Origin of the sequence: Paracoccus sp. SMMA_5_TC (genome assembly GCF_009696685.2) — a bacterium.
In the GTDB taxonomy this organism is placed as follows: Bacteria; Pseudomonadota; Alphaproteobacteria; order Rhodobacterales; family Rhodobacteraceae; genus Paracoccus.
On the sequence record NZ_CP102355.1, the window covers coordinates 2,149,108 to 2,205,684 of the forward strand.

Annotated in this window: 50 protein-coding genes, 2 tRNA genes, 1 other RNA gene and 1 CRISPR repeat array (2 of these 54 cut by a window edge); of the genes, 34 read left to right on the plus strand and 19 right to left on the minus strand. The window is 64.5% G+C overall.

What is annotated here, in order from left to right:
• The 4 genes from GB880_RS11165 to GB880_RS11180 form a co-directional block, all read left to right on the plus strand.
• On the plus strand, positions 1 to 595 hold the final stretch of the coding sequence (locus GB880_RS11165; protein ID WP_263467139.1) for an N-acetylmuramoyl-L-alanine amidase. The gene continues 626 nt to the left of window position 1, outside the view; only the last 595 of its 1,221 coding nucleotides appear in the window; its start codon lies off the left edge, out of view; its stop codon occupies positions 593 to 595.
• 72 nt (positions 596 to 667) lie between these two features.
• The gene (locus GB880_RS11170; protein ID WP_154493559.1) at positions 668 to 3,205 is read left to right on the plus strand and encodes a penicillin-binding protein 1A; all 2,538 of its coding nucleotides are present in this window, start codon (positions 668 to 670) and stop codon (positions 3,203 to 3,205) included.
• 74 nt (positions 3,206 to 3,279) lie between these two features.
• Complete coding sequence (gene prfB, locus GB880_RS11175) at positions 3,280 to 4,407, plus strand: peptide chain release factor 2 (protein WP_154493560.1); 1,128 nt, start codon at positions 3,280 to 3,282, stop codon at positions 4,405 to 4,407.
• A gap of 111 nt (positions 4,408 to 4,518) precedes the next feature.
• Complete coding sequence (locus tag GB880_RS11180) at positions 4,519 to 5,577, plus strand: patatin-like phospholipase family protein (RefSeq protein ID WP_154493561.1); 1,059 nt, start codon at positions 4,519 to 4,521, stop codon at positions 5,575 to 5,577.
• Position 5,578: 1 nt separating this feature from the next.
• Here GB880_RS11180 and GB880_RS11185 read toward each other — a convergent pair whose 3' ends face one another.
• From GB880_RS11185 to GB880_RS11200, 4 genes are all read right to left on the minus strand, one after another.
• Positions 5,579 to 6,499, minus strand: coding sequence for a pseudouridine-5'-phosphate glycosidase (locus GB880_RS11185; protein WP_154493562.1), 921 nt, complete (start codon positions 6,497 to 6,499; stop codon positions 5,579 to 5,581).
• A complete protein-coding gene (locus tag GB880_RS11190) occupies positions 6,496 to 7,392 on the minus strand; it encodes a PfkB family carbohydrate kinase (RefSeq protein WP_154493563.1) in 897 nt (298 codons plus the stop codon). Before GB880_RS11190 ends, GB880_RS11185 begins: the two co-directional genes overlap by 4 nt.
• A 141-nt stretch (positions 7,393 to 7,533) precedes the next feature.
• An RNA gene (gene ffs / locus GB880_RS11195) (signal recognition particle sRNA small type) lies at positions 7,534 to 7,630 on the minus strand.
• A gap of 55 nt (positions 7,631 to 7,685) precedes the next feature.
• Positions 7,686 to 9,461 carry a bifunctional 2',3'-cyclic-nucleotide 2'-phosphodiesterase/3'-nucleotidase gene (locus GB880_RS11200; RefSeq protein WP_229774386.1) on the minus strand — a complete coding sequence of 592 codons (1,776 nt, stop codon included), beginning with the start codon at positions 9,459 to 9,461 and terminating at the stop codon, positions 7,686 to 7,688.
• Positions 9,462 to 9,697: 236 nt separating this feature from the next.
• On the opposite strand from GB880_RS11200, the gene GB880_RS11205 reads away from it, so the two are divergent.
• A complete protein-coding gene (locus GB880_RS11205; protein WP_154493565.1) occupies positions 9,698 to 10,159 on the plus strand; it encodes an SRPBCC family protein in 462 nt (153 codons plus the stop codon).
• Between the two features lie 14 nt (positions 10,160 to 10,173).
• Here GB880_RS11205 and GB880_RS11210 read toward each other — a convergent pair whose 3' ends face one another.
• On the minus strand, positions 10,174 to 11,067 hold the full coding sequence (locus tag GB880_RS11210) for a prephenate dehydratase (protein ID WP_154493566.1): 894 nt from the start codon (positions 11,065 to 11,067) through the stop codon (positions 10,174 to 10,176).
• Positions 11,068 to 11,219: 152 nt separating this feature from the next.
• On the opposite strand from GB880_RS11210, the gene GB880_RS11215 reads away from it, so the two are divergent.
• From GB880_RS11215 to GB880_RS11240, 6 genes are all read left to right on the plus strand, one after another.
• Positions 11,220 to 11,744 (plus strand): c-type cytochrome, encoded by a 525-nt coding sequence (locus tag GB880_RS11215; RefSeq protein WP_154493567.1) that lies wholly within the window; start codon positions 11,220 to 11,222, stop codon positions 11,742 to 11,744.
• A gap of 153 nt (positions 11,745 to 11,897) precedes the next feature.
• Complete coding sequence (locus tag GB880_RS11220; protein WP_154493568.1) at positions 11,898 to 13,766, plus strand: extracellular solute-binding protein; 1,869 nt, start codon at positions 11,898 to 11,900, stop codon at positions 13,764 to 13,766.
• Positions 13,767 to 13,807: 41 nt separating this feature from the next.
• The gene (locus GB880_RS11225) at positions 13,808 to 14,950 is read left to right on the plus strand and encodes a microcin C ABC transporter permease YejB (protein WP_154493569.1); all 1,143 of its coding nucleotides are present in this window, start codon (positions 13,808 to 13,810) and stop codon (positions 14,948 to 14,950) included.
• Complete coding sequence (locus GB880_RS11230) at positions 14,950 to 16,056, plus strand: ABC transporter permease (protein WP_154550588.1); 1,107 nt, start codon at positions 14,950 to 14,952, stop codon at positions 16,054 to 16,056. Before GB880_RS11225 ends, GB880_RS11230 begins: the two co-directional genes overlap by 1 nt.
• Positions 16,053 to 17,648, plus strand: a complete 1,596-nt coding sequence (locus tag GB880_RS11235) for an ABC transporter ATP-binding protein (protein ID WP_154493570.1) — start codon at positions 16,053 to 16,055, stop codon at positions 17,646 to 17,648. Before GB880_RS11230 ends, GB880_RS11235 begins: the two co-directional genes overlap by 4 nt.
• Positions 17,645 to 18,895, plus strand: coding sequence for a glycosyltransferase family 4 protein (locus tag GB880_RS11240; RefSeq protein ID WP_154493571.1), 1,251 nt, complete (start codon positions 17,645 to 17,647; stop codon positions 18,893 to 18,895). The genes GB880_RS11235 and GB880_RS11240 overlap by 4 nt, the downstream gene beginning before the upstream one ends.
• Here GB880_RS11240 and GB880_RS11245 read toward each other — a convergent pair.
• Both GB880_RS11245 and GB880_RS11250 read right to left on the minus strand, forming a co-directional pair.
• Positions 18,859 to 19,332, minus strand: a complete 474-nt coding sequence (locus GB880_RS11245) for a hypothetical protein (protein WP_195840784.1) — start codon at positions 19,330 to 19,332, stop codon at positions 18,859 to 18,861. The two genes, GB880_RS11240 and GB880_RS11245, sit on opposite strands and share 37 nt — an antisense overlap.
• A gap of 61 nt (positions 19,333 to 19,393) precedes the next feature.
• On the minus strand, positions 19,394 to 20,119 hold the full coding sequence (locus GB880_RS11250; protein ID WP_154493572.1) for a molecular chaperone DjiA: 726 nt from the start codon (positions 20,117 to 20,119) through the stop codon (positions 19,394 to 19,396).
• Positions 20,120 to 20,252: 133 nt separating this feature from the next.
• Here GB880_RS11250 and GB880_RS11255 point away from each other — a divergent pair, with 133 nt between their 5' ends.
• From GB880_RS11255 to GB880_RS11290, 8 genes are all read left to right on the plus strand, one after another.
• Positions 20,253 to 20,738 carry a GNAT family N-acetyltransferase gene (locus GB880_RS11255; protein ID WP_154493573.1) on the plus strand — a complete coding sequence of 162 codons (486 nt, stop codon included), beginning with the start codon at positions 20,253 to 20,255 and terminating at the stop codon, positions 20,736 to 20,738.
• A gap of 46 nt (positions 20,739 to 20,784) precedes the next feature.
• Positions 20,785 to 20,861: transfer RNA gene (locus GB880_RS11260), tRNA-Arg, on the plus strand.
• A 214-nt stretch (positions 20,862 to 21,075) separates the two neighbouring features.
• Positions 21,076 to 21,528: a DUF2267 domain-containing protein gene (locus tag GB880_RS11265; RefSeq protein WP_229774387.1), complete on the plus strand. Its 453-nt coding sequence runs from the start codon at positions 21,076 to 21,078 to the stop codon at positions 21,526 to 21,528.
• A gap of 95 nt (positions 21,529 to 21,623) precedes the next feature.
• Positions 21,624 to 22,502, plus strand: coding sequence for an AraC family transcriptional regulator (locus GB880_RS11270; protein WP_195841241.1), 879 nt, complete (start codon positions 21,624 to 21,626; stop codon positions 22,500 to 22,502).
• 31 nt (positions 22,503 to 22,533) lie between these two features.
• Positions 22,534 to 23,436: an SDR family oxidoreductase gene (locus tag GB880_RS11275; protein ID WP_263467142.1), complete on the plus strand. Its 903-nt coding sequence runs from the start codon at positions 22,534 to 22,536 to the stop codon at positions 23,434 to 23,436.
• A complete protein-coding gene (locus GB880_RS11280) occupies positions 23,433 to 23,849 on the plus strand; it encodes an SAM-dependent methyltransferase (protein ID WP_263467143.1) in 417 nt (138 codons plus the stop codon). Before GB880_RS11275 ends, GB880_RS11280 begins: the two co-directional genes overlap by 4 nt.
• A 40-nt stretch (positions 23,850 to 23,889) precedes the next feature.
• Entirely contained in the window at positions 23,890 to 24,237 is a 348-nt protein-coding gene (locus tag GB880_RS11285) for a GFA family protein (protein ID WP_154494653.1), read from the plus strand.
• Positions 24,238 to 24,243: 6 nt separating this feature from the next.
• A complete protein-coding gene (locus GB880_RS11290; protein ID WP_154550689.1) occupies positions 24,244 to 25,173 on the plus strand; it encodes a GNAT family N-acetyltransferase in 930 nt (309 codons plus the stop codon).
• Here GB880_RS11290 and GB880_RS11295 read toward each other — a convergent pair.
• Positions 25,164 to 25,607, minus strand: coding sequence for a cupin domain-containing protein (locus GB880_RS11295; protein WP_327077760.1), 444 nt, complete (start codon positions 25,605 to 25,607; stop codon positions 25,164 to 25,166). The two genes, GB880_RS11290 and GB880_RS11295, sit on opposite strands and share 10 nt — an antisense overlap.
• A 436-nt stretch (positions 25,608 to 26,043) precedes the next feature.
• On the opposite strand from GB880_RS11295, the gene cas9 reads away from it, so the two are divergent.
• Genes cas9 through cas2 form a run of 3 tightly spaced genes read left to right on the plus strand, consistent with a single transcriptional unit; the run spans position 26,044 to position 30,631 of the window.
• Positions 26,044 to 29,316, plus strand: coding sequence for a type II CRISPR RNA-guided endonuclease Cas9 (gene cas9, locus GB880_RS11300; RefSeq protein ID WP_154490303.1), 3,273 nt, complete (start codon positions 26,044 to 26,046; stop codon positions 29,314 to 29,316).
• A gap of 57 nt (positions 29,317 to 29,373) precedes the next feature.
• A complete protein-coding gene (gene cas1 / locus GB880_RS11305; protein ID WP_154490301.1) occupies positions 29,374 to 30,288 on the plus strand; it encodes a type II CRISPR-associated endonuclease Cas1 in 915 nt (304 codons plus the stop codon).
• Complete coding sequence (gene cas2, locus GB880_RS11310; RefSeq protein WP_154490299.1) at positions 30,281 to 30,631, plus strand: CRISPR-associated endonuclease Cas2; 351 nt, start codon at positions 30,281 to 30,283, stop codon at positions 30,629 to 30,631. Before cas1 ends, cas2 begins: the two co-directional genes overlap by 8 nt.
• Before the next feature lie 72 nt (positions 30,632 to 30,703).
• Positions 30,704 to 31,266: a CRISPR direct-repeat array (repeat unit 36 nt; unit sequence ATCCTAGCAAAAGAAGCGACGTAGCCAAGCCCGGAC).
• 60 nt (positions 31,267 to 31,326) lie between these two features.
• Here cas2 and GB880_RS11315 read toward each other — a convergent pair.
• From GB880_RS11315 to GB880_RS11330, 4 genes are all read right to left on the minus strand, one after another.
• Positions 31,327 to 31,416: transfer RNA gene (locus GB880_RS11315), tRNA-Ser, on the minus strand.
• A 110-nt stretch (positions 31,417 to 31,526) separates the two neighbouring features.
• A complete protein-coding gene (locus GB880_RS11320; protein ID WP_154490297.1) occupies positions 31,527 to 32,864 on the minus strand; it encodes a sensor histidine kinase in 1,338 nt (445 codons plus the stop codon).
• Positions 32,861 to 33,523 (minus strand): response regulator transcription factor, encoded by a 663-nt coding sequence (locus GB880_RS11325; protein WP_154490331.1) that lies wholly within the window; start codon positions 33,521 to 33,523, stop codon positions 32,861 to 32,863. The genes GB880_RS11320 and GB880_RS11325 overlap by 4 nt, the downstream gene beginning before the upstream one ends.
• Positions 33,524 to 33,525: 2 nt before the next feature.
• A complete protein-coding gene (locus GB880_RS11330) occupies positions 33,526 to 33,855 on the minus strand; it encodes a PepSY domain-containing protein (RefSeq protein ID WP_229774709.1) in 330 nt (109 codons plus the stop codon).
• 192 nt (positions 33,856 to 34,047) lie between these two features.
• Between GB880_RS11330 and GB880_RS11335 the strand changes: the two genes are divergently transcribed.
• The 6 genes from GB880_RS11335 to GB880_RS11360 all read left to right on the plus strand — a co-directional run bounded on the left by GB880_RS11335 (position 34,048) and on the right by GB880_RS11360 (position 41,942).
• Positions 34,048 to 34,872: a hypothetical protein gene (locus tag GB880_RS11335; RefSeq protein ID WP_154490293.1), complete on the plus strand. Its 825-nt coding sequence runs from the start codon at positions 34,048 to 34,050 to the stop codon at positions 34,870 to 34,872.
• Positions 34,873 to 35,056: 184 nt separating this feature from the next.
• On the plus strand, positions 35,057 to 36,631 hold the full coding sequence (locus GB880_RS11340; RefSeq protein ID WP_154490291.1) for a glucan biosynthesis protein: 1,575 nt from the start codon (positions 35,057 to 35,059) through the stop codon (positions 36,629 to 36,631).
• 11 nt (positions 36,632 to 36,642) lie between these two features.
• Positions 36,643 to 38,805: a glucans biosynthesis glucosyltransferase MdoH gene (gene mdoH, locus GB880_RS11345; RefSeq protein ID WP_154490289.1), complete on the plus strand. Its 2,163-nt coding sequence runs from the start codon at positions 36,643 to 36,645 to the stop codon at positions 38,803 to 38,805.
• A complete protein-coding gene (locus GB880_RS11350; protein ID WP_154490287.1) occupies positions 38,802 to 39,935 on the plus strand; it encodes an OpgC domain-containing protein in 1,134 nt (377 codons plus the stop codon). The genes mdoH and GB880_RS11350 overlap by 4 nt, the downstream gene beginning before the upstream one ends.
• Before the next feature lie 4 nt (positions 39,936 to 39,939).
• Positions 39,940 to 40,545: a nicotinate-nucleotide adenylyltransferase gene (locus GB880_RS11355; RefSeq protein ID WP_154490285.1), complete on the plus strand. Its 606-nt coding sequence runs from the start codon at positions 39,940 to 39,942 to the stop codon at positions 40,543 to 40,545.
• The gene (locus GB880_RS11360) at positions 40,542 to 41,942 is read left to right on the plus strand and encodes a D-alanyl-D-alanine carboxypeptidase (RefSeq protein WP_154490283.1); all 1,401 of its coding nucleotides are present in this window, start codon (positions 40,542 to 40,544) and stop codon (positions 41,940 to 41,942) included. Before GB880_RS11355 ends, GB880_RS11360 begins: the two co-directional genes overlap by 4 nt.
• A 1-nt stretch (position 41,943) precedes the next feature.
• Here GB880_RS11360 and GB880_RS11365 read toward each other — a convergent pair whose 3' ends face one another.
• Positions 41,944 to 42,366 (minus strand): tellurite resistance TerB family protein, encoded by a 423-nt coding sequence (locus GB880_RS11365; protein WP_154490281.1) that lies wholly within the window; start codon positions 42,364 to 42,366, stop codon positions 41,944 to 41,946.
• A gap of 86 nt (positions 42,367 to 42,452) precedes the next feature.
• On the opposite strand from GB880_RS11365, the gene GB880_RS11370 reads away from it, so the two are divergent.
• A complete protein-coding gene (locus tag GB880_RS11370; protein WP_154490279.1) occupies positions 42,453 to 44,045 on the plus strand; it encodes a lysine--tRNA ligase in 1,593 nt (530 codons plus the stop codon).
• Between the two features lie 139 nt (positions 44,046 to 44,184).
• The gene (locus tag GB880_RS11375) at positions 44,185 to 46,479 is read left to right on the plus strand and encodes a glycosyl hydrolase family 28-related protein (protein WP_154490277.1); all 2,295 of its coding nucleotides are present in this window, start codon (positions 44,185 to 44,187) and stop codon (positions 46,477 to 46,479) included.
• Between the two features lie 36 nt (positions 46,480 to 46,515).
• On the opposite strand, the gene GB880_RS11380 is transcribed toward GB880_RS11375, so the two are convergent.
• Complete coding sequence (locus GB880_RS11380) at positions 46,516 to 47,001, minus strand: pyridoxamine 5-phosphate oxidase (protein WP_154490275.1); 486 nt, start codon at positions 46,999 to 47,001, stop codon at positions 46,516 to 46,518.
• Positions 47,002 to 47,237: 236 nt separating this feature from the next.
• Here GB880_RS11380 and acs point away from each other — a divergent pair, with 236 nt between their 5' ends.
• From acs to GB880_RS11400, 4 genes are all read left to right on the plus strand, one after another.
• On the plus strand, positions 47,238 to 49,193 hold the full coding sequence (gene acs / locus GB880_RS11385; RefSeq protein ID WP_154490273.1) for an acetate--CoA ligase: 1,956 nt from the start codon (positions 47,238 to 47,240) through the stop codon (positions 49,191 to 49,193).
• A gap of 195 nt (positions 49,194 to 49,388) precedes the next feature.
• Positions 49,389 to 49,697, plus strand: coding sequence for a DUF485 domain-containing protein (locus tag GB880_RS11390; RefSeq protein WP_154490271.1), 309 nt, complete (start codon positions 49,389 to 49,391; stop codon positions 49,695 to 49,697).
• Complete coding sequence (locus GB880_RS11395) at positions 49,694 to 51,406, plus strand: cation acetate symporter (protein WP_154490269.1); 1,713 nt, start codon at positions 49,694 to 49,696, stop codon at positions 51,404 to 51,406. Before GB880_RS11390 ends, GB880_RS11395 begins: the two co-directional genes overlap by 4 nt.
• Positions 51,407 to 51,466: 60 nt before the next feature.
• Positions 51,467 to 51,841, plus strand: coding sequence for a response regulator transcription factor (locus GB880_RS11400; RefSeq protein ID WP_154490267.1), 375 nt, complete (start codon positions 51,467 to 51,469; stop codon positions 51,839 to 51,841).
• Here GB880_RS11400 and GB880_RS11405 read toward each other — a convergent pair.
• From GB880_RS11405 to GB880_RS11425, 5 genes are all read right to left on the minus strand, one after another.
• Positions 51,838 to 52,854, minus strand: coding sequence for an oligopeptide/dipeptide ABC transporter ATP-binding protein (locus GB880_RS11405; protein ID WP_154490265.1), 1,017 nt, complete (start codon positions 52,852 to 52,854; stop codon positions 51,838 to 51,840). The genes GB880_RS11400 and GB880_RS11405 overlap by 4 nt on opposite strands.
• Positions 52,844 to 53,947, minus strand: a complete 1,104-nt coding sequence (locus GB880_RS11410; protein ID WP_154490263.1) for an oligopeptide/dipeptide ABC transporter ATP-binding protein — start codon at positions 53,945 to 53,947, stop codon at positions 52,844 to 52,846. Before GB880_RS11410 ends, GB880_RS11405 begins: the two co-directional genes overlap by 11 nt.
• A 1-nt stretch (position 53,948) precedes the next feature.
• On the minus strand, positions 53,949 to 54,872 hold the full coding sequence (locus GB880_RS11415; protein WP_263467144.1) for an ABC transporter permease subunit: 924 nt from the start codon (positions 54,870 to 54,872) through the stop codon (positions 53,949 to 53,951).
• A 3-nt stretch (positions 54,873 to 54,875) separates the two neighbouring features.
• The gene (oppB, locus tag GB880_RS11420) at positions 54,876 to 55,793 is read right to left on the minus strand and encodes an oligopeptide ABC transporter permease OppB (RefSeq protein ID WP_154490259.1); all 918 of its coding nucleotides are present in this window, start codon (positions 55,791 to 55,793) and stop codon (positions 54,876 to 54,878) included.
• A gap of 69 nt (positions 55,794 to 55,862) precedes the next feature.
• Positions 55,863 to 56,577, minus strand: partial view of a peptide ABC transporter substrate-binding protein gene (locus GB880_RS11425; protein ID WP_263467145.1) — the 3' end only. It continues 890 nt past the right edge of the window; 715 of the gene's 1,605 nt are visible here — the last part of the coding sequence; its start codon lies beyond the right edge, outside the window — the gene reads right to left on this strand; it ends in the stop codon at positions 55,863 to 55,865.

A 56,577-nucleotide genomic window follows, 5' to 3' on the forward strand; every position in this document is an offset into this window, starting at 1 on the left:
GACCCGGACCTTGACGCAGGCCGGTTTCGAGGTGATCGCCACCCGCCGCGACGACAGTTTCGTGCCGCTGGAACGCCGCATGACGCTGGCGCGGGCGGGGCAGGCCGATCTGTTCATTTCACTGCACGCCGATGCCTTGCCGGCGGGCGAGGCTGCTGGCCTGTCGATCTATACCTGGAACCCGCAGGCCGATGATCGCGCCTCGCGCGAACTGGCGATGCGTCATGATCGCGCCGATCTGCTGGCCGGGGTGGATCTGGCCGGAATTGATGACCAGATCGCCGAGGTTCTGATGGATCTGGCGCGCAGCGAGACCCACCCGCGTTCGCAGGCTTTCGCGAAATTTGCGGTGGCTGAACTGAACCGCGCGGGCATTGCCATGCACCGCACCCCGGTGCGCGGGGCGGCATTTTCGGTATTGAAATCGCCTGACATCCCTTCGGTTCTGATCGAGTTGGGATTTCTGACCGATGCGGGCGACCGCGCCAACCTGTTCGACCCCGAATGGCGGGCGCGCACGGCGGCAGCGATCACGCGCGCGGTCCAGGCGTGGGCGAAGGACGACGCGGCGCAGGCGCAGCTTTCGCGCAAATAGCGCAAGGTTGCTTTGACGGGGGCGCCGGTGCTGGCTATAGAGGCCCGCAGGTATACCCGAAGGCCCTGCCCATTGCTGCGTTTCGTCCTGTCCTTTCTTGGCGCGATCTTCGCCTGGTTCGTCACTGCCCTGGTGTTCGTGGCACTGACCGTCGGCGGGGTGTTGTGGATGTATTCGCGCGACCTGCCCAGCCACGAACAGCTGGCGCAATACGCGCCCAAGACCATCAGCCGCGTCTATTCCGGCGAAGGTCGCATCATCGACGAATTTGCCCAGGAACGCCGCATCTTCGTGCCGATCGACGAAATTCCGCCGCTGGTCAAGGAAGCCTTCATCAGTGCCGAGGACAAGAATTTCTATCACCACCACGGCTTTGATCCGCGCGGCATGGTGGGCGCGCTGGTGCAGGCGGTGAAATCGCGCGGGCAGAACGTTCGCGGCGCCTCGACCATCACCCAGCAGGTGATGAAGAACTTTCTGCTTTCCAGCGACCGCAGCGTCGAGCGCAAGATAAAGGAACTGATCCTGGCCACGCGGCTGGAATCGACGCTGAGCAAGGACCAGATCTTGGAACTTTACCTCAACGAGATCTTCCTGGGTCAGAACAGTTTCGGCGTCGCGGCGGCGGCGCAGACCTATTTCAACAAGCCGTTGACCGAACTTGCCCCGCACGAGGCCGCGACGCTTGCCGCCATGCCGCAGGCCCCTGGCCGCTATCATCCGGTGCGCGCCAAGGAGCGCGTCACCGAACGGCGCAACTATGTGCTGCGCGAGATGTGGCAGAACGGCTATATCGACCAGGCCACCTACGAATCCGAATCCCGCCTGCCGCTGCGCTCGGTGCAGAACGGCGATTTTCCCGCCTTTCAGGACCAGTTGCCGCCGCGCGACTATTTCAGCGACGAAATCCGGCGCCAACTGTCCGCCCAGTTCGGCGAGGACGAGTTCTTTGGCGGCGGGCTGTCGATCCGCGCCACCGTCGATCCGGGCTTGCAGCAGGTGGCGGCCCATGCCCTGCAAAAGGCGCTGGAACAATATGACCGTGGCCGTGGCGTCTGGCGCGGCACCCGCGTGAAGATCGCCTCGGAAAGATTGTCCAGCGAACAGGATTGGCGTGCCGCCCTGGCCGAGGCCGAGGTGCCGCGTGACATCGCCGGCTGGTTTCCGGCCGTGGTTCTGTCTCTGGGCGCTTCGGATGCGACCATCGGTATCGAGGGCCAGCCTGGCACCGCCGAAATTCCTGCCAAGGATGTGCAATGGGCGCGCAAGCGCATGGCGGATGGCAAGCTGGGCCCAAAGGCGCGGGTGGCGGCCGATCTGCTTGAGGTTGGCGATGTCGTTCTGGTGCGCAAGATGGTCAGCGACAGCGACGGCAGCTTCATCCGGTGGACCCTGCGCCAGGTGCCCGAAATCGAGGGCGGTTTCATGGCCATGGACGTGAACACCGGCCGCGTCATCGCCATGCAGGGCGGTTTCAGCTATCAAAGTTCGGTTTTCAACCGCGCCACGCAGGCGATGCGGCAGCCGGGCTCCAGCTTCAAGCCCTTTGTCTATGCGGCGGCGCTGGACTCGGGCTTCAACCCGGCCACCATCGTGGTGGATGAACCGATCACGGTGAATACCCCCCAAGGTCTGTGGACGCCCAAGAACGCCAGCGGCAAGTTCTATGGTCCCACGCCGATGCGCACGGGCATCGAGCAATCCCGCAACCTGATGACCATTCGCATCGCCCAGGACATCGGGATGGATACGGTCGCCAAATACGCCGAGAAGTTCGGTGTTTACGACAAGATGGGGCATTTCCTGGCCAACTCGCTGGGGGCGCAGGAAACCACATTGTTCAAGATGGTTGCGGCCTATGCAATGTTTGCCAATGGCGGCGAAAGGGTCGAGCCCACGCTGGTTGATCGCGTTCAGGACCGTCGTGGCCGCACGATCTATCGTCACGACCGGCGTGATTGCGTGACCTGCGCTCAATCGACGCTGCCGGCGGGAGTCGCCCCCGAAATCCGCTCGAACCGGGAACGGGTGATGGATGCGATCACCGCCTATCAGCTGACATCGATGATGGAGGGCGTGGTCAAGCGCGGCTCGGGTCGCGGCGTAAAGCTGCCGGTGCCGGTGGCGGGCAAGACCGGCACCACCAACGACGCCAAGGACGTGTGGTTCATCGGCTTTACCTCGAACATCGTCGCCGGCTGTTACCTGGGCTACGATCAGCCGCGCACGCTGGGGGCCAATGCCTATGGCGGCACCCTGTGCGTGCCGGTGTTCAACGAATTCATGAAAGAGGCGGTGAAGAAATTCGGCGGCTCGGCCTTCAAGGTGCCGCCGGGCGGGCATTTCGTGAACATCGACCGCTTCACCGGCGCCATCCTTGGCCCGAACGCCAAGGGCGACAATGTGATCGCCGAATATTTCCGCGACGGCCAGCAGGCCACCGGCATCGCCATGATCGACGGCGGTTTCGAGCGCGCCGATCCGGCGACGCTGCCCTTGTTCAATCAGCCCCGCGACAGCGGGCGGGCCGTCACCACCTCGACCGGGCAGAAAAAGGTGATCCCGAAAAAGGCCGATTTCGGCACCCTGTCCTCGGGCGGGCTTTACTAGGCGCGCTTGCCGATCCCGGCGCTGCGCGCTATCAGTCTGGCCCTGATCCACATCTGTGCAAGCCGAGAGTCCCCATGCGCGCCGAAACTCAAGCCACCATCGAGGCGATCCGCAAGTCGCTGAAGCTTCTGGGCCAGCGCATGGATTGGGAAACCGCCCCCCACCGGCTCGAGGAGATCAACGCCATGATCGAGGCGGGCGACATCTGGTCAGACCCGGCCCGGGCGCAAAAGCTGATGCGGGATCGCCAGATGTTGGCCGATGCCATCGACACCTATCGCCGCATTGAATCCGAATTGCGCGACAATGCGGAACTGATCGAACTGGGCGAGGCCGAGGGCGACGCCGAGGTGGTCAGCGATGCCGAAGCCGCGCTGCGGGCGCTGGCGGAACTTGCCGCGCAGAAGGAGCTCGAGGCGCTGCTGAACGGCGAGGCCGACGGCAATGACACCTTCCTGGAAATCAACGCCGGCGCCGGCGGCACCGAAAGCGCCGACTGGGCATCGATGCTGGCGCGCATGTATGTCCGCTGGGCCGAAAAGAAGGGCTATACGGTCGAGCTGCAATCCGAAACACCGGGCGAAGAGGCCGGCATCCGCTCGGCGGCCTACAAGATTTCAGGCCCCAATGCCTATGGCTGGCTGAAGTCGGAATCGGGCGTGCATCGGCTGGTGCGCATCTCGCCCTATGACTCGGCGGCGCGGCGGCATACCTCGTTCAGTTCGGTCTGGGTCTATCCGGTGGTCGATGACAATATCGAGATCGTCATTCCCGACAACGAAATCCGCATCGATACCTATCGTTCGTCGGGGGCCGGGGGCCAGCACGTCAACACCACCGATTCCGCCGTGCGCATCACCCACCTGCCCACTGGCATCGTGGTGACCAGTTCGGAAAAATCCCAGCACCAGAACCGCGCCAACGCCATGGCCGCGCTGAAGGCGCGCCTGTATCAGATGGAACTGGACAAGCGGAATGCCGAGATAAATGCCCAGCACGCCGCCAAGGGCGAGGCGGGATGGGGCAACCAGATCCGTTCCTATGTCCTGCACCCCTATCAGATGGTCAAGGATCTGCGGACCGGGCATGAAACCTCGGACACGCAGGGCGTGCTGGATGGGGATCTGGATGCCTTCATGGCGGCAACTCTGGCCATGGATGTGGCGGGCAAATCCCGCGCCGAGGCGCAGGCCGAGGATTGATGCGTCGCCGGCTGTGGCCGGGTTGCATCCTTGCAGGCCATGCTGCCCTGCGACGGCTTGCCTTGACGGCCGGCGTGACTAGCCTGTCGGCGGCTGTAGAACGGGGGAGCCATGGGCGTGAAACGCATAAATCTGGCACTTCAGGGCGGGGGCGCGCATGGCGCCTTTGCCTGGGGTGTGCTCGACCGGCTGCTGGATGAAACCGACATCGAGATTCGCGCGATCAGCGGCACCTCGGCCGGGGCGCTGAACGGGGCGGCGCTGGCGGCGGGACTGGCCTGTGGGCCGGGCCGGCGCGGGCGTCAGGCAGCACGCGAAAACCTGGCCTATCTGTGGTCGCAGGTCGGCCAGATCAGCGACAACAGCGTGGTGCGCTGGCTTTATTCGATGTTTCCGGTGCCTCGCGGCTGGCAGCGCCTGACCGAAATCCTTTCTCCGGTCGCCTGGCTTGAATCCTTTACCAGAGTGTTCAGCCCCTATGACAGCGGGCCGTTCTATACCAACCCGTTGCGCGGCATCCTGTGCGACATGCCCCATCCGCGCCTGGGCCGTCCCGAGGGGCCGTCGCTGTTCGTGACCGCGACCAATGTGCGCACCGGTCTGGTGCGCATCTTTGGCGAAACCGAAGTGACGGTCGATGCGATCCTGGCCTCGGCCTGCCTGCCGGAACTGTTCCGCGCGGTGGAAATCGACGACCCGCTGACCGGCCGGCGCGAGGCCTATTGGGACGGCGGCTATTCGGGCAATCCGGCGCTGTTCCCGCTGTATCGTCCCGATCTGCCGCGCGACATCGTGATCGTGAACATCAATCCGATGCAGCGCGAAATCGTGCCGCGCACCCCGGCGGCGATTCAGGATCGCGTGAACGAGATCAGTTTCAACGCCGCCCTGCTGGCCGAGCTGCGTGCCATCAATTTCGTCAAGCGTCTGTTTGCCGAGGAGCGGCTGACCGGGCGCCCGATGAAGAACGTGCTGCTGCATTCGATCATGGACGATGATCTGATGAACTCGCTCAGCGCCAGCACCAAGCTGATCCCCAAACCCGGATTGCTGCAACGCATGCATGACGCGGGCGCGGCGGCGGCTGACCGTTTCATCGCCGAACACGCCGACAAGCTGGGAGAGCGCGATTCCTACGACCTGTCGAAGCTCTTCGGCCCACGCCGCTAGCCTATCCCGTGCGACACATGGCGGCGGCGATGCGCGCGGCAAGGCGCGCGTTCGACAGCACCAGCGCCACATTCGCCGCCAGTGACCGGCCGTCGGTCAGTTCATGGATGCGTTGCAAAAGAAACGGGGTTACTGCCTTGGCAGCGATCTGCTGCGCCTCGGCCTCGGAAAGGGCCTGCTCGATGATCGGCAGCATGGTGGCGCGGGGAATTTCTGCCTCGGCCGGAATCGGGTTCACCACCAGCTGACCGCCGCCCATGCCCAGCGCTTGCCGCAACTGCGCGGCCCGGGCAATTTGGCCCGGGTCGTCCATGCGCAAGGGTGCAGGCAGACCCGATTCGCGCGACCAGAAGGCCGGCAGCTGATCCTGCCCGCAGGCGATCACCGGCACCCCCAGGGTTTCCAGCACCTCAAGCGTCTTGGGCAGGTCAAGGATTGCCTTGGCTCCGGCGGCGACCACCGTCACCGGCGTGCGGGCAAGTTCATGCAGATCGGCGGAAATGTCGAAACTGCGCTCGGCCCCGCGATGGACACCGCCGATTCCCCCGGTGGCAAAGACCCCGATCCCTGCCAGATGGGCGCAGATCATCGTTGCCGCGACCGTGGTGGTGCCTGTCGCGCCCAGCGCCAGACATGCTGGCAGATCGGCGCGCGACAGTTTCATGACCCGGTCGCGCGGGGTGGCTGCCAGCGCTGAAAGGGTCGTTTCATCAAGGCCAACGCGGATACGACCATTCATCACGGCGATCGTCGCAGGTTCCGCCGCTTCTTCCCGGACAGCCTGTTCGATCTGTCGGGCTATCTGCAGGTTCTGCGGATAGGGCATGCCATGGGTGATGATCGTCGATTCCAGCGCGACCACCGGTTTTCCGGCGGCAAGTGCGGCGCTGACCGATGGCGACAGATCGATCAATGGGTTCATGTCAACTCCGCCCCTGCGACATGGTTCGCGGCGGCGCGGCTGGCATCGGCCAGAGCCTCGGCCCGGGGGGCGCCGGCCAGTTCTGCCGCCAGATGCGCTGCCAGAAACACGTCGCCGGCCCCGGTAACCCGGCGAATGGGAGCGGCTTCGGGCTGCTGAACCAGGGTTGCATCGTTACGCAACGCATCGGCGACAAGATTGGCCCCGTCGGTGACCAGCGCCCGCTGCGCCCCCAGCGCCACGACCGCCTCGGCCGCACGCGCGGCGCTGCGAAAGCTGCGGCCGGTCAGCGCCTCGGCCTCGGCGAGGTTCAGATGAAATGTTGTGGTCCCCCCGGTCAGCAAGGGCCATAGCCGTGCGGCCTTGTCCGGGCTGGCCGCCACTGCCCGCAAGGACGCCCGTCCAAAGGCCGGGTCGCGGGCAATCACGGAAATCGTGGACTGGTTCAGATTGCCGTCGACCACCATCGTCCCGACAAACGGATCCTGGGCGCTGCCCAGCCGCCCGTCGCGCAATGGCGACAGGATCGCCGCGCCTGCCGCCTCGAGGCCGCGCGTGTCGGCAATCGCGGCAAAAAGCCCATTCGGGCTTTCGATGGCAAGATACATGTCGGGGTTCTGGCCGCCTTCGCGCCACACCCAGCCGATGTCGACCCCCTTCCTTTCGACGGCGCGCAACAGCAGTTCGCCCGGTGCATTGCGCCCGACCGCCGAGAGGATGGCCGGACGCAGCCCAAGCCGCGCCAGCGCAGTCGCCACATTCAGCGCCACGCCGCCGGGTTCACGGGAAATCCGGCCTGGCACATCGTTCCCTTCCTCAAGCCGGGCGACGCTGTAACCGATGACATCCCATAGCATGGCGCCGATGCAGATGATGGTCGTCGTCCTGTGCATCAAGAAACCTGAAACAAATCCAAAATCATACTATCAGGCAGCGACCGGGGCCGCGTGCCGCAGTTGCAAGGATTGGTCAAGCAGTAGCAGAAGGCAAGACGGCTTTGCCCTGTTGGTTAGCATGACGATGCGGGCAAGCACGGTGAGAGGCTGGACAGCGACCCAGACGGGGCTCGTTACGGCTGCTTCCTTCCGGACCTGACCGGGTTGGCGAGGCGCCTGCCCGCGCCAACCTCTCGGCGCCTAGATAGGGCGACAGGCGTCGGGATGCAAGGCCCGGCAGAAGCCTGCCGTCAAAGATGCAGGCGCAGCTGCAGAAAGCCGTTTTCGTCCATCCCGGCCGGCTCGAGCCGGCGCCGGTCGCTTTCCAGATGGGGCAGGACGCCGGGACCGGTGGGGAACAGGACAGAAGTTCCCGGCATCGGCGCAAAGCTCCAGCCGATGTCGGGCGATGGGGCGATCTTGCGCCGGCGCGCCACATAACGGCGCAGAACTTCGCGTGTGCGGGTGGTGCTGTCCAGCAGCACCGGTCGATCCGCGATCAGCGGTGCGAACAGACCGTGTCGGGACAATCGATAGCTGTTGGTGACAAGGATGAATGGCTGATCGGCACGTAACGGCGCGCCCCTGAACGCCAGATGCCGCACACGACGCGCCTTTTCGTCACGCAACCGACCATCTGGCTGGTATCGGGCAGGGGCACTCAGATCGATCTGCCATGTCACCCCATCGACGATGTCGAAATTGTAGGTCGGGAAATCAGGATCGATCAGCGGTTGATCCGGCTGACCGGGGCAAACGGTCAAGAACAGGCTGGCCGCCCGTTCGAGCCATTCGCGAACCTCGTTTCCGGTCAATTGCAGCGCACACAGCCGATTTGGAAACATGTAGAGATCGGCGATGCTGCGCAGCGTCAATCGCCCCGCCGGCACGTCGGTATAGTGATCTGGACCGCTGCGGCCCCCGGCACGAAACGGCGCGGCAGCCGAAAGGATCGGCATGTCCTGCCAGCGTGTGCCGCGAAGCGCGCGGCGCGCATGCCAGCGCTGCGCCATGGTGACAAGGCGAAGGGCGGGGTCATTGCCGATCAGCGAAAGATAGCTGCTGAGCGGTCTTTCCGTTCGTCCGATGCGTCGGCGCAGGTGGCGCAGTGTATGGCGATGGGCGTCAAGCACCGGTGCGGCCACCAACGGATGCCCTGTCGGGGCCGTCACCGGATGCGCGCGGCAGGCAAAACCTGCGACGGTCCAGCGATCCCCCTGGCTGTGCAATTGCAGATCGATCACGCCCAGATGCGAGCCCCAGAATCCGGGCATGACCGCCGGCTTGCCCGCCAGCGATCCTCTCGTCGGGTCGATAAGGGGACCGGCAGGATGGCTTGCCGAAGGAAAGACCCGATGCGTATGCCCGGCGACGATCGCATCTATGCCGGGCAGTTGGGCAAGTGCCGTAGCCGCATTTTCGGCCATCGGCCCCGGATCGGCCGCACCGATACCGCTATGGGCCAGCGCAATGATCAGATCGGCGCCCTGTGCCTTGAGTGCAGCAATGCCGGTTCGGGCCGCTGTCACGATGTCCTGGACTGCAATCTGTTGACGCAATGCGGGTTCCCATTCGACCGTCTGCGGCGGCAGAAACCCCAGGACCCCCACCCGCAAGCGCCGCAGTGCTCCGGCATGGTCGCGAAAGTCGCGGTGCAACAGGGCCTGGCTGCATACCGGCAGCGGCCGATGCAGGCGCAGGTTGCTGGCCACCACCGGAAAACGCGCCCCTCGCAAGCTGCGATTGAGGAAGTCCAGACCAAAATTGAAATCGTGGTTGCCCAGGGTGATCGCGTCATAGCGCAAGGCGTTCATGGCCAGAACCGCCGGATGCGGACGTTGTGCCATGAGCTTGCCCTGTTCTGCCAGGACATCGCCCATTGGGTTGCCCTGAAGGCAATCGCCATTGTCGAACAGCAGGTTGTTCGGCTGTTGGGCGCGCATCTCCTCGATCACCACGGCGGCGCGCGACAAGCCAATGCCCCCCGCTGGACGATCGGCAAAATAATCATATGCCAGAATGTGCATATGCAAGTCGGTCGTCGCCAGGATCCGCAGATCAAGACGTTGGTCGGGGGACTGCAAGGGCCTGTGGTTCGGGGCGTTCATATCCATGGCATGGGAAAAATAGAGAAAATTTGCAACTATGGATTGCGAAACCATCGATATCGCCACAAGCATGATGCCTGAATGTGACCGGTTGCATGGCCAGCCCGGTCATGAAATGACAGCGTGCAACAGCAGCCATCCGAACTGGACCGCCGATGAAGTTCTCGACCCGTCAGGACACCGACCTTTCCGCCGAGCAACTGTTTCAGGCCATAAGCTCCATGGATGCGATCGAACGATTGCTGACACAGCGGGGCGCATCGGTTCGGCGTCTGGCAGATGGAAACTCCCGTGGCCTTGGACGGCGCTGGCAGATCGGTTTCGACTGGCGTGGCAAGGCACGCGACATCACCGTCGAGGTTACCGAGGTGACGGTGCCGCAAACCGTTGTTATGCGAGGCCAGTCAGAACAGTTCGATGTCACCATCCGCATGACGGTGATAGGCTTGGGCTCCGGCAAGTCGCGGCTGATCTTTGAAACGGAACTGTTGCCGCGCAACATGAAGGCCCGGCTGCTGCTACAGACCGCAAAACTGGGCAAGCCCAAGCTGGATGCCAGATTTGCCGAACGCATCGCCGGTTTCGTCAACCGGCTTTGTGCGGTCGGCGGCGTCTGAGCGGCAGGACCGTTCTAGCCTGCGGTCCCGATCTGGGCGCCTTGCTGCGCGGCACGCAACGGGTCCGCCGGATATACGCCCAGGATCGAGAGGCTCGAAGTGAAATACCGCAGTTCCTCCAGGGCTCTGGCGACATTCGCATCCTCGGGGTGCCCTTCGATGTCGGCATAGAACTGGGTGGCGGTGAAGATTCCATCCACCATATAGCTTTCAAGCTTTGTCATGTTGACGCCGTTGGTGGCGAATCCGCCCATGGCCTTGTATAGCGCCGCCGGCAGGTTGCGCACCCGAAAGACAAATGTCGTCATCATCTTGTCCTCGCCCATGGCGTTGCGGCGGCGCGAAAAGTCAGGCTCACGCGCCATGATCAGAAAGCGTGTGGTGTTGTTCTGCCGGTCCTCGATCCCCGAGGCCAGAACGTCGAGCCCATAGATTTCCCCGGCAAGCGGTGCGGCCAGTGCCGCCAGCGCCTTGTCGCCACGCTGGGCCACCTGCATGGCCGAGCCGGCGGTATCGGGCCCCACCAGCCCGCGGATGTCGTGACGGCGCAGGAAGCCGCGGCACTGCCCCAGCAGGACCGGGTGGCTCATCGCCTGACGGATGTCGTCCAGCCTGGCGCCGGGCACTGCCAGCAAGGCGATACGGACCCGCACGAAACCTTCGTCGATGATGTGCAGGCCGCTTTCCGGCAGGAGGTGGTGGATGTCTGCCACCCGTCCATAGGTCGAGTTTTCGACCGGCAGCATGGCCAGTTCGGCGCGGCCGCTGTGAACGGCGTCGATCGTGTCCTCGAAGGTGCGGCAGGGCAGGGGCTCCATGTCCGGGCGATAGCTGCGACAGGCCTGGTGGCTGTAGGCACCCGGTTCGCCCTGAAAGGCGATGACCTTGCGGGACGGATCATGGTTCATCTTGTGGCCCCTTTCTGCGGCGGCGCGGCGCGTGTCGGCACGGTAACGCAGCCGGAATTGTGTAGCGGGGCAAAGAACTATACCTTGAACCGAACAAACAAAAGCGGATAGATACCGCCAAATCCACGGACAGACCCAAGGGACCCGCAGATATGTTCGACACCATGACCATCACCAAGGCTGCCGGGGCGCTGATCGGCTCGCTTCTGTTCCTTTTGCTGATGAATTGGGCAGCTTCGGGCATCTTTCACGTCGGGCCGGCGGGCCATGGCGATGAAGAGCACGCGCAGGCCTATACAATTCCGGTCGAAGAGGCTGCGGGCGGTGGTGAGGAAACTGCCGATGCCGGCCCCGATTTCGCCACGGTGATGGCATCGGCCGATGCCGCAGCGGGCGAAAAGGTCTATGGCAAGTGCAAGGCCTGCCACAAGCTGGACGGCACCGATGGCACCGGTCCGCATCTGAACGGGGTCGTCGGTCGTGCGGTCGCAAGCGTGGGCGGGTTCAACTACTCTGACGGGATGAAGGCCCACGGCGGGGACTGGACGCCCGAGGCCTTGCAGGAATTCCTGACCAATCCCAAGGCGGTCGTGAAGGGCACGAAAATGGCTTTCGCCGGTCTGCCCAAGGTCGAGGATCGTGCCAACCTGATCGCCTACCTGGCAACGCAGAAGTAAAGACAACACCTTGCGAATCAAGGGGCCGCCACGGGCGGCCCTTTTGCGTTTCAGGATCACGCATTTGCTTGTTGAACCGGCGGCACGGGCTGCTAGCCTTGCACAACGGCAGGAACCCGAACCGGCCGGACACCCAAGGATCAGCAAGACGCGATGACGATTTCCTTTCTGCGACACGCCCCGTTGGCCGTTCTTCTGGCGCTTTCCCCCCTTGTCGCGCAGGCGCAGGAAACGCAGGCGCAGAAACCCGCGACCATCGTTTCGCATGGCATAGCCACCTTCGGCGCGCCGGAACTGCCGGCCGATTATCCGCATCTGCGCTATGTGAACCCCGATGCCCCCAAGGGCGGCGAGATTTCGCAATGGGCGATCGGCGGCTTTGACAGCTACAATCCCTTTACCCATCGCGGCCGTGCCGGCGCCATGTCGGTGATGATGCTGGAACGTCTGATGGAGGATCCGGCCGACGAGCGGGGATCATCCTATTGCCTGCTGTGCGAGACCATCGAATATCCCGAAAGCCGCGATTGGGTGATCTTTCATCTGCGTCCCGAGGCCAGGTTTTCCGATGGCACGCCGCTGACCGCGCATGATGTGCTGTTTTCCTTTGAACTGCTGCGCGACAAGGGGCTGTCATCCTATCGCACCGGCATCGCCAAGATGGTGGCCAAGGCGCAGGTGATCGACGAACATACCATCAAGTTCATCTTCCAGCCCGGCTATCCGCGCCGCGATGTCATCCAGCAGGTCGGCAGCCAGATCGTGTTTTCGCGCGAGGATTTTCGCAAGAACCGCCGCGACATCGAACAGTCCAGTACCGTGCCCTTCCTGGGTTCGGGGCCCTATGTGTTCGACAGTGCGGAAATGGGGCGCTCGATCACGCTGCGCCGCAACCCGGATTACTGGGGCAAGGATCTGCCCATCAATCGCGGCCGGCACAATTTCGACAAGGTGCGGGTCGAGTATTTCGGCGATTACGATGCCGCATTCGAGGCCTTCAAGGCCGGGGTCTATACCTTCCGAAACGAGGTGTCGTCGATCCATTGGGCGACGCGCTATGACTTCCCGGCGGTGAAGTCGGGTGCCGTTCGCCAGGAGATGCTGCCGCGCGGCGATCTGGCCAGCGGCCAAAGCTGGATCTTCAACCTGCGCCGGCCGATCTGGCAGGACATCCGGGTGCGCCAGGCCATCGGGTTGATGTTCAATTTCGAGTGGTCGAACGAAACCTTGTTCTACGGGCTGAACACGCGCGTCAATTCCTTCTGGGATAACAGCGATCTGGCCGCGACGGGAAAACCTTCGCCCGGCGAACTGGCGCTGCTGGAACCGTTGGCCAGGCATTTGCCGGACGGAATCCTGACCGAGGACGCGGTGATGCAGCCGGTATCGGGCAAGACGCAGCTTGATCGGGCCAATCTGCGTGCGGCCTCGCAACTGCTGGATCAGGCCGGGTGGAAACCCGGTCCCGACGGCATGCGCGTCAACGAAAAGGGGCAGCGGCTGAAGCTGGAGATCCTGAACGACAACCAAAGCTTCGACCGCATCATCAACCCCTTTGTCCAGAACCTGCGCGCGCTGGGGGTCGACGCGGTCAATGCCCGCGTTGATGACGCAGAAATGACGAACCGCACCCGCAGCCATGATTTCGACATGATCACCACCAGTTTCAATCTGGGTTTCTATATTGGCGGCGGGACCGAGCAGGTGTTCGGGTCGGAAAATGTCGGCGATGTGTTCAACCCCATGGGCCTGGCCAATCCCGCCATCGACGCGCTGATCCAGAAGGGGATCGAGGCGACAACCCAGGAACAGATGGATACCACCATCCACGCGCTGGACCGCAGCCTGCGGGCGCTGCGGTTCTGGGTGCCGCAGTGGTACAAGGCAGATTACACGCTGGCCTACTACGACATGTATGCCCACCCCCAGAACATGCCCCCCTATGCGCTGGGTGAACTTGATTTCTGGTGGTTTGACGCGGATAAGGCAGAAAAACTGAAACAATCCGGCGCGCTGCGCTAGGGCCGGGGGCCTTTGCGCAGACCCAACGGGGCAAGGGGCAGATGGCAGCCTATATTCTGCGGCGTTTGCTGCTGATCATTCCCACGCTGATCGGCATCATGCTGGTCAACTTCACCCTGACGCAATTCGTGCCGGGCGGGCCGATCGAACAGATCATCGCCCGCGTTCAGGGCGAAGGCGACGCCTTGCGCAACATCTCGGGCGGCGGCGACGCGCAGGCGGCGCAGAGCAGCGAATATGCCGGCGCGCGCGGCATCCCGCCCGAACTGCTGGATCAGCTCGAGGTGCAGATGGGCTTTGCCCGGATCGTTTGCACAGCCGACCATCAGGGCGAACCGGACCTGAAATCGCCCGATTGCCACAAGGAAAAGCTGGGGGCTGTCGAACGCTTTCTGATCATGATGGGCAATTACCTGCGCTTTGACTTTGGCGTCAGCTTTTTCCGCTCGATTTCGGTGATCGACCTGGTGCTGGAAAAGATGCCGGTGTCGATCACGCTGGGGCTGTGGTCGACGCTGATCGCCTATATCGTGTCGATCCCCCTGGGCATCCGCAAGGCGGTGCGCCACGGCACCCCCTTCGATACCTGGACCTCGGGCGCGATCATCGTGGGCTATGCCATCCCGGCGTTTCTTTTCGCGGTGCTGCTGATGGTGCTGTTTGCTGGCGGCAGCTATTGGCAGATCTTTCCGCTACGGGGGCTGACCTCGGAAAACTTCGATCAGCTCAGCCTGTGGGGCAAGGTCAAGGACTATCTGTGGCACATCGCCCTGCCGGTGACGGCGACGACGATTTCCAGCTTTGCCACCCTGACGCTGCTGACCAAGAACAGCTTCCTTGACGAAATCGGCAAGCAATACGTCATGACCGCCCGCGCCAAGGGCCTGACCGAGCGCAAGGTGCTTTACGGGCATGTGTTCCGCAACGCGATGCTGATCGTGATCGCAGGCTTTCCGGCGATGTTTCTGGGGGTGTTCTTTGGCTCGTCCATCCTGATCGAGACGATCTTTTCGCTGGACGGGCTGGGCCGGCTGGGCTTCGAGGCGGCGGTGCAGCGCGATTATCCGGTGATTTTCGGCACGCTTTACGTCTTTGGCCTGCTGGGGTTGCTGGTGGGCATCCTGTCGGACCTGATGTATGTTCTGGTCGATCCCCGCATCGACTTCGAGCGGAGGGCGCATTGATGGCGCTGAGCGAACTGAACCGCCGGCGGCTGCGCAATTTCCGGCGTAACAAGCGCGCCTTCTGGTCGCTGATACTGTTTTCTGTCCTGTTCGTTGGCTCTCTGTTCGCGGAGCTGATCGCCAATGACCGGCCCATTGTCGTCAGCTATCGGGGTGATCTGTATTTCCCGGTCTATCGGTTCTATCCCGAAACAACCTTCGGTGGCGACTTCGGGACCGAGGCGATCTATACCGATCCCGGCGTGCAATGCCTGATCCGCACAGGCGGCCGGCCGGAATGTTGGGACGATCCCGAGGCGGTCGAGCGCGAGGCGGCCCGGACCGGAGCAGTCGCCGGAGAGCCCGTCGACCGTGGCTGGATGCTGTGGCCGCCGATCCCTTATCACTATCGCACCATCAACAACGTCGGCACCGCGCCCAGCCCCCCCAGCAGCGCCCATTGGCTGGGCACCGACGATACCTCGCGCGATGTCCTGGCGCGGGTGATCTATGGCTTCAGGCTGTCGATCCTGTTCACGCTGGTGGTGACGCTGTGCAGTTCGGTACTGGGCATCGCGGCGGGGGCGGTGCAGGGCTATTTCGGCGGCCGCACCGACCTGGTGTTCCAGCGCCTGCTGGAAATCTGGGGCTCGACCCCTTCGCTTTACGTCATCATCATCCTGTTCGCGATCCTGGGGCGCAGTTTCTGGCTGCTGGTGTTCATCTCGGTCCTGTTCGGTTGGCCGGCGCTGGTCGGCGTTGTTCGGGCCGAATTCCTGCGCGCGCGCAACTTTGAATATGTGCGTGCAGCGCGGGCGCTGGGGGTCAGCGACCGCAAGATCATGTTCCGCCACATCCTGCCCAACGCCATGGTGGCCACGCTGACCATGCTGCCCTTTGTGGTGACGGGGGTGATTTCGTCGCTGGCGGCGCTGGATTACCTGGGCTACGGCCTGCCCAGTTCGGCCCCATCGCTGGGCGAGCTGGCGTTGCAGGCCAAACAGAACCTGCAAGCTCCCTGGCTTGGCTTTACCGCATTCTTCACCTTCGCCATCATGCTGTCGCTGCTGGTCTTCATCTTTGAAGGCATCCGCGACGCCTTTGATCCCAGAAAGACCTTCCAATGACGCCGGTTCTGCAAGTCAACGACCTGCGCATCGCCTTTCGCCACGACGGGCGGCTGGTGCCGGCGGTCAAGGGCGTCAGCTTCACCATCGCCAAGGGCGAAACCGTGGCGCTGGTCGGGGAATCGGGCAGCGGCAAATCGATCACCGCGCTGTCCACGGTCGGGTTGCTGGGTGATGCAGCGCATTGCCAGGGCTCGGTGCGCTATCTCGGGCGCGAAATGATCGGTGCGCCCGAAGCGACACTGCGCGACGTGCGCGGCAATGACATCAGCTTCATCTTTCAGGAGCCGATGACCTCGCTGAACCCGCTGCACACGCTGGAGCGGCAGTTGGGCGAAAGCCTGGCGCTGCATCAGGGGTTGCAAGGCAAGGCGGCGCGGGCGCGCATTGTCGAGTTGCTGAACCGGGTCGGCATACGTGATCCCGAATCGCGGCTTTCAGACTATCCGCACCAGTTTTCAGGCGGGCAGCGTCAGCGTATCATGATCGCGATGGCGCTGGCCAATGGCCCCGACCTGCTGATCGCGGACGAACCCACCACGGCGCTGGACGTGACCATCCAGGCGCAGATCATGGAACTGCTGGCCGAGCTGAAGGCGGCCGAAGGGCTGTCGATGCTGTTCATCAGCCATGACCTTGGGCTGGTGCGCCGTATTGCCGACCGGGTCTGCGTGATGAAGGATGGCGAGATCGTCGAACAGGGGCCGGTGGAGCGCATATTCGCCGATCCTCAACACGAATATACCCGGCTGCTGCTGGCCGCCGAGCCCAAGGGCCGGGCCGAGCCGGCCGATCCGCAGGCGCCGGTGGTGGTCTCGACCCAGGATCTGAAGGTGTGGTTCCCGATCCAGCGCGGTTTCCTGCGCCGCACGGTCGGGCACGTCAAGGCGGTCAACGGCGCCAGCATCGCGGTGCAGGCCGGCCAGACCCTGGGCATCGTTGGCGAATCCGGCAGCGGCAAGACCACGCTGGCGCTGGCGATCATGCGCCTGATCGCCAGCAACGGGCCCATCGTATACATGGGCCGCGACATCTCGCGGGTGCAGGGGCGCGCCATGCGGGCGCTGCGGCGCGACATGCAGATCGTGTTCCAGGATCCCTATGGCAGCCTGTCGCCGCGGATGACGGTGGAACAGATCATCGCCGAGGGGCTGGGCGTCCACGGCATCGAGCCGGGCCGCAATCAGCGCGAGATGGTCGATGCCATCATGCGCGAGGTCGGCCTGGATCCCGCCGCGATGCACCGCTATCCGCACGAGTTCAGCGGCGGTCAACGTCAGCGCATCGCCATCGCGCGGGCGATGATCCTGAACCCCAAGCTGGTGGTCCTGGACGAGCCGACCAGTGCGCTGGACATGACCGTGCAGGTGCAGATCGTCGAACTGCTGCGCCGCCTGCAGCGGCGGCACGGATTGACCTATCTGTTCATCAGCCACGATTTGCGCGTGGTGCGTGCCATGGCTCATCGCATCGTGGTGATGCGCGCGGGCGAGGTGGTCGAACAGGGCGATACCCAGGCGGTGTTCGACACCCCGCAGGACGATTACACCCGTCGGCTGATCGCGGCCGCCTTCCTGACGACCAGCGCATGAAGATCCTGTTCGTCCATCAGAACTTTCCGGGGCAGTTCCTGCATCTGGCGCCGGCGCTGGCCGCGCGCGGCCATCAGGTGCTGGCGCTGACCGACGAACACAATCAGCGCCCGTCGCCGGTGCGCGTCGTGCGTTACAAGGCGCCGGCGGACATGAAGCTGCCGCCGATGCTGGGCCGGACCTACAGCGAATATGCCGAACGGGGCTGGCTGGCCGCGCGCGGCTGCCGGGCGCTGCGCGATCAGCACGGCTTTACCCCCGACCTGATTCTGGGGCACAGCGGCTGGGGCGAGACGCTGTTCCTGCGCGAAATCTGGCCGCAGGCAAGGTTGCTGGTCTATGCCGAACTGCTCTATCGCACGCGCGGGCATGACGTCGGTTTCGATCCCGAAATCACCCCCGACAGCGACGAAGGCCGCGCCGCGACGATCGCGCGCTCGGCGCATCTGATCCAGGGACTGGTGCAGGCCGATGCCGGCCTGTCGCCCACCCGCTACCAGGCGGAGTCCTTTCCGCCGGAACTGCGTCAGAAACTGACCGTGATCCATGACGGCATCGACACCGCAAAGGTCCGACCCGATCCAGCGGCGGAATTCCTGCTGACCGATGGTCGCAAGCTGCGTCCCGGCGACGAGGTTCTGACCTATGTCTCGCGTTCGCTCGAGCCCTACCGCGGCTTTCACCGCTTCATGCGCGCCTTGCCGGCGGTGCTGCGGGCGCGACCGCAGGCGCAGGTGGTGCTGGTCGGAGGTGACGGCGTCAGCTATGGCGGCCCCCCGCGCGATGCCCCGAACTGGAAGGAAAAGCTGCTGGCCGAACTGGCGGGCCAGATCGACCTGTCGCGGGTGCATTTCATGGGCCGCGTGCCCTATCCGCAATATCTGGCGCTGCTGCAGGTCAGCCGGGTGCATTGCTATCTGACCTACCCGTTCGTTCTCAGCTGGTCGCTGACCGAGGCGATGGCTGCCGGCTGTCATATCATTGCCTCTGACACCGAACCCGTGCGCGAACTGATCCGCGACGGTGAAAACGGCCGGCTGGTGCCCTTCTTCGACGGCCCGGCGTTGGAGCAGGCGTTGATTGCGGCCTTGGCGGGCGATCCGCAGGCCTCCGCCATGCGCCATGCCGCGCGTCAGACCATTTGTGCCGGCTATGATCTGAAAACCATCTGCCTGCCGCGGCTGATCGATTGGGTCGAAGGCGGCGGCGATCAGAGTTCGATTTCGCTGCCAGCGGGCGGCGGCTGATCCGCCGGGGCAGGCGCGGTCTGGTCCGAGGGCGGGTTCAGCCGCGAATCGTCCTGTGGCGCCGGTCGCAACAGGTCGCGTAACCTTGGGCCGACGGGCGGCGGGGGCGGCGCATCGGGACGCCGGCGGATCAGAATGTCGCCATTTTCAAGCCTTTCGGGGGCCTGATAATTGCCAACATCGTCCATCAACTGGCCCAGTTCGTCCAGAACCGGCTGAAAGCTGTTCAGGGTGGCGCCCAGATCACGGCCCAGCCGGTCCAGATGCGGCTGGGCCTGCCGCATCAGATTGTCCATCAGGCTTTCCAGCCCCCGTTCCAGCGCATCCCCGGTCGAGGGGGTGGGGGCATCGGCCGATGGTGGCTCGTAAGGTGTCTGAGCATGGGCCGGAGCCAGCAGCAGCCCCCCGGTCAGTAACAGCGCGGCGCAGCGTTTCATGAAGGTCGCTCCAAAGGGTGACGGTGGAAAACCGGCATTTCCCCGTGCCGGTTCCCCAAGTTCAGACATGGCGCGGCCGGTGCATGGCGCGGAAATTTTCCCAGGCCTGGTTCAGGGCGCGGGTGCGTGCCTCGGCCAGGCGGATCGCTTCGGGCGGCAGGCCGCGGGCAATGGCACGATCGGGATGGTTCTCGCGCACCAGTTCGCGCCAACGCTTGCGGGCCTCTGCCAGGGGGGTGTCCGGGGCGATCCCCAGCACCTCGCAGGCCGGGCATCCCTGGCGCCGATCATGGCGCGCGCGAATTGCGGCCACTTGTGCCGGGTCCAGTCCGAAGATGCGCGCCACCTCGTCGATAAAGATGATCTCGGCCTCGTGCAGATCGGCATCGGCAACGGCGATGATGAAAAGCCCCTCGATGACATCGGCAAGCACGGGGTCGCCGGGCGGGAACATGGCCGCGATGCGGCGTGCCCAGGCATCAAAGCCCGCCACGTCCTGCCGCGCCAGGTCGAAAACCCGGGCAGCGTTCTTTTCCTCGGAACGTGGAATGATGAAAACACGGCGAAAGGCGGCCACCTCTGAACGTGCGACGGCGCCGTCGGCCTTGGCCAGTTTTGCACCCAGCGCAATGACTGCAATCGTGAACGCTACCGATCGTTCGGGTGGGGTTGCCGGTCGGCGCGCGCCCACGATCGCCGCCAGCCGGTCGGCGATGCGCTGCCAGAAACTGCGTGGGCGGGGCAGTTCGGGGCAGGCGGTGTCGGTGCTGTCAACGGCGGCATCCATGCGCGCAGCCTAGGCTTTGCATCGGGTCAAGTCCACTGACTTTCCGATGATTTCAGCGGGGCTTGCCAAGCCGGGGGCCGCCGGTGCATTGCCTGATGGCCGCATGGTGCGACATTTCGATCACGAGGGATTCATGACGCCTAGCCCCGCCCAGGTCACGATCGGCCGCGAAAGCCCGCTGGGGGCGGATCTGGACCTGCTGTTTGAACGTCACCGGCAGGACATGTTCGCGGATACGCCGCCCGAATCGATCCACATGTTGCCGCGCGAGGCGTTGCTGGATCCCGATATTTCCTTCTTTGTCCTTCGCGAGCAGGGCAGGGCCGTGGCGATGGGCGCGTTGAAGCGCATCGCGCCCGATCATGGAGAGATCAAGTCGATGCACGTTCTCGCCGAGGCGCGCGGACAAGGCCATTCGCGTCGCATGCTGATGGCGCTGATCGAACAGGCACGCGCCTTGGGAATGACCCGTGCAAGCCTGGAAACAGGAGTCCAGCCCACGTTCGAGGCTGCACGCGCACTGTATGCGCGTGCCGGGTTCACCGTGTGCGAACCCTTTGGCGATTATGCTCCCGATCCCAACAGCCTGTTCATGACCCTGCAGCTTGTCGACGTCTGATAGGTGGTTGATTAAGCCCGTGCGATCCGGCATGACTGGCGCGCGTGGCCCCGTAGCTCAACCGGATAGAGCAAGCGCCTTCTAAGCGCTGGGTTGGGGGTTCGAGTCCTCCCGGGGTCGCCAGAGCGACAGGAAACCATCCCAGCAGACGACTTCGGACCTGCCCGAAGAACCCGGCAACCTTCAACTGGCTGGAACGTCGAAGGTGCCGTAACCCCAGGCCAGAGCCAAAGTCACGCTGCATGATGGCTACGGATCATGTCGCCGGATCTCGACACGAATATGAAAATCTGCTGGACTGAAGTTCCATCACCGGCAGGGGAGAAGCGGCATGCCAATGCCCTGGACCTATCGCCACTCGACCCGCGAGTTCCGTGCTTTTCTGGACGATGTAAAGGACCGCATGGATCTGGCTTCCGACAACATGGCCTACACCGCGGTCGATGCTGTGTTCCAGGTGTTTCGCAAACGTCTGACGGCGCAACAGGGGCTTGATTTCGCAAGTGTCCTGCCCAGCATTCCAAGGGCCATCTTCGTGAAGGACTGGCAGGTATCGGATCCGCCCGAAGCATTTGCTGACCGCGCCGCAATGACGCGCGAAGCGCAGCTTGTCAGGGTGAACCATAATCTCACGCCGGAAAATGCAATCGAAGCCACGGCCTGGGCACTGCGGCGCAGCCTGGATCAGCGCGCCTTCGATCGGGTTCTTGCCCGGATAGGAAAGGAGGCCGAGTCATTCTGGCATGTCAACGTGACCGACCCGACCGAACTCGCGCAGCGAATTGTCTGATCGCGGGTGTATTCATCCGTAGTGGCCGCCGGATTTGAACCGCAGGCTTTGCGGGGTTGCTTGATGGCTGCACGCATTCACAAGAGGGCGCCGCAATGAATGAACGACGCGGCAATGACGCAGTTTTTCCGGCCCGCCGGCTCTTCCTCAGCCTGCCCGGCGATGCGGGGCCGGGGCCCGAGACCGCCGCGCCGCGGGCCAGGACGCGCGCGCTGCGCGTTCCGCCCGACCTGCGTCCGACGATCGGCCAGGCGCTGATGTGGCACGAGTCGTTGCAGGCGGACGACCGCATCGTCGAGCATGTCTTGCCCGACGGGGCGGTGCGGCTCTGGTTCGATCTGTCGGACTCAGGGGCCGGGCCGATGGTTCTGGGGCCGCGGCTCGAAGCGCAGAAGGTTCTTCTGCAAGGCCGCATGGCCGGACTGTCGGTCGCGCTGACGCCGGCGGCGGCGCGGGCGGTGCTGGGCGCCCCGGTGCGACAGCTGCGCGGGCAGGTCCTCTGGCTCTCGGAACTCTGGGGACCGGCGGCGGGGGATCTCGGGGACCGGATCGCCGAAGCCGCAGACCTGGGGCAGATGGCCGACACCCTGTGGGACGGGCTGAGGCAGCGCCTTCGGCGCGCCGGCTTCTCGACCGACGACGGCCGGCGGACCCTGCACCTCGCGGCGGCGGTTGCGCGCGGCGAGCGGCCGGAGTGGATCGGGCTCGGCGAGCGGCGGCTGCAGCAGCTCTGCGCCGAGCACCTGGGGCTGTCGCCGCGCGAGCACCGGCGGCTCATGCGCTGGCACGGCCTGCTGCGTAGCCTGCGCAGGGTGGACCGGCCTGATTGGGCGGCGCTTGCGCTGGCGCATGGCTGGTACGACCAGGCGCATATGCTGCGCGACTTCCGCGCCTTTGCGGGGATGACGCCCACTGCCTTCCGGGCGCTGGCGGTTTCGGGTCCGTCCAAGACGGCTCTGCACAAGACCGGCTAGGGATCGGACAGAACAGGACAGGAGACCGCCCATGACAGCCCCCGACCGACCCCTGAAGGATTGCATCGCGCTTGTGACCGGCGCCAGCCGCGGCGCTGGGCGCGGCATTGCCGTCGAACTCGGGGCGGCGGGTGCCGTCGTCGTGGTGACGGGGCGCAGCACCCGCGACCGGCCTGCGGAGGGCTACGGCGGAATCCTCGGGCAGTCGGGCCTTGCCGCCGCACCGGGCAGCATCGAGGACACGGCCGAGGCCGTGACCGCTGCGGGCGGCTTCGGCATCGCGATGCGCTGCGATCATGGCGACGCGGACGCCGTCGATGATCTGGTCGCGCGGATCGAGCGGGAAACCGGCGCCATCGACCTTCTGGTCAACAACGCCTGGGGCGGGCACGAGAGCTTCGACGGCCGCTTCCAGGCGCCGTTCTGGGAACAGCCGCTGGCGCACTGGCCGGCGATGATGGACGGCGGCGCGCGGCTGCACTGGCTCGCGGCCCGCGCCGTCGCCCCGCGGATGGCGGAGCGCGGCCGCGGGCTGATCATCGCCACCACCTTCTGGGACGAGGGCCGGGTGATGCGCGGCAACCTCTGCTACGACCTGGCCAAGTCCGCGATCTGTCGTCTCGCCATCGCCATGGCCGAGGAGCTGCGCCCCCGCGGCGTGGCCTCGCTGGCGCTGTCGCCCGGCTGGATGCGGACCGAATGGGTGCTCGCGGCCCATGCCACCGACGAGGCGCATTGGCAGAAGGTGCCGGCGCTGGCGCGGACCGAGTCGCCGCGCTATCTCGGTCGCGCCGTCGCGGCGCTGGCGGCCGATCCGCAGGTGATGCGGCACAGCGGCAGGGTGCTGCGCGTGGCCGATCTGGCCGAAGCTTACGGCTTCACCGACATCGACGGCCGCCGTGTGCCTGCCTTCGCGCTGGAGCCCGCGCCATGACCGTGCTGTCGCCCCGTCTTGCCGCCGTGCTGAACGCGCTGCCGCTGGCGCCGGGGGTGCGTGTGCTCGAGATCGGCTGCGGCCCCGGCGCGCTGGCCCGGGCGATGGCCGAACGGGTGGCGCCCGGCGGCGCCGTGGTCGGCATCGACCGTTCGGCCCGCGCCATCGCGCAGGCCAGGGCGGCAAGCCCCGCAGGCCAGCCCGGCGCCCCGACCTTCCGTCAGGCCGCCGCCGAGACCTTCGCGCGCGCGCCGGACGAGGCCCCCTTCGACCTGATCGTCGCGGTCCGCGTCGGCGCGCTCGATGGCCGCCACCCCGAGGCCGGCGCCCGCGCCTGGCCCCGGCTGCGCGCGGCGCTGACCCCCGGCGGGCGCATCTTCGTCGATGGGGTCGAAACGACGGGGCCGGAGTAGGGGCGCCGCGGGGATAGTCTTTGTTGAGAGGAGTGCAGGAATGATCTTCAAGGGAGGTTGTCATTGCGGTCAGATCGCCTTCGAGGTCGAGGGCGAGATCGCGCAGGTGGTGGAATGCAACTGCTCGATCTGTTCGCGCAAGGGGTCGCTTTTGTGGTTCGTGCCGCGCGACCGGCTGCGCCTGTCCACGCCGGAAGAGGCCATGAGCACCTACCGCTTCGGCAAGCAGGCGATCGGCCACCGCTTCTGCCCGACCTGCGGCATGCATCCCTTCGCCGAGGGGGCCGACCCGTCCGGCAACCGGATCGCCGCCGTCAACGTCCGCTGCCTCGAGGGCATCGACCTGTCCGCGATCCCCGTCGCGCAGGTGAACGGCCGAGAGCGCTGACCGGGCATGAGGATCGCGCCCTTCGCCGCCGCCGATACCGCCGCCTGGCTCCGCCTGCTGAACCTGACACGGCCCGTGCCCCTGTCGGCCGAAGACTTCGCCGCGCGCGAGGCGCAGGGCCCCGAGGGCGAGTTCCTCCACCGCTGCCTCGGCCGGACCGGGACCGCGACGGTCGCCATCGGCCAGCTTGCGGCCGCGCCCTATGCCCCGGCGGATCACCTGGCGCTGCTCATCTGCACCGATCCCGAATGGCGCGGCCGGGGCTGCGGCACGGCGATGCTGGCCCACCTCGAAGGCGTCGCTGCGGCGCAGGGCTACGCGGGCCTTGCGGCCACGCTGCCGGAGACGGCACAGGGCGATATCGACTGGATGCAGCGTCGCGGCTACCTGCGCCATGCCCTGCGCTTCGACAGCCTTCTCGACCTTGCCAGCCTGCCGCTTGCCGCGATTGAGGCAGCCCCGCCGCCAGATCTCTGCCTGCAGGACATGACCGGCGCGACCGAAGCCCGATGGCAGGAGGTCTGCGACCTTTTCGCCGGGCTTCTCGCCGACGCCCCCGACATGCGCGGGCTGCCCCGCTGGAGCCGGGCGCGCTGCGAGACCGTCCTGCGCCGCAGCCCCAGCGCTTGCGACCGCTGGGTGATCGTGGCGCGCGCCGGGGACCGGGCCGTGGGCCTGACCGTCGGCCATGCCCTGGGGGCGGAGATCTATTCCTTCTTCACCGGCGTCGCGCCCGACCTGCGCGGCACCGGCCTCGGCCTCGCGCTCAAGCGGCGGCTGATCGCCGTGGCGCGGGCCGAGGGTATTACCCGGATGCGCACCACCAACCTCGAGGGCAATGCGCCGGCCCTGCGCCTGAACGCCGCCTTGGGCTTCCGGCGCGTCCCCGGCAGCGTCGAGCTGCGCCGGCGGATCGGCTCCGCATCTCAGGCGTAGGGGGTCGACGCGGGCCTGCCGGCGAGGTCCGTCCAGACGTCGTCGGGCTGGGAGCGATCGCGGTGGCAGATGCGGTCGTGACCCGGATAGACGATGCGATCCACCGGGGCGCGCGTTCCGACGACGAGGCATCGCGTCGGCCGGTCGGACCGGTCCTCGAGGCAATGCGCGACGGGCACGCCGGCCTTGAACGCGGCGGCATCGCCGGGGCGCAGAAGGGTCTCGCAGTCGCCCTCGACCAGCGTGATCTCGCCCTCGAGGACGAGGATCATCTCGTCCTCGGCCTCGTGCCAGTGCGCGAGGGCAGAGCGGGATCCCGGTTCCAGAACCTCGACGAAGGCGCCGAACTGCGTAAGGCCGGCAGCTTCATTGATCCACAGCGCGCGTCGATGGGAGAGCAGGCCTCGCCCTACACCGATCCCAGAGACAGTAATGCTTCAGATCCAGTTCCGGATTGTTAGGTCTGACGGGCAGATCGCGTTCTATTACGCAGGCGCGTCACGCAGCAGCCACAAAGGCTGGGCAGGGCGATAAGGCTGTGCCTGCGCTTTCCACAGGAGGCGAATGCTGGATATAGCCGAGTTCGTCAGCGTTGCCTGACGGGTAGCGCGCCAAAGGATCGCACTCGACAACGCGACTCGCATCCTGCAGATGACGCAGCTTGCGCAGGTATCGTCAAGGCGCTCTTGGGACATGGGCTCTGGGGCAGGTGATGGCACCATCCTTTGTGGAGTAAGGCCGGCAGCCCACGACCAGCTTTCTTCCGAAAGCTTCCGAAAGAAGAGGGGCAGGCCGCAGCCTGCCCCAATGGTGTGGATCTTTCACCTTATCGCGGGAAAGACCACGCCGCTTCTTTTGCTAGGAATTTGAATGTATCCCGGAACAGGCTGGTATGGCAAGCATTTCGGAGGGGCTATGCATCGTTTTGCTTTTGACCTTGGAACACATTCGCTTGGCTGGGCGGTCTACCGTCTGGACGCTGACTTGCTTCCAGTTTCGCTTGAAAAGCTTGGCGTGCGGATATTCTCGAGCGGCCGGGATCCGAAGTCGAAGGAATCCAATGCTGCGGGACGCCGTGGGCCGCGCGCTGCGCGGCGGCAACGGGACAGAAGGCTCGGACGACGCGGAAGGCTGCTTGGCGACCTGATAAATCTTGGCCTGCTGCCGCAAGACGCCCAAGCCAGAAATGCGGTTTTCGCGGCAGATCCTCATGAAGCTCGCGCAAGGGCCGCGCGCGAGCAGGTTTCGCCAGAGCAGCTTGGCCGGGCGCTGTGGCACATGTCGAAACACCGTGGTTTCAAGAGCAATCGTCGGGCCGACAACGACGCGGACGAGAAGGGCAAGGTCGCAACCGCGTCCAATGCTCTTCTCGAGCGACTCAGATCCGAGGGGCACCCGACATACGGCGCCTTCCTCCACGCCCGCCTTCTGCGGGGCGAAGGAACGCGCATCCGGCCGACCGGCGAAGATACGAAGCTGTCTTACGAATTCTATCCGACGCGCGCCATGCTGGAAGCAGAGTTCGATCACATCCGGGCCACCCAGGCGGCCTATCATCCGTCGCTGACCAATGACAAATGGGAACGGCTGCGTGATACGATCTTCTTCCAGCGTCCCTTGCGCCCGGTCCGGCCGGGAAAGTGCACCTTCTTCCCCGATCAGGATCGCCTGCCGCGCTGGCATCCGGTCGCGCAGGAATTCCTGATCCTGTCGCAACTCAATCACCTGCGAATCGTCGATGAGTATGGCGAAAGTCCGCTGGATATTACCGCTCGTGACCTTGTCGCGCGCACGCTGATGGGTGGGACCAAGCTTTCATGGGCGGCGCTGCGAAAGACCCTGAAATTGCCGTCGCAGGCTGCGTTCAACCTGGAAAAGGGCGGGTTGAAGGAGCTTGCGCGCAATGATGTCGCCGCACGGCTCTTGGGTGATGCGAAGAAGCCTGGACCGCTGGCAAGTCTGTGGCCGACCCTCGACAGCGCCACGCAGGTGCAAATGCTCGGCCGGATCGCGGATACTGCCGACCCGAACGAGTTGATTGGCTGGCTGATCGAACGGCACGGGCTTACCCGCGAGGTCGCCGAAAGGGCGGAGAGGATTCCGCTCCCCGATGGCCACCTGCGCTTCTGCCTCAAGGCCACACAGGCCATCCTGGAAGAGATGCGCAGGGAAGTCATCACCTATGACGAGGCGGTGCGCCGTGCGCCACTGCTGGGCGGCGCGGGGCTGGACCATTCAGATTTCCAGGCCGAGAAGGGCGTGGATATCCTGCCACCGTATAACCGGCTGCCTGTGTTGCAGCGGATGATCGGGAACGGCACAGGCGACCCGAATGACCCCGACCTTATCCGCTATGGCCAGATTACCAACCCGACAGTGCATATCGCCCTGGGACAGTTCCGGCGGGTGATGAACGCGCTGATCGTCGAATATGGCAAGCCTGCCCAGGTGGTGATCGAGGCCGCGCGCGACATGGCCAAGTCGGCCGAGGAACTGAATCGCATCGAAAGCGAAATCCGCAAGAACACGCAGCGCAACGATCGCTGGCGGAAAGAGTTGCAGCAGGCGGGTCTGCTGGTCGAAGGCGCACGCGTCGGCGACCGGTTTCTGCGTATGCGCCTGTGGGAAGAGCTGGGCAAGGGCCCGGCGGATCGGCTCTGCCCCTACACCGGCCAGACCATCGCGCCGCATCAACTGTTTTCCGATGAGGTCGAGATCGACCACATCCTGCCCTTCGAGGAGACCTTCGACGATAGCCCCGCGAACAAGACGGTGTGCTTTCGTGTGGCCAATCGCATCAAGGGCAAGCGTGCGCCCGGCGAGGCCTGGTCCGGCACGGATCTTGCCGCGATCATCGCCCGCACGAAACACCTTCCGCCCAACAAGGCCTGGCGATTCCTTCCCGGCGCCATGCAGAAATGGGAGGAAACGCGCGGTTTCGAGGATCGCCAGCTGAACGCCACCGGCTATCTCGCCCGCGTCGTGCGCACCTATGCCGAGGCGCTGTTTGCAAAGACTGATGACGAGGGGAGGCGGCGCAGCCACGTCTGGATCCTGCCGGGCCGCATGACGGCGATGCTGCGGCATCGCTGGGGCCTGAACCTGGGCGATCACAACCGCAAGCTGCGCGACGATCACCGCCACCACGCGATCGACGCCGCAGTGGTGGGGGTGATCGACCGGCGGATGGTGCAGGTCTTGCAGACCCATGCGCGGAAGATTGGTGCAGACGGGCTTGACCGCGTGTTGCCCGCGCCGCCCGAGCCATTCGAGGGCTTTCGCGATGCCGTGCTGTCCGCTGGGGAAAAGGTCAACGTCAGCCATCGCCCGCAGCATGGCAGCATCGACCCATCCGACCCCTCGCAGACGAGCGGTCGGCTGCACGAGGATACCGTCTTTGGCATTGTGCGCGACGTGCCGGAAAATCAGGCCGACCGAACCATCGGGAATGTCGTGGTGCGCAAGCCTGTCCTTGGCTTGACCGAAAAGGAAATCGGTCAGGTGCGCGACGTCAAGCTGCGCCGCAGCCTTGAGGAGGCCACCCGATCGGCCCGCGACAAGTCCTTGCCGAAGAAAGAGCGCGACAAGCGCCGGGCCGAGGCGCTGGCAGCGTGGAGCAAGGAAACGGGCCACCGCAAGCTGCGCATCCTGAAACCTGAGGCCGCGGTGCGGCCGGTTCTTGATCGCGAGGGCCGGCCCTACAAATGGCTGGTCCCCGGCGAGAATGCCTACATGGACATCCTCGAAGGCCCCGACGGCACCTGGTTCCACCACGTGACCGACATCTGGGCGGCCAATTCAGGCGGGGCCGAGCCGTGGAACATCGTGTATCCCGACGCGCGTTTCATCATGCGCGTGTATAAGAACGACACGATCCAGCTGTTCGATTGGGATGAAAAGAACAAATGTATTGCGGAAGGCAGCAACCGGATCAAGCGGGTCGTTCGACTGTCGCCAAGCAACTCGGTGCTTTACCTCGTCGGGATCAATGACGCGGGCGACTTTAAGAAACGCCATGATGATACCCAAGACCCCTTCCGCTGGGATCTCGCAAATATCGGCAAACTCAGGCTCCGCCGTGCCCGGCGCGTGCGGATCGACGAACTGGGGCGGGTGCACACGATCCGACATGGGATCGTGTAGACAAATGGGCTGACAGGCAGGGCAACCTTTCGGGCGTTTTCCTTCAAGGAGGCTCTGATGGTTGGACGAATACTGGAACTGACGACACCCGGGCTTTCGGTGCACAAGCGCCGCGGATTTCTCGCGGTTGATAGGGACGGAGGCGAGGCCGGACGCATCGCCTTCGACGACCTCGAGGCGGTGCTGGTCGCCAGCCCCGGGATGGTCTGGTCGAACACCGCGCTGGCCGAACTTGCGGCCCGCCAGGTGCCGGTCATGGTGCTGGGCCATGACTTCAATCCGGTGGCTGTCGTGCTGCCACTGAATGGGCATTTCCAGCAGGCGCACAGGATCAGAGCCCAGGCGGATGCATCCTTGCCGTTCCGCAAGCAGGCTTGGGCCGCACTGGTTCGCCACAAGATCATCGCGCAGGCAGAGGCGCTGGAGCGCGTGAACGCCCCGTCCGAGCGTTTGCGCAGACTGGCCACAGCGGTGCGCTCCGGCGACCCGGACAACCGCGAGGCGCAGGCTGCGCAGGCCTATTGGCCGCTGATGATGGACAAGACGTTCCGACGTGACCGCGAAGCTTCGGGGATCAATGGCATGCTGAACTACGGCTATGCCATTCTGCGGGCGGCGACGGCGCGCGCGATCGTGGCCGCCGGACTGCATCCGTCCCTGTCCGTCCATCACCGTTCGGGGGGCGATGCGCTGGCGCTGGCCGATGACCTGATGGAGCCGTTTCGTCCGACCATCGATCTGATCGTTCGTCGCCTGTGTGCTGAAGGAATCACCCAAGTTGCGGAAGCACGCGGTGCGCTCGTTGCCAGCCTTGCTGCCGACTTTCCGACGGCGCAGGGCGCCAGCCCCCTGTCACAGGTTCTGCTGCGCCTGGCCCAGAGCCTTGCCCGATCCTGCGAGACGGGCAGACTGCGCCTTGTTTTTCCGGACCGGCCGATCCCCCTCGCCACCGAGGAGCAGGAGGATGAGTGACAATGGCTTCAGGCAGCTTTCAGGATACAGGATCATGTGGGTCTGGGTGCTTTTCGATCTGCCGGTGCTGACCAGCGCCGAACGCAAGCGGGCCACGCGGTTCCGCAACGACCTGTTGGACCTTGGCTTCCAGATGGTTCAGTTTTCGGTCTATCTTCGCCATGCATGGAGCAAGGAGAAGGCCGAAAGTTATGCCCGACAGGTGGGTGAGCTTGTCCCCGAAGCTGGCCACGTCCAGGTTCTTTTCTTTACGGACAAGCAATATGCGCTCAGTCAGGTCTTTCATGGCAAGCGACGCTCCAAGACTCCCGCGGAAAAACCTGCTCAACTCGCACTGTTCTAGGCGTGCAGGGGCCAGATTTATTCGGGCCAAGTCACGAAAAAACCCCGCGCAACAAGAAGTTGCGCGGGGTCAATCCTAGCAAAAGAAGCGACGTAGCCAAGCCCGGACGGGGCATGCTGAGTCTCATTGAGCGAGGCAATCCTAGCAAAAGAAGCGACGTAGCCAAGCCCGGACCGAAACTGTGCCGACCGCTGACTTCGACCAATCCTAGCAAAAGAAGCGACGTAGCCAAGCCCGGACGTGCCGAGGCCAAGCGTCGCTATGAGCAGATCCTAGCAAAAGAAGCGACGTAGCCAAGCCCGGACTAGTCACACAGCACGGTGCGCAGGACTTTGATCCTAGCAAAAGAAGCGACGTAGCCAAGCCCGGACAGATGGTGCCAGCCCTGTTCGATGCCCGCAATCCTAGCAAAAGAAGCGACGTAGCCAAGCCCGGACCGTGCGCGCGCCGCGCGTCCTCGACGGGTTATCCTAGCAAAAGAAGCGACGTAGCCAAGCCCGGACAGTGACCACCAACTGCAGGTCGCGGCGCGTATCCTAGCAAAAGAAGCGACGTAGCCAAGCCCGGACCGGAAAGCGGCGGCTGTCTTGATGCTGCCGATCCTAGCAAAAGAAGCGACGTAGCCAAGCCCGGACCAAGATTGCCGCGAAATCGCTCGTCACCTAACGCAAGAAATGAAATGCGTTTTGCGCAAGTGGCGGAAGCGGTGGGATTCGAACCCACGGTGGAGTTTCCCCCACGCTGGTTTTCAAGACCAGAGCCTTAAACCACTCGGCCACGCTTCCGTCTGCTTGCCGCGCGGGACGGTAATGGGGTCAGATAAGTGGTCGTGAGGGGTGGGGCAAGGGAAAATCGACGACCTTGAAGGGGTTGCGGCCTGCTGGCTTGCGAAAGGTCATGCGCGGGACTGGACAAGCGCCGGGGCGGGAAGCTCTACGCGCACCGACAGGCCCCCAAGCCGCGCCCGATCAAGCGATATCCTGCCGCCATGCAGGGCGACCAGGTCCGCGACGATCGCCAACCCCAGGCCGGCGCCGGGGGGGCCGGTCTCGTCCAGGCGTGCGCCCCGCGTCAGGGCTTGTGCCGCCTTTTCGGGCGCGAGGCCCGGACCGTCGTCGGCAATCTGCACGTGCAACAGATCGGAGTGTGTCGATGCGGTGATCGCCACGCGCCGGTTGGCCCATTTCGCGGCGTTTTCCAGCAGGTTGCCGATGACCTCTTCAAGATCGTGGCGTTCACCCGCAAAGATTGCCGAGGGCTCGATCCTCGACTCGACAAGCAGGTCGCGCTCGCGGATGATCGGACCCAGCACCATCAGAATGTCCTGCACGACCGGCAAGACCGCTGTGCGCTGTCCCAGAACCCGCGAGGCGGCTGCGCTGCGCGCGCGCCGCAAATGCCAGCCGATCTGGCGATCCATACGGCCGATCAGGGCCTGCGCCGGGTGATCCGCGGGCAAGGTGTTTGCCAGAGCCGCCAGCGGAGTCCTCAGCGAATGGGCGAGGTTGCCGACATGGTCGCGCGCGCGGGTCAGCAGGATGCGGTTCTGATCAAGCAGACCGTTGATTTCACCCGCCAACGGCCGCAATTCGGCAACGGCCGGCAAGGGCAGCGTCTGGGAACGGCCCTCGCGTATCGCGCGCAGATCCTGCCCCAGACGGTCAAGGCTGCGCAAGCCCGCAAAAACCTGCACCAGGCTGGCGAGCGCCAGGGCAAACCCAAGCACCACAAGCGAGATCCGCAGCGGTTGGCGCACACTCGCAAGTGCGGCGTCGATTTCGGCCACGGGCATGGTGACGGTCAGTGTGAATCGCTGTTGTGTGTCGGGCAGGGTGAAATCTGTCTGCATCACCCGCAACCCTTCCATCTGCGGGCCTGTCCCCGCACCGCCCCGGATTTCACCGGGTGGGGATTTCAGCACATTGTCGAACAGCGATGGCGATTTGGCCAATACCTGACCGTCCTGAGCAACCTGCCAGAACCAGCCCGACAGGGGCAGTTCGAAGCGCGGGTCGCGACCTGCGGGCGCAAGGACAAGGCTGCCGTCGCTTTGCGCCGCTGCGCCGGCAATGAGGCTTTCCGCCACAGCCTGGGCCTCGGCATCGAAACGGTCAGTGATGAAATCCTCGAGGATCGCAGCGATGGCCAGATAGCCCGCCAAGAGCGCGGCCCCGGTCAATAGCGCCGCCAGCAGGATCAGGCGGGCGCGGATGGAATCGCGCGGCCAGATCATGACCGCGTCCGAAGCAGATATCCCTCTCCACGACGGGTTTCGATCAGGCCGTCCCCGATCTTGCGCCGCAACCGGCCAATGACCACCTCGATCGACTTGAAATCGCGGTCTGCAGCAGCGTCGTAAAGATGATCCGACAGTTCGCTGCGGGTAATGACGCGGTTCTGGTGATGAATCAGGTAGGTCAGAATCCTGGTCTCGAACGCGGTCAATCGCAGCGCCATCCCGTCGCGGGTGATGATGCCAAGCTGACTGTCAAGTTGCAGCGGCCCGGCCTTGATGATCGCGCAGGCATGGCCTGCGGCGCGACGGACCAGCGTCTGGGCGCGAATGACGACCTCGTCCAGCCGGAACGGCTTGACGGCGTAATCGTCGGCGCCAGCGCGAAATCCGGCGACCTTGTCGGACCAGTCGCCCCGTGCCGTCAGGATCAGGACCGGCATGGTGATGCCGCCATCACGCCAGCGCGTCAGCACCTCGATCCCCGGCATGCCCGGCAAACCCAGATCCAGGATCGCGAGGTCGTAGGTCTCGGTCGCGCCCAGGAATTCGCCGCGCGGCCCGTCCGCTGCAAGGTCGCAAGCAAAGCCACTGTTCTGCATGGCAGCAAGCAATTGCTCACCCAGGGTGGGGTCGTCCTCGACGATCAGGCAACGCATGCTCAATCTTCTCCTGTCCGGCGCGCGGCCGTCAGCCCGGCCCCGGCGACCTCAAGAAAGGCGCCGCTGAATGCGTCCAGCCGCAATCGAAGCACATTCCGATCGGGGGTCAACAGCCGCAGTTCGTGCACAAGTATCGTGCCGCGCGCGCGTTCTGCAGGGTTTGCCGGCAGCAGACGCGCGGCGATAAGCCGCCCTCGAAAGCGCGCCTCGGCAATCCGCAGCGCGCGTTGCAGGGGCAATGGCTGGGCATGATCCCGCTCAAGATCCCTGAACTGGCCGTTCCAATCCTCGTCCTCGGTCCATGCATCCTTCGGGTCGGCATGGATCATGACCGCAGCAGCAAGCCATAGCCCTGCAAGAACGGGAAGGAAGATGATAACCGCGCGGCGCATGCGACAGATCTAGTGCCGGAAAGGGAAATGAAAACCAAACGGCGCATTAAACCGCCATTGGCGCAAGATGTCCTATCAGCGATTCGCAAGGGCGCAAATCCTGCGTCCCCGAAGAAGGAATGAACAGAGATGAGCAGATTCACCCCAAAAGCTTTTACGCTGGCTGCCATGGTGGCGCTGATCGCGCAGCCGGGCCTTGCCCAGCAGAGCCCGCAGCAGCCCCAGCCGCCGGCCCCTGTCGCGGCCAGCGCGATCAACGTCCCCAAGGCGCTCAGCGACGCCGGACTGGCCGAAATCACCAGCAAGCCGGCCAAGCGAGGCGATGGCATGCGGATTCAGGGGCGCCTGCCTGATGGCACCTGGATCGAAGCCATGGTTGACGGGCAGGGGCAGTTGCGTGGTTTGCGCGGCAAGGATGACGCGGCGCTGCCCGCTGCCCTGGTCGAGCCTCTGGTGCCGCAGGCCGTGCGCAGCAATGCGCTTTATGCCGAACTGGGTCAAATCCGTGCCGTCGCATCCGGTCCGCGCGGTGTGATGCTGGCAGGGCAGGATGCGCAAGGAAACAAGGTTCATGCCCGATTTTCTGTCGACGGCACCTTGCTGCGTTTCGGCCGGTCGGATGGCGATGACGACCATGACAAGGATCACGACGACCACCCGCGCGGCAAGCATGGCAAGCGTGGCGACGATCATGGCCCCCGGCATCGCGACCGCGCCGCCGACCACCCGCGCGGCCCGGCTGGCCCCGGCGGCGCAGGGCCGGGGTTCGAGCAGGTGGATGCGCCGACCCAGAAACGTCTGCACGATGCGCTGACGGCCGCCGGCTACAAGGATGTCGGCCCTGTCATGCGCCATGGTCCATTGCATCTGGCGCCGGCTACCAATCCCGAAGGCGAACCGGTCATGCTTGAGCTGAACGATCAGGGCCAGGTCCAGCGCGAGATCAACCGCTAGGCCATTTGAAACAACGATACCTGCGCCCTGCGACTGCAATCGCGGGGCGCTTTGCCGTGGTTTACGCTTCAACTCTCGGCAAGAGCTTGCCTTTCGGCGCGAAAAGGCTTGCCTGATCCTGCGGTCAATGCCAAATCCGCTTGGAATTTCCGGGCCTTTTTTGCCCGAAGAATGAGGTCGGTTGATGCGTCGTCGTGAATTCGTCATCCTGTCGGGCGTGGCCATGACTGCGGCCAGCGCGCTGGGTTCGTCCATGGGGCCGGCTTTGGCGCAAGAGCCCAGCGTGCCGGCCGAAGCCGGCACGCCGGTCGATGCGGTCGAACCCAAGCCCTTCGGCTTCGAGGACGTTGCCGCCATGGCCCGCGATCTGGCGGCCAAGCCCTATGAATATCGCGACGCGCAGCTGGTCGGGTCTTTCGCCAATCTGAATTACGACCAGTATCGCGGTATCCGGTTCCGCCGTGACCGCGACCCCTGGGTGGGCAGCCGGGACTTTGCGCTGGACCTGTTGCCGCCGGGCGCGATCTTCCATGAACCTGTCGATATTAGCCTGGTTGACGACGGGGTGGTGATACCGGTGCGCTTCGATCCGCACATGTTCGATTTCGACCCCGCGCAATTCCCGGACGGTGTCGATTACGAAACATTGGGCAACATGGGGTGGTCCGGCTTTCGCCTGCGCGCGCCGCTGAACCGGCCCGACGTGATGGACGAAATCGCGGTGTTTCAGGGCGCAAGCTATTTCCGCGCCGTGGCGCGCGGCACGCTTTACGGGCTTTCGGCGCGCGGACTGGCCATCGGCACCGGCAGCGCCGAGGGCGAGGAGTTTCCTCTGTTCCGCGGCTTCTGGATTCACAAGCCCGCCGAACAGGATCGTTCGGTGCTGGTGCACGCGCTGCTGGACAGCAAGTCTATCTCGGGCGCTTATGAATTCCGCATTACCCCCGGCGCGGAAACGGTCTTTGATACCCGGGTGGCCTTGTTTCCGCGGCGTGAGCTGAAAAACGTCGGCATTGCGCCACTGACGTCGATGTATTGGTTCGGTCCGACCGACAGGTCGCGCGTCGACGACTATCGCCCTGCGGTTCATGACAGCGATGGCTTGCAGATGCTGACCGGCAACGAACAGCGGCTGTGGCGTGTCCTGTCCGGGCACGCAACCTTGCAGATTTCCGCGTTCATGGACAAGGATCCGCTGGGCTTCGGGCTGGTGCAGCGCGCGCGCGACTTCGAATCCTACAAGGATGCCGAGGCGCGTTACGAAAAGCGTCCCTCTGCATGGATCGCGCCGCAGGACGACTGGGGCAAGGGCACCGTCACCCTGATCGAAATTCCGGTCGAAAACGAATTCAACGACAATATCGTCTCATACTGGCAACCCGCCGATCCTCTGAAGGCCGGAGAGCGGAAGGACTTCAACTATATCCTCAGCTTTGCTGCACAAGTTCCTGATAGTGCGCCCATATCTCGAGTAATCGAAACGATGTCGGGACGCGCGATCAACAACCCGAATGCCCGCACCTACATGGTCGATTTCGATCTGGGTCTGTTCGGCGCCGATGATCCGGTGCCGCAGATACGCGCCTCGGCCGGGGAAATAGGGCACAGCTACCTTCTACGCCTGCCAGAACAGGGACGAATGCGCCTGGCCTTCGATTTCCTGCCCAACAATGCAAAGATTGCGGATATCTCGGCGGTGCTGAACGGACCCGAGGGACCGCTTAGCGAAACCTGGATCGCCCGCTGGACCCGCGAGTAGCCACCGTGACCATGACGCAAAATCTTCAGGCCGATAGCGTTCAGGACGCGCCGGCCGATCTGCCGCTGGCGGCGGATGATCTGTGGCAGGCGTCGGCAGATGCGCTGGCACAGGCGCAGGCAACCCCGCCAGAGGCGCCTCTGGCCATGCCCGAACAGGATTTCCGCGCGCCCCCGCCGCCCGGACCCCGGCGCGGCTGGCCGGCTGCATCGACGATAGCCGCCCGGATCGTGGCCTTTGGCGGGGCAGGGTTGATCGCCTGGGTCGGCTGGACACAAATGGTGCAAGCCTTCGGCACTCAGATGACATGGTTGCAATCGGTGCTGCTGGTGCTGTTTGCACTGACCTTCACCTGGGTCGGGTTTTCCTTCACCTCGATGCTGGCCGGCGTATTTGCGCGGCGACTGCGGACCCCGGGTACACCCGATGCGGCCAGAATTGCCGTCGTCATGCCGGTCTATAACGAGAACGCTGCAGCAACTTCGGGGCTGCTGGCGGCTCTGGCGCGCGATCTTTATCGGGTCGGACTGGGTGAGCGGGCCGAAATCTTTATCCTTTCTGACAGTCGCGACCCGCAGGCGGTGCTGGAGGAAATGGCGGCCTTGAGCCGCCTGCGCGATCTGTCGCCGGTGCCGGTCTGGTATCGGCGCCGCACCAGCAACAAGGGGCGCAAGGCCGGTAATGTTGGCGAATTCGTCCGGCGCTGGGGTGGGCGCTACGATCATATGGTGGTGCTGGATGCCGACAGTATCATGGGGGCCGACACCATCAAGGCCTTGTCGGCGCGCATGAACGCCGATCCCGCGATCGGCCTGATCCAGACCATGCCGATGCTGGTGGGCGGCCAGACCATCTTTTCGCGGCTCACGCAGTTTGCGGGCCGCATCTATGGTCCGGCCATCGCCCGCGGCGTCGCGGCCTGGTCGGGCGACAGCGGCAACTTCTGGGGGCATAACGCCATCATCCGGGTTTCGGCCTTTGCCCAGTGCTGCGGACTGCCGGAATTGCCGGGCAAACCGCCGTTCGGCGGCCCGATCCTCAGCCATGATTTCGTCGAGGCCGCACTGTTGCGTCGCGCCGGCTGGAAGGTGCGGCTGGACCATGACCTGCGCCAGAGCTTCGAGGGCAGCCCGCCCACGCTGCTGGACATGGCGGTTCGCGAACGCCGCTGGGCACAGGGCAACCTGCAACATTCGCGGCTGCTGTTTGCCCGTGGCTTTGCCTGGATCAGCCGGGTGCATTTCATTATCGGCATCCTGGGTTTCCTGATGTCGCCGATCTGGCTGGCGATGATCCTGGTCGGTCTGGCGCTGTCGGCCAATGTGCTGCTGTCGCGGCCGGACTATTTCCCGCAGACCTATCAGCTGTTCCCGGTCTGGCCGACCTTCGATCCGGTGCGGATGCTGTGGCTGTTCGTGGCGGCGATGGGCTTTCTGCTGGTGCCCAAGTTCATCGCCATCTTTCGCGCCTGGCTGCGGCCGCTGGCGCGCAACTCGGGCGGCAATGTGCGCATCCTGGCCTCGGCCCTGTTCGAGATACTGCTGTCGGCGCTGATCGCGCCGGTGCAGATGCTGATCCAGACCCGCCAGATCATCGAGATCCTGCGCGGACGCGATTCCGGCTGGGAGGCGCAGGTCCGCGCCGGGCAGATGCCGCCCTGGCATGTGGTCTTGCGCCGCCATGCGCTGCACGTCGCGCTGGGTATCGCCACCCTGGTGGTGCTGGCCTATCTCTCGCCCTGGCAGCTGGTGTGGCTGTCGCCCATCCTGGCGGGGCTGATCCTGTCGCCGCTGACCTCGCGCTGGTCGGCAAGCCCGGTGTTTGGCCGCTGGGCACGCCGCCAGGGGCTGCTGGTCACACCAGAAGAACGCGAAACGCCCGAAATTCTCAGCGCGGCCAATGCACTGGATTTCCGTATTCGCGGCATGTTGCCGCGCGAGGATGGGTTGCAGGCGCTTGGCGAGGACGCCGCCTTGCGCGCCCGTATCGCGACCCTTTTGCCGGACAGTGCGCAGATCCCCCCGAAGTTGCGCCTGCATGCCATTGCCGCCCAGGCCAAGATTGCCCATGCCGCTACTCAGGCCGAAGCCCTGTCCTTTCTTGAGCCGGCCGAGCGTCTGGCGCTGATCGAGGATCGCGCCCTGATGGACAGCTTTGCCCGTCTGCCGCAATGAAACGTATAGCCGCCCTGGACATGCTGCGCGGCTATGCGCTGGTCTGCATCATGCTGGACCACATGCCGATCAGTGTGATGCGCAATGTCACGCTGACCAATTTCGCCGTGTTCGATGCGGCCGAACTGTTCGTCCTGCTGTCGGGCTTTCTGGTCGGGATGGTCTGGATCAAGGTCGAGGCGCGCCAGGGCCGGTTCGCCGCGCAGAAGCGCTTTTTCCGCCGGGCCGTGCAGGTCTGGCTGGCGCTGATCATCGGCTCGTTGCTGCTGGCGCTGCTGTCGGCGCTGCTGTTCAAGCTGCAGATGAACCATACCGCGGTCTGGTTCCAGTATTCGCGCTGGATCCTTGAGCAGCCACGGGGTTATCTGGCGACGGTTGCGCTGATGTGGATGCAGCCGAACCTGATGGATGTGCTGGCGCTGTATGTGCTGCTGATCGCCACGGTGCCGCTGACCGTGCCCTTCATGCTGCGCTTTCCCTGGCTGGCCTTGGCGGTGTCGGTCACCGTCTGGCTGTTCGCCGAGCCGCTGAACGCGCTGATCCCCAACCAGCGGCCGGGGCCGGGACTGCTGTTCAATCCCTTTGGCTGGCAGTTGCTGTTCTTTGTCGGCGTGGCCATGGGCGCGTTCCGCGACCGGATCATGCCGTTCCTGCGACGCCATGGCCGGTTGCTGACCTGGGCCTCGGCCGGGCTGATGCTGTTCAGCCTGTTGGTCGTGCTGGGCTGGCGCCTGGGGGCGGCGGCGAAACCCATGAACGACCTGCTGCGCCAGATCACCGGCCCCATCGACAAATGGTCGCTGGACGGCCTGCGGCTGATGACGATTCTGGCCGCCAGCTGGCTGGTGGCGGTGCCGCTGGAACGTCCCTTTGCCTGGATGGCCGCGACGGCGCCCGGCCGGGCGCTGGCCGAAATCGGGCGCGGGGGGCTGTTTTCCTTTGTCAGCTGCGTCATGCTGTCGATCTGGGGCGATGCGGTGCAGATGACGGTCGAGCCGGGGCCGTTCGCCTTTTGGCTGCGGCTGGCAATCGATCTGTGGTCGATCGTCGTCTTCTGGGTGATTGCCGCGGCCTGGATGCGGCGCGACGACTGGCTGCCGGCGCTGCGGCAGCGGCTGGGGATGGAATGACATGATGCGGGCGGGCTATCCGGTGGCACATGCCGGCATGACGGTGGGCTTGCTGGGCGGATCGTTCGATCCGCCGCATGAAGGCCATGTCCATATTACCGAAATGGCGCTGCGCCGGTTCGCGCTGGATCGCATCTGGTGGCTGGTCAGCCCCGGCAATCCGTTGAAGGCCCATGGTCCCGCGCCGCTGCCGGAACGCATCGCGCAAGCGCGGCGCATCCTGGACGATCCGCGCGTGGTGGTGACGGGCATCGAGGCTCGGCTGGGCACGCGCATGACCCATGACACCATCAGCGAACTGCAACGCCTGTATCCGGGTGTGCGCTTCGTCTGGCTGATGGGGGCCGACAATCTGGTGCAGTTCGATCGCTGGGATCGCTGGCGGGACATTGCGCGGCGGGTGCCCATCGGGGTGATCGCCCGCCCAGGCTGGCGCATGCCGGCGCGGTTTTCCCGTGCGGCGCGCATCCTGTGGCGCTGGCGCCTGCCCGAACGGCGGGCGACGATGCTGGCGCGGATGCAACCGCCGGCCTGGGTGCTGATCAATGTGCCGCTGAACAAGCTCAGTTCCAGCGCCATTCGCGCGCGTCTGGCGCGGAGACGGCGATGAGCGTGGCGGCACTGGACCGGCGCGGCTTTCTGGCCGGCCTGCTGGCGGCAGGGCTGGCGCCGTCATGGGCGCGTGCGGCCGATCTGCCTCCGCCCCGCGTGGCCCAGGCCCGACTGTCGGGCACTGTCGCCTATGCCTTGATGGATGCGGTCAGCGGCGCGATGATCGAGGGCTACCAACCCGATCTGTCGCTGCCGGCGGCCAGCACGCTAAAAACGGTGACGACGCTCTATGCGCTGGATCGGTTGGGGCCAGAGCATCGCTTCAGCACCCGGGTCATCCGCGCCGGCAACATGCTGGTGCTGGCGGGAGGCGGTGATCCGGTGCTGGACACCGATGCGCTGGACCAGCTGGCCGCTGCCACGGTCGAGGCCGAAAGGACCGCGGGCCGCGCCGCGCCCACCACCTTTGCGGTCTGGGGCGGGGCCTTGCCACGGGTGGCGCAACTGGACCCGGCGCAGGCCGTGCATCTGCCCTATAACCCCTCGATTTCGGGGATGATCCTGAATTTCAATCGCGTGCATCTGCAATGGCGCCGCGGTGCCCAGGGGCCGCAATTGTCGCTGGAGGCGCGCGGGCGCAGGCTGTCGCCGCGCGCCTATACCGCCAGCATCGCCCCGGTTGCCCGCCGCGCGCCGCTGTTCGATTATGACGGCAGCGGCCAAAAGGAAAACTGGACCATCGCCCGTTCCGCGCTGGATCAGCCGGGCAGCCGCTGGTTGCCGGTGCGCCGACCCGAGCTTTATGCCGGTGACGTGTTCCAGACCCTGTGTCGGGCGCGCGGTCTGGTTCTACCCGCGCCCGAAACCATCGAGATATTGCCCGACGGGCCGGAAATCGCGCGCCAGGACAGCCCGCCGCTGCGCGATCTGGCCCGCGACATGCTGGCCTATTCCACCAACCTGACGGCCGAGGTTCTGGGCCTGTCGGCCAGCGGTGCCGGCGATGTGGCGCAATCCGCCGCGGCGATGGCGCAATGGCTGCGCGGGCAGGGGATCGAAGGCGCATTCAGTTTTCAGGATCATTCGGGCCTTGCGGCTGGCAACCGTCTGACGGCCCGTATCCTGGCGCAGGTCCTGGCCGGACCGGGGCAGCGCCAGAACCTGCGCGCCCTGCTGAAGCCCATCCCGATCAAGGCCGCGCCCGGCGCGGATGCCGAACCCGATCTGCATGTCGCCGCCAAGACCGGGACGCTTAACTTCGTGTCGAACCTTGCCGGCTATGCCCGCCGGGCCGAGGGGCCGGATCGCATCTTCGCCATCCTGACCGCGGACGAGCCCCGCCGCGCCGCGACCGAGGGGCAGGAACTGCCCGACGGGGTCTTGGCCTGGACGCGGCAATCCAAGGCATTGCAGCAGGGTTTGATCGCCGATTGGTGCCCGGCAGACCAGGGTTAGATCACAGGATGCGGTGACGGGCACGGGCCGCCAGCTCGATGGCCGCAGCGTGCAGGCGCTCGATTTCAAGCTGGTCGCGGATTTCGGCCAGCATCTCGGCCTCGACCTCGCCCAGGCGGCCGTCCGATGCCGCCACGTCGCAGGCCAGGACATAGGCCGTGTCGAACAGCTTGGGCGGCAGCGCCTGGCGCACCAGCCCGAACAGCGCATCCAAGCCGTCTTCTTCCTCGAACAGGGTGACGACGGTCTGCGACACCGCCCGCATGCGGTCGATGTCATATTCGGCAAAGACCGGTGTATGGTTCACCGCCCGTTCGATCGCCAGCAGCTCGGCCGTGCGCAGGTTCTGATCCGAGGCCGATACCGCCACCATGACCGCGACCAGCGCATCGCAGGCCGAAAAAGAGGGAAGGCTGTCGGTCATGGGCAATTCTCCGTTGGTTTTGGGCGAAATTATTGACCATCCGGTCGCGTTTCAATACGGGGAAGGCACAGCAACGGAGACCCCAGATGAGCAGCTTGCGCGACGCCGCGATGAAATCCAAGGCCTGGCCCTTTGAAGAGGCCCGCCGCGTGCTGAAACGCTATGAAAAAAAGGATCCCGAAAAGGGATACGTGCTGTTCGAGACCGGCTATGGTCCTTCGGGTCTGCCACATATCGGCACCTTTGGCGAGGTGGCGCGCACCACGATGATCCGTCGCGCCTTCGAGATGATTTCCGACATCCCGACGCGGCTTTTCTGTTTTTCCGACGACATGGACGGGATGCGGAAGGTTCCCGACAACGTGCCCAACACCGAAATGCTGCGCCAGCACCTGCAGGAACCGCTGACCACGGTGCCCGATCCCTTCGGCCAGTATGAAAGCTTTGGTCATCACAACAACGCCATGCTGCGCCGGTTTCTGGACACCTTCGGCTTCCAATACGAGTTCATCAGCGCCACCGAATTCTACAAGTCCGGCCAGTTCGATGCCACGCTGCTGCTGGCGGCCGAACGCTATGACGCGATCATGGAGGTGATGCTGGCCAGCCTGCGCGAAGAACGCCAGCAGACCTATTCCTGTTTCCTGCCCATCAGCCCCAAGAGCGGACGGGTTCTGTATGTGCCGTTGAAACATGTCGATGCGGTCAACGGCACGATCACCTTCGATGACGAGGATGGACAGGAGACCACGCTGCCCGTGACCGGAGGTCATGTGAAATTGCAGTGGAAGCCCGATTTCGGCGCCCGCTGGGCCGCGCTTGATGTCGATTTCGAGATGTATGGCAAGGATCACAGCACGAACACGCCGATCTATGACAGCATCTGCGAAATCCTGGGCGGGCGCCGGCCCGAGCATTTCACCTATGAACTCTTCCTGGATCAGCACGGTCAAAAGATCAGCAAATCCAAGGGCAACGGGCTTTCGATCGACGAATGGCTGACCTATGCGGCCACCGAAAGCCTGTCGTATTTCATGTATCAGAAGCCCAAGACGGCAAAGCGGATGTATTTCGATGTCATCCCGAAAGCGGTCGACGAATATCACCAGCAGTTGCGTGCCTATCCCGATCAGACGCCCGACCAGCAACTGGCCAATCCCGTCTGGCATATACATGGCGGACAGGTGCCGGCATCCGACATGGTGGTGCCGTTCCAGATGCTGCTGAACCTGGCCTCGGTCGCGGGGGCGAAGGACAAGACCGGGCTTTGGGGTTTCATACGTCGCTATGCGCCCGAGGCCAGCCCCGAGACCAATCCGACGCTGGACCAGGCCGCCGAGTTTGCGGTGCGCTATTTCAACGACTTCGTGGCGCCCACCCGCCAGTTTCGCGCGCCCACCGAGGTCGAGCGTCGCGCGCTCGAGGATCTGGCGGGGCGGCTGGCGGCCTGGGATCAGCCCGCCGACGCCGAGGCGCTGCAATCCATGGTCTTTGCCATCGGTCGCGAACACGGGTTCGAGCCGATGAAGGACTGGTTCCAGGCGCTTTACCAGGTGCTGCTGGGCGCAGATCAGGGGCCAAGGTTTGGCGGGTTCATTGCGCTTTACGGTGTCGATGAAACCCGCGCGCTCATCGAACGGGCATTGGCCGGAGAACTGGCCGGCATGCCCACCAACTGATCCGCAAGCCGAAGATCACGTTGCGCGCGCTGCCGTTGCGGCGCGCGCATGGTTAACAAGCGGTTAACGCGACCTTGCCAAATTCCTGACAGACCGCGCGGCCCATCGCCTCGCATCATGTGGAATAGGGAGTTTTGGCATGGCCACCACGATAATCGGCAACCAGTCGCTGATGCCGCGTGCCTTCAACCTGGGGCTTGCCCTGTGGTCGCAGACGGACGGTCGCGCGGGCTCGCCAACCTGGGCGGCTGCGCCCAATGCTGCCATCGTGCCCGCCGACCAGGATTTCGGCAGCTGCCTCGAGATCCTGAAACAGCAAAGCGTCACCTCGATCCGCTACATGCGGCGCACGCCGATCAATCCCGGCACCTATCTGCGCATCTCGGCGCGGGTGAAGGCGATTGCGGGCAACCTGCCGCAGGTGCGCATCGCGGGGTTTGCCGGCAATGCGGCGGGCGAGAACGTGGCGGGCGTCGTGCAATCCGGTCCCGCCGTCAGCCTGAGCGGCTATAACGAGGTTGTCGAGGTTTCCGCCATCGTCGGCACCGGCCGGCGCGACGGCGTCGACATGGCTTGGGGCAGGTCCGCAACATTCGGACACTTCGGCCTTGATCTGCTGGGCGACAACAACGGCTCGATCCGGATCGAAAGCATCGTGATCGAGGATGTGACCGCCGCCTTTGTGCCAGGGATGCTGGATTGGGTCGATGTGCGCGATTTTGGCGCCATCGGCAACGGCGTGGCCGATGACCGCGCGGCATTCGTTGCGGCGGACCAGGCGGCGGGAGGCGGGCAGATCCTGGTGCCCGCGGGCACGTTCTATATCGGGTCGGACCTCAGCCTTTCCTCGCCGGTGCGCTTTGTGGGCACGCTGCGGATGCCGCGCAACGCCCGGCTGGCGCTGACGCGCAGCTTTGATTTCCCGACCTATGCCGCGGCCTTTGGCGACGAGACCGAGGGCATGCGCAAGGCCTTGCAGGCGCTGCTGGGCTTTACCGATCATGGTGTGCTGGACCTGTGCGGGCGCAATGTGCATCTGTCCGAGCCGATCCGGATCGAGGATGCGGCGCCAGGGGTGACCAGTTTCGCCAATCGTCGCGTCATCACCAATGGTCAGGTCAGCATCGTCCCCGGTCCTGCCTGGAACAGCACCTCGGTCACCTCGACCGCGACCTACAATCCCGCCCAACCGCTGCTGCTGACCGGGGTGGGGAATGTCGCGAACATCGAGGTCGGCGCGCGCGTGATCGGCAGCGGTGTCGGCCGCGAGGTTTACGTGCTGGCACGTAACGTTGCGGCCCGCACGCTGACACTGTCGCAGCCCCTGTTCGGCGGTGCGACCACGCGGTCCTATACCTTCACCCGCTATCGCTATGCCTTTGACTTTTCCGCAATGGAGGAGCTGTCGCGGTTCAATTTCGACGATGTCGAGTTCCTGCTGGAAGGCAATGCCAGCGGCATCATGCTGGCCAAGAGCGGGTCGATGTTCTGCGTCCGCGACTGCTATTTCACGCGCCCCAAGGACCGTGGCATCACCTCGATCGGCACCGGTTGCCAGGGGATGCTTGTCGATCGTTGCGAGTTCCTGTCGAACGAGATGACCGATCTGGCGCAGAACCGCACCACGGTGGCGCTGAACGTCAACAACAACGACACCAAGATCCGGCACAGCCGCTTTGTGCGCTTTGCGCATTTCGCTGTGATGAACGGCGGCGGTCACATCATCGAGGGCAACCACTGGTTCCAGGGCGACAACGCCCAGAACGGTGTGCGCTTTGGCGGTCTGGTGCTGACCCAGACCAATGTGCAGACCACCGTGACCGGCAATTACATCGACAACTGTTCGATTGAATGGACAAACGAACATGACCCGCGGCCGAATTTCGAAGGAGACGAATATTCCTTTGGCGGCCTGACGATCACCGGCAACACCTTTCTGGCATCCAACACCACCCTCGGGTTCAACTGGCTGGTGCTGAAACCCTATGGAACCGGCCATTTCGTCCATGGCCTTGCAGTAATGGGCAATGTTTTCAAGTCGCTGGTGAACAAGATCACCCGCATCGACCGCGTCGATACAAGCTTTGCCGATCTGGATTACACACGGATGCGCAACATCCAGTTCCAGGGCAACATGTTCAATGGCGTGAACACCTATGTCGCCAACCCGGTCGATGTGACCTTTACCCAGGCCACTGCCACCAGCAGGTGGCTGGTCACCGTCGCGGCGGCCTTGCCCTTCAACGGCTGGGCGCGCCGGGTGGAATCCCTGGTAGCTACCAGCGCGATCACCAATGCTGCAAATGCCCGGGTCACCGAAATGCCCTGGGTGCAGACACAGCTTGGCACCGCCCGCAAGCAGGTGGCGCTGAACTGGGCGGCGGCGACGAAGGGCTCGGTCTCGCTGCGGGTGCGGATGGACAACCCCGACTAGAAACCGGGCGGCAAAGCCGGCCTTGGCCCTCGACCGTCATGCGGTCGGGGGCAGCAGCATGTCCGCAGCTTCCATCCGATAGGCACGGCCAAATCCGGCATTCAGCAGCCCGTGGACAGGATCGATGCGCCAAAGCCTGAAGTCCGGCAGGTCGATATAGGCGCGCGCAGACGGGTTGCGTTCCAGCCATGCGGCTCGGATGGCAGGCGTCAAAGGCATGATCGTTGCCCGGCCTTGAATCGACAGCCGCGGCGCCCGCATCGGGTCGGTGTCGGGCGAAGCATCCCCGATCAGAAGGCCCGCGCGGTTGTCGACCCGCAAGGCCTGGCTATGCCTTGCCAGATCGGAGAGCAGCGCGATGGGCACGCCATGCTTTTCGGTTTGCAAGGCGATGCGCGTGACCAGGGGAAAGCCGGTTTCAGCATCCTGGGTAGCCAGGATGGCATGCCGGCAACTGCCGAGCAGCCTGCGCGCAATACTGCGTGCATGGTCGTCGGGTGCGTGAAAGGGATCGCGGCGCATGGGCGATCTTTGCCCCGACGGCTCGATACGGGCAAGCCGCTGTCAATAATTTACAACATCAACAGTCATTGCGTGAATAAATTTACAAAAATATCCTTTCAAAAAAATGGTTTACGAATGGATACAGTTTGACTTAACATCCGTGGCAACCTCCGGTCGATTTCGATCCCGATGCGCCTGTCAAAGGCAATCCATCGGACCAGGAATCGGTCGGCGATTGGCAGAGGAGGGCCGCCATGTCTGTTGAAAACCTTGCGAAACATCCGATTCCGGCTGGATTCGAGAACGCGCTGGTCAAGCCTGCGGATTATCGCCGCATGTATGACGAATCGATTTCCGATCCCGATGGATTCTGGGGGCGCGAGGCGCAGCGTCTGGACTGGATCCAGCCCTTTACTCGGGTCAAGAATACAGACTTCACCATGGGCAATGTGTCGATCAAGTGGTTCGAGGACGGGGTGCTGAACGCCTCGGTCAACTGTATCGACAGGCACCTGCCGCAGCGCGCCCAGCAGACCGCCATCATCTGGGAACCCGACGATCCCAGCCAGCCGGCCCGCCACATCACTTATGCCGAGCTTTCGGAAAAGGTGAATCGCATGGCGAATGTCCTGCTGAGCCAGGGCGTGATGCGCGGCGACCGGGTGGTGATCTACATGCCGATGATCCCCGAAGCGGCCTATGCCATGCTGGCCTGTGCCCGCATCGGCGCGATCCATTCCATCGTCTTTGGCGGCTTTTCGCCCGACGCGCTGGCCAATCGCATCAACGATTGCGGGGCAAAGCTGGTCATCACCACCGACACTGCGCCGCGTGGCGGGCGCCGCACGGCCTTGAAGTCGAACACCGATGCCGCGCTGCTGCACTGTTCGGACCGGGTGCGATGTCTGGTGGTCAAGCACACCGGCGATCAGATCAGCTGGGTCGACGGGCGTGACATCGACGTGCTTGCCATGATGGAACAGGTCAGCCCCGACTGCCCGCCACGGCCGATGGGGGCCGAGGATCCTCTGTTCATCCTGTATACCTCGGGTTCGACGGGCAAGCCCAAGGGGGTCGTCCATACCACCGGGGGATACCTGCTTTACGCGGCGATGACGCATCAATACGTCTTTGACTACAAGGACGGCGATGTGTTCTGGTGCACGGCAGATGTCGGCTGGGTCACCGGCCACAGCTATATCGTCTATGGCCCGCTGGCCAATGGCGCCACCACGCTGATGTTCGAGGGCGTGCCCACCTGGCCCGACGCCGGCCGCTTCTGGGCGGTTTGCGAAAAGCACAAGGTCAACCAGTTCTATACCGCCCCCACGGCCATCCGCTCGCTGATGGGCATGGGCCCGGAATGGGTCGAGAAATACGACCTGTCCAGCCTGCGCGTGCTGGGTTCGGTGGGCGAGCCCATCAACCCCGAGGCCTGGACCTGGTATGACAAGCATGTCGGCAAGGGCCGCTGTCCGATCGTCGACACCTGGTGGCAGACCGAAACCGGCGGTCACATGATCACGTCGCTGCCCGGGGCGATCGAAACCAAGCCCGGCTCGGCCACGCTGCCGTTCTTTGGCGTGAAGCCGGTGGTGCTGGATGCAAGTTCGGGCGTCGTTCAGAACGGCAACCCGGCCGAGGGTGTGCTGTGTCTGGCCGACAGCTGGCCCGGGCAGATGCGCACGGTCTGGGGCGACCACCAGCGTTTCATGGAAACCTACTTCCAGCAATATCCGGGCTATTACTTTACCGGCGACGGCTGCCGCCGCGACGAGGACGGCTATTACTGGATCACCGGCCGCGTTGACGATGTCATCAACGTTTCGGGCCATCGCATGGGCACGGCCGAGGTCGAAAGCGCCCTGGTCGCCCATGAAAGCGTGGCCGAGGCCGCGGTGGTCGGCTATCCGCACCCGCTGAAGGGGCAGGGGATCTATGCCTATGTCACGCTGATGAACGGCATCGAACCCAGCGAGGATCTGCGCAAGGAACTGGAAACCTGGGTCCGCAATGAAATCGGCCCGATTGCCAAGCCCGACCTGATCCAGTGGGCGCCCGGCCTGCCCAAGACCCGGTCAGGCAAGATCATGCGCCGAATCCTGCGCAAGATCGCGGAAAACGATTTCGGCAGCCTGGGCGACATCTCGACCCTGGCCGACCCCAGTGTGGTGGACGAACTGATCGAAAACCGCATGAACCACGAATGAACCGGCCCCGGCGCGGCGCGCCGGGACCAGCCTGACTGCCCCGCGCCCCGAGTGTCGGGACGCGCAGCGATCTCGGCCGGGCGAAGGCAGCCCTGTGCCGCCTGACAACCTCGACAATCCGCCAATCGGCGGCGCAGCTGCCTGCGCCGCCCCGGCGAAGCAATGACCCTTGTGCGAGTGGGAGGACTCGAAACCATGGAAGACAGCTTGGTCCGGCGCATTGCCGCTGATCCGAACTACAAGGCGCTGACAGAAAGACGATCCCGTTTCGGGTGGATGCTGACCATCGCGATGCTGGTCGTCTATTACGGCTATATCCTGCTGATCGCCTTCGACAAGGAGTTCCTGGCTACCCGGCTGGGTTCGGGGGTGACCACGCTGGGTATCCCGATCGGTTTTGGCGTCATCCTGTTCACCATCCTGGTAACAGGCATTTATGTCCGACGCGCCAACAGCGAATTCGACGAGCTGAGCGACAAGATCAAGCGGGAGGCGCTGAAATGAAGCCGTTGCAGAAAACCTGTGCCGCGGCTGCGGCGTTGATGCTGGCCCCGGGGCTGGCCTTGGCTGACGTGATCCAGGGCGGCACGAAACAGGCGACTAACTGGACCGCCATCATCATGTTCGGGGCATTCGTCGTCGCAACACTTTTCATCACGAAATGGGCCGCCGCCAAGACCAAGTCGGCGGCGGATTTCTATACTGCCGGTGGCGGCATCTCGGGCTTTCAGAACGGCCTGGCCATCGCAGGCGACTACATGTCGGCGGCATCCTTTCTGGGAATTTCCGCGGCAGTGATGACCTCGGGCTATGATGGTCTGATCTATTCGATCGGCTTTCTGGTCGGCTGGCCGATCCTGACCTTTCTGATGGCAGAGCGGCTGCGCAACCTGGGCAAGTTCACCTTTGCCGATGTCGCCGCCTTCCGGTTTGCGCAGACGCCGGTGCGCATCTTTGCCGCCTCGGGGACGCTGGTCGTGGTCGCATTTTACCTGATCGCGCAGATGGTGGGGGCGGGGTCGCTGATCCAGCTGCTGTTCGGGCTGGATTACTGGATGGCCGTGGTCATCGTCGGCGCGCTGATGATGATTTATGTGCTGTTCGGCGGCATGACGGCAACCACCTGGGTGCAGATCATCAAGGCCTGCCTGCTGCTGGGCGGGGCGTCCTTCATGGCCTTCATGGTGATGTGGAAGTTCGGCTTCAGCCCCGAGGCGATGTTTGCCGAAGCCGTGCGGATCAAGGCCGACCTGGCTACTGCCTCGGGCAAGACCGCCGAGGAGGCCGCCGCCGCCGGCCAGTCGATCATGGCGCCGGGCACCTTCATCAAGGATCCGATCTCGGCCATCAGCTTCGGCATGGCGCTGATGTTCGGCACCGCCGGCCTGCCGCATATCCTGATGCGGTTCTTTACCGTTCCCAGCGCGAAAGAGGCGCGCAAGTCGGTGATGTGGGCGACCGGCTGGATCGGCTATTTCTACCTGCTGACCTTCATCATCGGCTTTGGCGCCATCACCTTCGTGCTGACCAATCCCGATTTCGTCGGGGCGGATGGCAAGCTGGTCGGCGGCAACAACATGGCGGCGGTGCATCTGGCCCATGCGGTCGGCGGCAACGTGTTCCTGGGATTCATCTCGGCCGTGGCCTTCGCCACCATCCTGGCGGTGGTCGCGGGTCTGACGCTGTCGGGGGCATCGGCAGTCAGCCACGACCTTTACGCAACCGTCATCAAGAAGGGCAATCCGCCCGCCGGCAGCGAACTGCGGGTATCGCGCATGACCACCATTGCCCTGGGCGTGATCGCGGTGGTTCTGGGCATCGCCTTCAAGAACCAGAACATCGCCTTCATGGTGTCGCTGGCCTTTGCGGTCGCGGCCTCGGCGAACTTCCCGGTGCTGTTCATGTCGGTGCTGTGGAAGGATTGCACCACCCGCGGCGCGGTGATCGGCGGCTTTCTGGGGCTGATCTCGTCGGTGGTGCTGACGGTGCTGTCGCCGTCGGTCTGGGAAGCGACGCTGGGCTATCCCGAAGGATCGGCGCCGTTCCCCTATACCTCGCCGGCGCTGTTCTCGATGACCCTGGCCTTTGTCGGCATCTGGCTGTTTTCCAAGCTGGACAACAGCCAGCGCGCCCGGATCGATCGCGCGGGCTACCTGGCCCAGCAGGTGCGGTCGGAAACCGGCATCGGCGCGGCCGAGGCATCGGCGCATTGACACCCAGGCGTGGCCCGTCGCCTCTGGCGGGCCGCGCATCACCTTGCGCGGATGGGACAGATGGCAGACATCCTGATCGTCGAGGACGAGGACAACATCGCCACCGCGCTGGAATTCCTGATGACGCGCGCGGGCCACAGCCCGCGCCGTCTGGCCAGCGGCGGCGGTGCCCTGGCAGAGATGCACCGCCGCCGCCCCGATCTGGTGCTGCTTGACGTGATGCTGCCCGATCTGTCGGGTTACGAGATCGTCACCGCCATGCGCGCCGATGCCCAGCTGCGCGAGGTGCGCGTGCTGTTGATGACCGCGCGCGGCTCGGTGGTCGAACGGCGCAAGGGGCTGGCGCTGGGCGCCGATGGCTTCATCGCCAAACCGTTCGAGATCGCCGAGCTGCGGGCCGAAATGGCCCGCCTGCTGGCCAGCGGTCAGACCTAGACGCCGGCGGCGGCCAGTTCCTCGGGGCGCATGGCGCCGGGGAAATGGCAGGCCGTCAGATGTGCGCCGCCCCGCAGTTCCGGCCGCTCGGCCGCGCAGATGTCCTGGGCCCGCGGGCAGCGGGTACGGAACACGCATCCCGACGGCGGCCGCATGGGCGAGGGCAGTTCGCCGCGCAGCGGAATCATCCGCTTGTTGCGCTCGAGCTCGGGGTCGGGGATCGGCACCGCCGACATCAGCGCCTGGGTATAGGGATGCTGGGGGTCGTCATACAGCGACGCGGCCTCGGCCAGTTCCATCACCCGGCCCAGATACATCACCAGCACCCGGTCGCTGATGTGCTTCACCACCGAAAGGTCATGAGCAATGAAGATCAACGCCAGACCCAGATCGCGCTGCAGATCGTCCAGCAGGTTGATGACCTGCGCCTGGATCGAAACATCCAGTGCCGAGACCGGTTCGTCGCAGATCACCAGCCGCGGTTCGACGATCAGTGCGCGGGCGATGCCGATGCGCTGGCACTGGCCGCCGGAAAATTCGTGCGGATAACGGTTGATCTGGTTGGGCAGCAGGCCGACGCGGTCCATCATGTCCTTGACGCGGCGCTTGATCTCGTCGCGCGACAGGTCCTTGTGATGGGTGGTCAGCGGCTCGGCGATGATCTGTCCCACGGTCATGCGCGGGTTCAGGCTGGCCAGCGGGTCCTGGAACACCATCTGGATTTCGCTGCGATAGCGCAGCATCTGTCGGGCCGACAGGCCGACCAGATCGGTGCCGTCCTGCCAGATCGCCTTGCCGGTCGCGGGCACCAGGCCGATCAGCGCCCGCGCCAAGGTCGATTTGCCCGACCCCGATTCCCCGACGATGCCCAGGGTTTCACCCGGCATCAGGTCGAAATCGACGCCGCCCACCGCATGCAGCTGTCGCGGCGGGGTCCAGGGCAGGCCGCCGGGCGCCGGGATGGTGAAGGTGACGCGCAGATCGCGCGCCGACAGCAACGGCTTAGCGGTCATGTCCCGACTCCTGCGTTGTGCCTGCCATGCCGGCGCCGGCCACGGCACCCTGGGGCAGATGATCGTGCGGGGTATCAAGCAGATCGGCGGCCGCGGGCTCGGGCAGGTCGGGCTGCGGCGCATGGCCGGCACGCACCTGTTCCAGCGGCGCGTGGCAGGCGCGTTCGCGGCCCGGCGCAAATGCCTGCAACGGCGGCATGCTGTCGCAGACCGGCATCACATAGGCACAGCGCGGCGCAAAGGGGCAGCCGGGCGGCGGATTGGTCATGTTGGGCGGGCTGCCGGGAATGGCCGACAGCCGCTCGCCCTTCTGATCGACGCGGGGAATCGCGGCCAGCAACCCCTGGGAATAAGGGTGTGCCGGATCGGCGAACAGCGGATCGACGGGCGCGCGTTCCATCACCTGACCGCCATACATCACCATCACCCGTTCGCAGGAACCGGCCACCACGCCAAGATCGTGGGTGATCAGGATCATCGCCATGCCGAATTCGCGCTGAAGATCGGCCAGCAATTCCATGATCTGCGCCTGCACCGTCACATCCAGGGCAGTGGTGGGCTCGTCGGCGATCAGAACCTCGGGCCGGCATAGCAGGGCCATGGCGATCATCACCCGCTGCCGCATGCCGCCGGAAAATTCGTGGGGATACAGTCGCACCCGGCCGGCAGCGTCCGGGATACGCACCGCGTCCAGCATCCGCACCGCCTCGGCCACGGCCTGGGCCTTGCCCATGCCCTTGTGCAGCATCAGCACCTCGGCCATCTGGTCGGACACCCGCATATAGGGGTTCAGGCTGGTCATCGGGTCCTGGAACACCATCGCGATATGTTCGGCGCGGATGGCGTTCAGCACCTTGGGCGGGGCGTTCAGGATCTCGGCCCCGTCGAAGCGGATCGAGCCGCTGGCGCGGCCGTTTCGCGCCAGCAGCCCCATGATCGAAAAGGCCAGCTGCGATTTGCCCGAGCCCGATTCCCCGACCACCCCAAGGGTTTGGCCGCGGTCGAGATCCAGGCTGATACCGTTCACGGCGGCAACCTCGCCGTCGGTGGTGGCAAAACGCACGTTCAGATTGCGGATTTCCAGCAGCGCCATGTCAGCGATCCTTCGGGTCCAGGGCATCGCGCAGGCCGTCGCCCACGAAGAAGAAGGCAAACAGCGTGATGCAGAAGAAGAACAGCGGAAAGGCCAGCTGCCACAAGGTGCCATAGTTCATGGTGCCGGCGCCCTCGGAAATCAGCGCGCCCCAAGAGGTCAGCGGTTCCTGCACGCCCAGGCCCAGAAAGCTGATGAAGCTTTCCGACAGGATCATCAGCGGCACCAGCAGCGTGGCATAGACGGCGACCACGCCCAGCAGGTTGGGAACGATGTGGCGCAGGATGATCTTCCACGCGGGGACGCCGGTGGCGCGGGCGGCCTCGATGAATTCGCGGTTCTTCAGGCTCAGCGTCTGGCCGCGCACGATGCGCGACATGTCCAGCCAGGAAATCAGCCCGATGCCCAGAAACAGCATCGCCATGCTGCGACCAAAGATCACCAGCAGCAGGATCAGCGCGAACATGTAGGGAATCGACATCAGCACATCGACAGTGCGCATCATGATCGCATCGGTGCGCCCGCCCACATAGCCCGCGGTCGCGCCGTAAAGCGTGCCCACGATCACGGCGATGCCGGCGCCGATCAACCCGACCAGCAGGCTGACCTGGGTGCCCTGCACGGTGCGCGAGAACAGGTCGCGCCCCAGGTCATCGGTGCCGAAGTAATGGCCGTTCGCCCAGCTGGGCGCGCCAAGCTGCGCGGCCTGGCCCATGACCGAGAAGTCCATTTCCTCGTTCGACCAGGCGGCAAGGTAATTGCCGAACAGCGCGAACAGTCCCACCAGGATCAGCACGAACAGGCTGATCATCGCCGCCTTGTTGCGGCGGAACCTGCGGCGGGCGTCGGCCCAGGGGCTGCGGCCCTTGACCTCGGGCTCGGAAAGGCGCGCGGCCAGCGATTGCATTTTCTGTGCGTCGATCATGGCTCAATACCTGATCTTGGGGTCGATCCAGGCGTAGAGCACGTCCACGACCAGACTGAACAGGATGGTCAGCGCACCCACCAGGATGGTGATTCCCATCATCACCGCATAGTCGCGGTTCAGCGCCGAATCGACAAAGCTGCGTCCGATGCCCCCGGTCGAGAAATACATGTCCACGACCACCGAGCCGGTGATCATGGTCACGAAGGCCGGGCCCAGATAGCTGATGACCGGCAGCATCGCGGGTTTCAGCGCGTGGCGGAGGATCACCTTGCTTTCCGGCAAGCCCTTGGCGCGGGCGGTGCGGATGTGGTTCGAGCCCAGCACCTCGAGCATCGAACTGCGGGTGATGCGCGCGATCGAGGCCATGAAGCTGGTCGACAGCGCAAGCACCGGCATGATCCAGTAGATCGGCCCGCCCCAGCCGCCGCCAGGCAACCACCCCAGCCACAGCGTAAAGATCAGCACCAGGATCGGCGCCATCACGAAGTTCGGCAGCACCTGCGCCCCGATCGAGACCCCGACCGCCAGATAGTCCAGCCACGAGTTCTGGCGGATCGCCGCAGCGACCCCCAGCGACACCCCGACCGCGACCGCCACGACGAAGGCGATGCCGCCATAGGTCAGCGTCACTGGAAACCCGGCGGCAATGATCTGGTTCACCGTCCGGTCAGGATAGACGAAGCTGGGCCCGAAATCGAAATGCGCGATGATGCCCCAGACATAATTGACGATCTGACGCCACAGCGGATCATCCAGCCCGTACTTGGCGTTCAGATTGGCCAGAACCTGCGGGGGCAGGGCGCGTTCCTGGGTAAAGGGGCCGCCGGGCGCGGCATGCATCAGCAGGAATGAAATGACAATCAGCAGCAGCAAGGTCGGAATCGCGACCGCAAACCGCCTGAGAATATAGCCGAACATGTGCAGGTTCCTGAACCAGGGTGCCGGACATAGACGACGGGGCGGCCCATGGCGGGCCGCCCCAGGCGCTTACTTCTGGATGCGATAGATGTCCTTGGCATACCAGTCGTTCATGACGTTTTCGGTCGGCAGGCCCTTGATGTCGTCGCGGATCATGTCGACCTTGGCATATTGATAGATCGGCACCAGCGGCATGTCCTCGGCCAGCAGCTTTTCGGCGGCCGTATACTGGACGTTCGGGTTTTCGGCCGTCTTGGATTCGTCCATCAGCTTGTCGAATTCCGGGTTGGAATATTTGCCGCAGTTCATCCCGGTCGAACGGAAATAGTCGAGGAAGGTCGAAGCCTCGTTGTAATCGGCACACCAGGCATAGCGGGCCATTTCGAAGTCGCCCGCCTGCATCCGGTCGGTATGCACCTTCCATTCGACGTTGTTCAGAGTCAGGTCGATGCCCAGCTGCTTGTAGAACTGCTGCGCGGCAACGGCGATTTTCTTGTGGTTTTCGTCGGTGTTGTATTGCAGCGTCAGCTTCAGCGGCTTGTCGGGGCCATAACCAGCCTCGGCCAGCAGTGCCTTGGCCTTTTCCAGACGCTCGGCCTGGCTCCAGCCGGCATAGTCGATCTCGGGCATCTCGAAGCCTTCGATGGCCCAATGGGTCCAGTTATAGGCCGGCTTCTGGCCGCCTTGCAGGATCTGGTCGACAACGATGTCGCGCTGCATGGCATAGGACAGCGCCTTGCGCACGCGCACGTCCTTGAGCGCCTCGGGGCCCTTGGGGCCGACG

What these genes read in the sequence shown, in the direction of transcription:
- prfB (WP_154493560.1), top strand. Translation starts at nt 3,280, where the DNA reads ATGCGCGCCGAAACTCAAGCCACCATCGAGGCGATCCGCAAGTCGCTG.
- GB880_RS11180 (WP_154493561.1), top strand. Translation starts at nt 4,519, where the DNA reads ATGGGCGTGAAACGCATAAATCTGGCACTTCAGGGCGGGGGCGCGCAT.
- GB880_RS11185 (WP_154493562.1), bottom strand. Translation starts at nt 6,499, where the DNA reads ATGAACCCATTGATCGATCTGTCGCCATCGGTCAGCGCCGCACTTGCC.
- GB880_RS11190 (WP_154493563.1), bottom strand. Translation starts at nt 7,392, where the DNA reads ATGCACAGGACGACGACCATCATCTGCATCGGCGCCATGCTATGGGAT.
- GB880_RS11200 (WP_229774386.1), bottom strand. Translation starts at nt 9,461, where the DNA reads ATGCACATTCTGGCATATGATTATTTTGCCGATCGTCCAGCGGGGGGC.
- GB880_RS11205 (WP_154493565.1), top strand. Translation starts at nt 9,698, where the DNA reads ATGAAGTTCTCGACCCGTCAGGACACCGACCTTTCCGCCGAGCAACTG.
- GB880_RS11210 (WP_154493566.1), bottom strand. Translation starts at nt 11,067, where the DNA reads ATGAACCATGATCCGTCCCGCAAGGTCATCGCCTTTCAGGGCGAACCG.
- GB880_RS11215 (WP_154493567.1), top strand. Translation starts at nt 11,220, where the DNA reads ATGTTCGACACCATGACCATCACCAAGGCTGCCGGGGCGCTGATCGGC.
- GB880_RS11220 (WP_154493568.1), top strand. Translation starts at nt 11,898, where the DNA reads ATGACGATTTCCTTTCTGCGACACGCCCCGTTGGCCGTTCTTCTGGCG.
- GB880_RS11225 (WP_154493569.1), top strand. Translation starts at nt 13,808, where the DNA reads ATGGCAGCCTATATTCTGCGGCGTTTGCTGCTGATCATTCCCACGCTG.
- GB880_RS11230 (WP_154550588.1), top strand. Translation starts at nt 14,950, where the DNA reads ATGGCGCTGAGCGAACTGAACCGCCGGCGGCTGCGCAATTTCCGGCGT.
- GB880_RS11235 (WP_154493570.1), top strand. Translation starts at nt 16,053, where the DNA reads ATGACGCCGGTTCTGCAAGTCAACGACCTGCGCATCGCCTTTCGCCAC.
- GB880_RS11240 (WP_154493571.1), top strand. Translation starts at nt 17,645, where the DNA reads ATGAAGATCCTGTTCGTCCATCAGAACTTTCCGGGGCAGTTCCTGCAT.
- GB880_RS11245 (WP_195840784.1), bottom strand. Translation starts at nt 19,332, where the DNA reads ATGAAACGCTGCGCCGCGCTGTTACTGACCGGGGGGCTGCTGCTGGCT.
- GB880_RS11250 (WP_154493572.1), bottom strand. Translation starts at nt 20,119, where the DNA reads ATGGATGCCGCCGTTGACAGCACCGACACCGCCTGCCCCGAACTGCCC.
- GB880_RS11255 (WP_154493573.1), top strand. Translation starts at nt 20,253, where the DNA reads ATGACGCCTAGCCCCGCCCAGGTCACGATCGGCCGCGAAAGCCCGCTG.
- GB880_RS11265 (WP_229774387.1), top strand. Translation starts at nt 21,076, where the DNA reads ATGCCCTGGACCTATCGCCACTCGACCCGCGAGTTCCGTGCTTTTCTG.
- GB880_RS11270 (WP_195841241.1), top strand. Translation starts at nt 21,624, where the DNA reads ATGAATGAACGACGCGGCAATGACGCAGTTTTTCCGGCCCGCCGGCTC.
- GB880_RS11275 (WP_263467142.1), top strand. Translation starts at nt 22,534, where the DNA reads ATGACAGCCCCCGACCGACCCCTGAAGGATTGCATCGCGCTTGTGACC.
- GB880_RS11280 (WP_263467143.1), top strand. Translation starts at nt 23,433, where the DNA reads ATGACCGTGCTGTCGCCCCGTCTTGCCGCCGTGCTGAACGCGCTGCCG.
- GB880_RS11285 (WP_154494653.1), top strand. Translation starts at nt 23,890, where the DNA reads ATGATCTTCAAGGGAGGTTGTCATTGCGGTCAGATCGCCTTCGAGGTC.
- GB880_RS11290 (WP_154550689.1), top strand. Translation starts at nt 24,244, where the DNA reads ATGAGGATCGCGCCCTTCGCCGCCGCCGATACCGCCGCCTGGCTCCGC.
- cas9 (WP_154490303.1), top strand. Translation starts at nt 26,044, where the DNA reads ATGTATCCCGGAACAGGCTGGTATGGCAAGCATTTCGGAGGGGCTATG.
- cas1 (WP_154490301.1), top strand. Translation starts at nt 29,374, where the DNA reads ATGGTTGGACGAATACTGGAACTGACGACACCCGGGCTTTCGGTGCAC.
- cas2 (WP_154490299.1), top strand. Translation starts at nt 30,281, where the DNA reads ATGAGTGACAATGGCTTCAGGCAGCTTTCAGGATACAGGATCATGTGG.
- GB880_RS11320 (WP_154490297.1), bottom strand. Translation starts at nt 32,864, where the DNA reads ATGATCTGGCCGCGCGATTCCATCCGCGCCCGCCTGATCCTGCTGGCG.
- GB880_RS11325 (WP_154490331.1), bottom strand. Translation starts at nt 33,523, where the DNA reads ATGCGTTGCCTGATCGTCGAGGACGACCCCACCCTGGGTGAGCAATTG.
- GB880_RS11330 (WP_229774709.1), bottom strand. Translation starts at nt 33,855, where the DNA reads ATGATCCATGCCGACCCGAAGGATGCATGGACCGAGGACGAGGATTGG.
- GB880_RS11335 (WP_154490293.1), top strand. Translation starts at nt 34,048, where the DNA reads ATGAGCAGATTCACCCCAAAAGCTTTTACGCTGGCTGCCATGGTGGCG.
- GB880_RS11340 (WP_154490291.1), top strand. Translation starts at nt 35,057, where the DNA reads ATGCGTCGTCGTGAATTCGTCATCCTGTCGGGCGTGGCCATGACTGCG.
- mdoH (WP_154490289.1), top strand. Translation starts at nt 36,643, where the DNA reads ATGACGCAAAATCTTCAGGCCGATAGCGTTCAGGACGCGCCGGCCGAT.
- GB880_RS11350 (WP_154490287.1), top strand. Translation starts at nt 38,802, where the DNA reads ATGAAACGTATAGCCGCCCTGGACATGCTGCGCGGCTATGCGCTGGTC.
- GB880_RS11355 (WP_154490285.1), top strand. Translation starts at nt 39,940, where the DNA reads ATGCGGGCGGGCTATCCGGTGGCACATGCCGGCATGACGGTGGGCTTG.
- GB880_RS11360 (WP_154490283.1), top strand. Translation starts at nt 40,542, where the DNA reads ATGAGCGTGGCGGCACTGGACCGGCGCGGCTTTCTGGCCGGCCTGCTG.
- GB880_RS11365 (WP_154490281.1), bottom strand. Translation starts at nt 42,366, where the DNA reads ATGACCGACAGCCTTCCCTCTTTTTCGGCCTGCGATGCGCTGGTCGCG.
- GB880_RS11370 (WP_154490279.1), top strand. Translation starts at nt 42,453, where the DNA reads ATGAGCAGCTTGCGCGACGCCGCGATGAAATCCAAGGCCTGGCCCTTT.
- GB880_RS11375 (WP_154490277.1), top strand. Translation starts at nt 44,185, where the DNA reads ATGGCCACCACGATAATCGGCAACCAGTCGCTGATGCCGCGTGCCTTC.
- GB880_RS11380 (WP_154490275.1), bottom strand. Translation starts at nt 47,001, where the DNA reads ATGCGCCGCGATCCCTTTCACGCACCCGACGACCATGCACGCAGTATT.
- acs (WP_154490273.1), top strand. Translation starts at nt 47,238, where the DNA reads ATGTCTGTTGAAAACCTTGCGAAACATCCGATTCCGGCTGGATTCGAG.
- GB880_RS11390 (WP_154490271.1), top strand. Translation starts at nt 49,389, where the DNA reads ATGGAAGACAGCTTGGTCCGGCGCATTGCCGCTGATCCGAACTACAAG.
- GB880_RS11395 (WP_154490269.1), top strand. Translation starts at nt 49,694, where the DNA reads ATGAAGCCGTTGCAGAAAACCTGTGCCGCGGCTGCGGCGTTGATGCTG.
- GB880_RS11400 (WP_154490267.1), top strand. Translation starts at nt 51,467, where the DNA reads ATGGCAGACATCCTGATCGTCGAGGACGAGGACAACATCGCCACCGCG.
- GB880_RS11405 (WP_154490265.1), bottom strand. Translation starts at nt 52,854, where the DNA reads ATGACCGCTAAGCCGTTGCTGTCGGCGCGCGATCTGCGCGTCACCTTC.
- GB880_RS11410 (WP_154490263.1), bottom strand. Translation starts at nt 53,947, where the DNA reads ATGGCGCTGCTGGAAATCCGCAATCTGAACGTGCGTTTTGCCACCACC.
- GB880_RS11415 (WP_263467144.1), bottom strand. Translation starts at nt 54,872, where the DNA reads ATGATCGACGCACAGAAAATGCAATCGCTGGCCGCGCGCCTTTCCGAG.
- oppB (WP_154490259.1), bottom strand. Translation starts at nt 55,793, where the DNA reads ATGTTCGGCTATATTCTCAGGCGGTTTGCGGTCGCGATTCCGACCTTG.